Origin of the sequence: Streptomyces malaysiensis subsp. malaysiensis, assembly GCF_040653035.1 — a bacterium.
GTDB lineage: Bacteria > Actinomycetota > Actinomycetes > Streptomycetales > Streptomycetaceae > Streptomyces > Streptomyces malaysiensis.
In genome coordinates this window covers 1-57,671 of the sequence record NZ_JBEZNG010000002.1, presented here as the reverse complement: position 1 = coordinate 57,671, position 57,671 = coordinate 1, and the positions used below count along the sequence as shown (strand labels likewise).

Annotated in this window: 35 protein-coding genes and 3 pseudogenes (1 of these 38 running past the window's edge); 20 read left to right on the top strand and 18 right to left on the bottom strand. The window is 69.3% G+C overall.

Going from position 1 to position 57,671, the window contains the following annotated elements; all coding sequences use genetic code 11:
* The 3 genes and pseudogenes from AB0E24_RS04395 to AB0E24_RS04385 form a co-directional block, all read right to left on the bottom strand.
* Positions 1–327 (bottom strand): annotated as a pseudogene (locus tag AB0E24_RS04395) (non-reducing end alpha-L-arabinofuranosidase family hydrolase) (its annotated part extends 576 nt beyond the left edge of the window); the annotation flags it as partial.
* A gap of 588 nt (positions 328–915) precedes the next feature.
* The gene (locus AB0E24_RS04390; protein WP_359374846.1) at positions 916–1,881 is read right to left on the bottom strand and encodes a glycoside hydrolase family 6 protein; all 966 of its coding nucleotides are present in this window, start codon (positions 1,879–1,881) and stop codon (positions 916–918) included.
* Between the two features lie 396 nt (positions 1,882–2,277).
* Complete coding sequence (locus AB0E24_RS04385) at positions 2,278–3,306, bottom strand: LacI family DNA-binding transcriptional regulator (RefSeq protein WP_359374844.1); 1,029 nt, start codon at positions 3,304–3,306, stop codon at positions 2,278–2,280.
* Positions 3,307–3,792: 486 nt separating this feature from the next.
* Between AB0E24_RS04385 and AB0E24_RS04380 the strand changes: the two genes are divergently transcribed.
* The 4 genes from AB0E24_RS04380 to AB0E24_RS04365 all read left to right on the top strand — a co-directional run bounded on the left by AB0E24_RS04380 (position 3,793) and on the right by AB0E24_RS04365 (position 9,524).
* Entirely contained in the window at positions 3,793–5,103 is a 1,311-nt protein-coding gene (locus AB0E24_RS04380; RefSeq protein ID WP_359375249.1) for an extracellular solute-binding protein, read from the top strand.
* The gene (locus AB0E24_RS04375; RefSeq protein WP_069869591.1) at positions 5,100–6,002 is read left to right on the top strand and encodes a carbohydrate ABC transporter permease; all 903 of its coding nucleotides are present in this window, start codon (positions 5,100–5,102) and stop codon (positions 6,000–6,002) included. The genes AB0E24_RS04380 and AB0E24_RS04375 overlap by 4 nt, the downstream gene beginning before the upstream one ends.
* 1 nt (position 6,003) lies before the next feature.
* A complete protein-coding gene (locus AB0E24_RS04370; RefSeq protein WP_069869592.1) occupies positions 6,004–6,900 on the top strand; it encodes a carbohydrate ABC transporter permease in 897 nt (298 codons plus the stop codon).
* A 242-nt stretch (positions 6,901–7,142) separates the two neighbouring features.
* Positions 7,143–9,524: a beta-xylosidase/alpha-l-arabinosidase gene (locus tag AB0E24_RS04365; RefSeq protein WP_359374841.1), complete on the top strand. Its 2,382-nt coding sequence runs from the start codon at positions 7,143–7,145 to the stop codon at positions 9,522–9,524.
* Between the two features lie 197 nt (positions 9,525–9,721).
* Here AB0E24_RS04365 and AB0E24_RS04360 read toward each other — a convergent pair whose 3' ends face one another.
* The 5 genes from AB0E24_RS04360 to AB0E24_RS04340 all read right to left on the bottom strand — a co-directional run bounded on the left by AB0E24_RS04360 (position 9,722) and on the right by AB0E24_RS04340 (position 15,382).
* The gene (locus AB0E24_RS04360; protein ID WP_359374840.1) at positions 9,722–10,930 is read right to left on the bottom strand and encodes a metal-dependent hydrolase family protein; all 1,209 of its coding nucleotides are present in this window, start codon (positions 10,928–10,930) and stop codon (positions 9,722–9,724) included.
* A gap of 155 nt (positions 10,931–11,085) precedes the next feature.
* Positions 11,086–12,336, bottom strand: a complete 1,251-nt coding sequence (locus AB0E24_RS04355; protein WP_141765341.1) for a pyridoxal-phosphate dependent enzyme — start codon at positions 12,334–12,336, stop codon at positions 11,086–11,088.
* 116 nt (positions 12,337–12,452) lie between these two features.
* Positions 12,453–13,406, bottom strand: coding sequence for an ABC transporter substrate-binding protein (locus AB0E24_RS04350; protein ID WP_174885151.1), 954 nt, complete (start codon positions 13,404–13,406; stop codon positions 12,453–12,455).
* 156 nt (positions 13,407–13,562) lie between these two features.
* On the bottom strand, positions 13,563–14,369 hold the full coding sequence (locus tag AB0E24_RS04345; RefSeq protein WP_359375247.1) for an amino acid ABC transporter ATP-binding protein: 807 nt from the start codon (positions 14,367–14,369) through the stop codon (positions 13,563–13,565).
* A gap of 44 nt (positions 14,370–14,413) precedes the next feature.
* Positions 14,414–15,382 carry an amino acid ABC transporter permease gene (locus AB0E24_RS04340; protein ID WP_069869597.1) on the bottom strand — a complete coding sequence of 323 codons (969 nt, stop codon included), beginning with the start codon at positions 15,380–15,382 and terminating at the stop codon, positions 14,414–14,416.
* Between the two features lie 293 nt (positions 15,383–15,675).
* Between AB0E24_RS04340 and AB0E24_RS04335 the strand changes: the two are divergent.
* Positions 15,676–16,056: pseudogene (locus AB0E24_RS04335) on the top strand (IS30 family transposase); the annotation flags it as partial.
* A gap of 85 nt (positions 16,057–16,141) precedes the next feature.
* Here AB0E24_RS04335 and AB0E24_RS04330 read toward each other — a convergent pair.
* From AB0E24_RS04330 to AB0E24_RS04300, 7 genes are all read right to left on the bottom strand, one after another.
* Entirely contained in the window at positions 16,142–17,497 is a 1,356-nt protein-coding gene (locus tag AB0E24_RS04330) for a dipeptidase (RefSeq protein WP_251771222.1), read from the bottom strand.
* 304 nt (positions 17,498–17,801) lie between these two features.
* Positions 17,802–17,963, bottom strand: a complete 162-nt coding sequence (locus AB0E24_RS04325) for a class I SAM-dependent methyltransferase (RefSeq protein WP_148666227.1) — start codon at positions 17,961–17,963, stop codon at positions 17,802–17,804.
* 258 nt (positions 17,964–18,221) lie between these two features.
* Positions 18,222–19,307, bottom strand: a complete 1,086-nt coding sequence (locus tag AB0E24_RS04320; RefSeq protein ID WP_359374836.1) for an ArsR/SmtB family transcription factor — start codon at positions 19,305–19,307, stop codon at positions 18,222–18,224.
* 519 nt (positions 19,308–19,826) lie between these two features.
* A complete protein-coding gene (locus tag AB0E24_RS04315) occupies positions 19,827–21,002 on the bottom strand; it encodes a methyltransferase (RefSeq protein WP_359374835.1) in 1,176 nt (391 codons plus the stop codon).
* An 807-nt stretch (positions 21,003–21,809) separates the two neighbouring features.
* Complete coding sequence (locus tag AB0E24_RS04310) at positions 21,810–23,282, bottom strand: carbamoyltransferase family protein (RefSeq protein WP_359374834.1); 1,473 nt, start codon at positions 23,280–23,282, stop codon at positions 21,810–21,812.
* Positions 23,283–23,407: 125 nt separating this feature from the next.
* The gene (locus tag AB0E24_RS04305) at positions 23,408–24,595 is read right to left on the bottom strand and encodes an aminotransferase class I/II-fold pyridoxal phosphate-dependent enzyme (RefSeq protein ID WP_359374832.1); all 1,188 of its coding nucleotides are present in this window, start codon (positions 24,593–24,595) and stop codon (positions 23,408–23,410) included.
* Positions 24,592–25,956, bottom strand: a complete 1,365-nt coding sequence (locus tag AB0E24_RS04300; RefSeq protein WP_206331003.1) for a B12-binding domain-containing radical SAM protein — start codon at positions 25,954–25,956, stop codon at positions 24,592–24,594. Before AB0E24_RS04300 ends, AB0E24_RS04305 begins: the two co-directional genes overlap by 4 nt.
* A 476-nt stretch (positions 25,957–26,432) precedes the next feature.
* Here AB0E24_RS04300 and AB0E24_RS04295 point away from each other — a divergent pair, with 476 nt between their 5' ends.
* The 8 genes from AB0E24_RS04295 (at position 26,433) to truD (ending at position 34,833) form a co-directional block, all read left to right on the top strand.
* A complete protein-coding gene (locus tag AB0E24_RS04295) occupies positions 26,433–27,233 on the top strand; it encodes a DUF6071 family protein (protein ID WP_359374830.1) in 801 nt (266 codons plus the stop codon).
* A 136-nt stretch (positions 27,234–27,369) separates the two neighbouring features.
* On the top strand, positions 27,370–28,170 hold the full coding sequence (locus AB0E24_RS04290; protein ID WP_359374829.1) for a tyrosine-protein phosphatase: 801 nt from the start codon (positions 27,370–27,372) through the stop codon (positions 28,168–28,170).
* Between the two features lie 252 nt (positions 28,171–28,422).
* Positions 28,423–29,214 carry an SDR family NAD(P)-dependent oxidoreductase gene (locus AB0E24_RS04285; RefSeq protein ID WP_359374827.1) on the top strand — a complete coding sequence of 264 codons (792 nt, stop codon included), beginning with the start codon at positions 28,423–28,425 and terminating at the stop codon, positions 29,212–29,214.
* A gap of 29 nt (positions 29,215–29,243) precedes the next feature.
* The gene (locus AB0E24_RS04280; RefSeq protein WP_069869608.1) at positions 29,244–29,876 is read left to right on the top strand and encodes a 2OG-Fe(II) oxygenase; all 633 of its coding nucleotides are present in this window, start codon (positions 29,244–29,246) and stop codon (positions 29,874–29,876) included.
* Positions 29,861–31,324, top strand: a complete 1,464-nt coding sequence (locus AB0E24_RS04275) for a carboxyvinyltransferase (RefSeq protein ID WP_359374825.1) — start codon at positions 29,861–29,863, stop codon at positions 31,322–31,324. The genes AB0E24_RS04280 and AB0E24_RS04275 overlap by 16 nt, the downstream gene beginning before the upstream one ends.
* 14 nt (positions 31,325–31,338) lie before the next feature.
* A complete protein-coding gene (locus AB0E24_RS04270) occupies positions 31,339–32,076 on the top strand; it encodes a 2OG-Fe(II) oxygenase (RefSeq protein WP_359374823.1) in 738 nt (245 codons plus the stop codon).
* A 151-nt stretch (positions 32,077–32,227) separates the two neighbouring features.
* Positions 32,228–33,769, top strand: coding sequence for an MFS transporter (locus tag AB0E24_RS04265; protein ID WP_359374822.1), 1,542 nt, complete (start codon positions 32,228–32,230; stop codon positions 33,767–33,769).
* Between the two features lie 2 nt (positions 33,770–33,771).
* Positions 33,772–34,833, top strand: a complete 1,062-nt coding sequence (gene truD, locus AB0E24_RS04260) for a tRNA pseudouridine(13) synthase TruD (RefSeq protein ID WP_359374821.1) — start codon at positions 33,772–33,774, stop codon at positions 34,831–34,833.
* Positions 34,834–34,931: 98 nt separating this feature from the next.
* Here the strand turns inward: truD and AB0E24_RS04255 are convergent, their stop codons facing one another.
* Positions 34,932–35,552, bottom strand: a complete 621-nt coding sequence (locus tag AB0E24_RS04255) for a GrpB family protein (protein ID WP_359374820.1) — start codon at positions 35,550–35,552, stop codon at positions 34,932–34,934.
* Between the two features lie 201 nt (positions 35,553–35,753).
* Between AB0E24_RS04255 and rph the strand changes: the two are divergent.
* From rph to AB0E24_RS04225, 6 genes and pseudogenes are all read left to right on the top strand, one after another.
* A pseudogene (rph, locus tag AB0E24_RS04250) lies at positions 35,754–36,014 on the top strand (ribonuclease PH); the annotation flags it as partial.
* 585 nt (positions 36,015–36,599) lie between these two features.
* Entirely contained in the window at positions 36,600–37,463 is an 864-nt protein-coding gene (locus AB0E24_RS04245; RefSeq protein WP_079255714.1) for a 3-hydroxyacyl-CoA dehydrogenase family protein, read from the top strand.
* 2 nt (positions 37,464–37,465) lie between these two features.
* Positions 37,466–37,738 (top strand): acyl carrier protein, encoded by a 273-nt coding sequence (locus tag AB0E24_RS04240; RefSeq protein ID WP_167746866.1) that lies wholly within the window; start codon positions 37,466–37,468, stop codon positions 37,736–37,738.
* The gene (locus AB0E24_RS04235; protein ID WP_100808788.1) at positions 37,731–38,846 is read left to right on the top strand and encodes an acyl-CoA dehydrogenase family protein; all 1,116 of its coding nucleotides are present in this window, start codon (positions 37,731–37,733) and stop codon (positions 38,844–38,846) included. The genes AB0E24_RS04240 and AB0E24_RS04235 overlap by 8 nt, the downstream gene beginning before the upstream one ends.
* Positions 38,847–38,937: 91 nt before the next feature.
* Positions 38,938–40,014 carry an HAD-IIIC family phosphatase gene (locus tag AB0E24_RS04230; RefSeq protein WP_079255712.1) on the top strand — a complete coding sequence of 359 codons (1,077 nt, stop codon included), beginning with the start codon at positions 38,938–38,940 and terminating at the stop codon, positions 40,012–40,014.
* Between the two features lie 93 nt (positions 40,015–40,107).
* Positions 40,108–40,788 (top strand): O-methyltransferase, encoded by a 681-nt coding sequence (locus tag AB0E24_RS04225; RefSeq protein ID WP_359374818.1) that lies wholly within the window; start codon positions 40,108–40,110, stop codon positions 40,786–40,788.
* Between the two features lie 97 nt (positions 40,789–40,885).
* On the opposite strand, the gene AB0E24_RS04220 is transcribed toward AB0E24_RS04225, so the two are convergent.
* Positions 40,886–42,181: a carboxymuconolactone decarboxylase family protein gene (locus AB0E24_RS04220; protein WP_069869617.1), complete on the bottom strand. Its 1,296-nt coding sequence runs from the start codon at positions 42,179–42,181 to the stop codon at positions 40,886–40,888.
* Positions 42,182–42,622: 441 nt separating this feature from the next.
* On the opposite strand from AB0E24_RS04220, the gene AB0E24_RS04215 reads away from it, so the two are divergent.
* Complete coding sequence (locus tag AB0E24_RS04215) at positions 42,623–56,500, top strand: type I polyketide synthase (RefSeq protein WP_435865250.1); 13,878 nt, start codon at positions 42,623–42,625, stop codon at positions 56,498–56,500.
* Between the two features lie 100 nt (positions 56,501–56,600).
* On the opposite strand, the gene hemA is transcribed toward AB0E24_RS04215, so the two are convergent.
* The coding region (gene hemA, locus AB0E24_RS04210) for a 5-aminolevulinate synthase (RefSeq protein WP_359374814.1) at positions 56,601–57,671 on the bottom strand (1,071 nt) is incomplete at its 5' end.

Below are 57,671 nucleotides of genomic sequence, written 5' to 3'. Positions count from 1 at the left end.
GGTCGGGTCGCTCGACGTGCGGTAGATGAACGGCCACGCACCCCACTGGTACGCCAACACCCAGATGTTCTTGGGTGCGAAGTAGAACAGCGTGGGTGCCACCGCGGCCTGGCCCATCCCGGTCTGGCCGGTCGACGCCATGTCCGACCAGTTCGTGAAGGGACTGAACCTCATCGAGCCGTAGGACGATCCCGACACGTTCGACGCGTAGACCAGATGCTTGCCGTTGTACACCACGTTGGTGAAGTCCTTCAGCGAGACCCACCCGTTCGCCGGCTGCGCCAACACACCCGTCGATGTCCACCGGTACGTCGACGGAAGAGAACACGCGCTGGTGGCCGCCTGAGCCGGGTTGGCGACGAGCGTCGCCGCCAACGAGGCCAGGGTGGCGACCGAGGCGCCGAGCATCACAGACAGACGTTTGCGGTTGAAACTTCCTCCGCGCATGAGAACCTCTTGATTCTTGAGTAAGCGGTTCCGGTCGGCCCCGTCGGAGGCTGCCCGGACTGTCGATGTGGTGCGTGCGGTTCGTAGCGTTCCGTGGCCACCGGGTCGGCCCCTGTGGAGCAACGGCGATGTGTTCGCGATATCGAACAAGGGTCGAAGTATCGGGCAACCTGGATGGTAGGGGACCGGTGAACGGCGTCAATACCTCTCGCAGGATTCGCGGGCGACACTGGAATGTCCCGCGAGGCTGGGCCGGGCCGAGAAAGCCGGGTGGTCGCCGGGCAACGTTCAGCGAATGTCTGCCTTGTCCGAAGGCGACTCCCCGCCTGTGGGGCAGCCTTGCGCGTCTGAAGGCACCGGCGGCACCGGACAGTGTCCCGCGAGTTCCGGGGGCGGACGAGTTTGCCTTCCGCCGGTGCCCGTGGCCCGGTCACGGGGCGGGGTGAACCAGGCCACGGGAGTCCTGGATCAGTAGCCGTAGATCATCTTGTAGGCGGCCTCGGGGAGGAACTGTCCGGCCGAGGAGCCGGCTCCGACGCCGCAGTTGCCATCGGACTCGCCCGGGGTCTTGATCCACAAAAGCATCTCGGCGCCTCCGCCCAGCTGGGTGGGGGTGCCGATGCGGCGGCCCGAGGGGTTGCACCACTGGCTGTTGGAGCCGTTGCGGTTGCGGCTCGTGTCCACGACGAACGGCTTGGTGTAGCCGTAGCGGGCGCTGAGTTCGCTGTTGACGGCGTTGCCGTAGGCGGTGTTCTCGTTCGTGGTGAAGTAGTTGGAGACGTTGAGGGAGAAGCCGTGGGCCTGTCGGAGACCGGCTTCGTGGAGGCGCTGGGCCATGGTCGCCGGGTCCGCCCAGCCCGGGTTGCCGGCGTCGAGGTAGACCCAGGTGTTGGGGGCCTGGCGGCTGAACTGGGCGAGGGCATCGGTGAGCATGCCCTCGCGTTCGTCGATCTGGGCCTGGGTCATGCAACCGTAGTCCCCGAGGGAGTCCGGTTCGAGGATGACGACAGCCGGACGGTTGGTGATCCCGCCCGCGAACTGGGCGATCCAGGTCGCGTAGGCGGACGGCGAAGCGGCCCCGCCCGCGGAGTGCCCGCCGCAGTAGTCGCGGTTGTATATGTTGTAGGCCACGAGGATGGGCAGTTTGTCCCCCTGGTCCGCAGCGCCCGCGTACGCGCCGGTGGCGGTGCCGATGGTGCCGCTCCAGGAGCCGAACCAGCGGGCCATCGGGGTATTGGCGATGGAGGCGTTGATCGCGGACGCCCGGCCGTCGCCGGGGTTGGCGGCGACCCACCTCTTCGCGCTGGAGTCGGGGTCCACGTAGAACCCGTTGGTCATGGTGGTCGGGTCGGCCGCGTGGGCGGACGGCGCGATGGCGAGCGCCAGCGGCAGCGCGAAGAGCGCGGCCAGCAGGGCACGGAGTCTGTGGCGCATGACGGTACCTCGGTTTCCTGGCAGGGGTGTGTCGCACGCTCTCGGTCACGAGCGAGCGACGCGCTGAGGAAGTGCGGTGGTACGAGGCCCTCGTGTGCCGGCGACTCTCCGGCAGGGATGACGGGGCCGAAGGTCGGCAGTGAGTATTGGGAGCGCTCCCACTGGAAGCGCTCCCAATACGCTGAGAGCACATGAGGCGTGGCCCGTATCGTGTTGCGGGCTGGTCAAGCTGTCAAGGGTCGCTGTACAACTCGCCCTTCACACAGCGGGAACAAGGCTCTACAGTCTCAAAATTGGAAGCGCTCCCAACCTTCGCGCTCCTGCCTGGTCCTGAACCGGAACACGCAGTGGCGAATGCGGTGAGCGTCGCCAGCAGCACCGTTGCTACGCCTGCGATTACCTCCGCGCCGACGTCTCTTCGCGGGGCGGCGCCGTGGAGGCGCGCACCACGAGTTCGGTGGCGAGTTCGATGTGGTGGGACTCGACCTTTTCGCCGTTGGCCAGTCGGAGGGCGGTGCGCAGGGCGGCACCGCCCATCTCCCGTAGCGGCTGGCGCACGGTGGTCAGTGGCGGTGAGGTCATCTGGGCGAGGTTTGTGTCGTCGAAGCCGACCACGCTCAGGTCTTCGGGGATGCGCAGACCTCGGGCGCGGGCGGTCTCGATGACACCGAGGGCGATCTCGTCGTTGCCGGCGAAGATCGCCGTCGGTGGCTCAGGTAGGGCCAGGAGCGCCGCGGCGCCGAGCAACCCGGTCTCGTACGTGAATTCTCCGGGCTGGACGTAGGCGTCGGGTACCTGCGCTCCTTCCGCCTCCATGGCGGCGCGGTAGCCGTGCATGCGTGCCTGGTTGCATACGGCCATGGTCGGCCCGCCGAGATAGGCGACGCGGCGGTGGCCCAGGAAGAGCAGGTGCTGGGTCGCGGCCAGGCCGCCGGCGAAGTTGGTCGCCCCGACGCTGTTGACCCGGCTGTCCGGCAGGTGCAGTGGGTCCAGCACGACCAGTGGCAGCCCGGCCCGGGCCAGTTCGTTCAGATGCGCTGCGGTGTACACGCTGGTGACCGCGATGACGGCGTGGCGCCCGGCCGAGACCAGGTCCCGCGCCCAGTGCGGGGCGCGGGACGCCTTGCTGACCACCACCGAGGCCCCCGATTCGGCTGCGGAGTCGACGATGCCTTCCAGGGCCTCGGCCACGTACGACTTGAGGCCGCCCTGGAACTGCACCTCGATGGTGGGGCTTTCGATGGCCTCGGTGCGGCGGAACACGGGCGCGAGGTAGCGGTGCTGATGCAGCAGTTCCTGTACCCGGGCGCGGGTCCGCGGCGCCACGTCGCCGCGGCCGTTGACCACTTTGGACACGGTCGCGACGGAGACCCCAGCCGCTTGGGCGATGTCCGCCAAAGTGGTGCGCCTGGCGTTCGGTCGCATCGGTTCCTCCCAGCTGTACGTCCACCGGTGCGGTGAGCCGCCGGGCGGCCGGACCGTCCGGGCCCGACCGCCCGGACGGCGGGGAACCTGGTGCCGACCCGGCGGCTGCCGAACTGTGTGACCTCGCCCATCCCCATCATCCCGGCAGGGAGGGCATCGATCCGGTCCGGCGTCGGCGGCACCGGGCCCCGCCGCCGCGGCATGACCTGCGCCGACAGTGTGTCAGCCGCGGCCATCACATCGTCCCTCACCCTCAATCAGCCTGTTTCGAAAAACTTTCGGTCCCTGCCGAGGTTTCTCAAGGTCCGTTCCCGCCCGATACTACGCGGCTGTCTCCTGTCCGGCAGCGTGCCTGCACACGTCTTGACAGGGCATCAGCCCGAAACCTAATTTGCACGAACGGAACTCGAAGACGGATTTTCCGAAAAGTTTTCACTATGGCTCACGAGAAGCCGATGGCTCTCGAGTGCGGAGAAAAACATGGCGATCCCTCTCTCTCGGCGTACCCTCCTCGGCCTGGCCGCCGGCGTGCCGGTTTCCGCTGCGCTGTCGGCCTGCGGCTCGTCCGGTCCCGGCAAGAGCGGTGGCGGGGCCACGTACTGGTACCTGAGCGGTCAGCCGCAGGAAGGCGTCAGAGCCGGTGCGGTGGACGCGTTCAACAAGGCCCACCCCAAGGAGCAGATCAAAGACACCACCTTCCAGAACGACGCGTACAAGACGAAGATCAAGACCGCCATCGGTGCCGGGCAGGCGCCCACCCTCATCTGGGGCTGGGGAGGCGGGACGCTGCGCACCTATGTGGAGGCGGGCCAGGTCGAGGACCTCACCTCGTGGTTCGACGAGCACTCCGAGGTCAAGAAGCGGTTGTTCCCGTCCTCGTTCGGCGCGGCAACCGTCGACGGTGCGATCTACGCGATGCCGTGCGAGAGCGTGCAGCCGATCATCCTCTACTACAACAAGAAGGTCTTCGACCAGGTCGGCGTGGAACCACCGCAGTCCTGGGACGACATCATGGCGCTGGTGCCCAAGTTCAATGCGAAGGGCATAGCACCGTTCTCCCTCGGCGGCCAGTCCCGGTGGACGAACATGATGTGGCTGGAGTTCCTGTTCGACCGCATCGGCGGTCCGGAGGTGTTCCAGGCCATCATCGAGGGTGAGAAGAACGCCTGGTCCCATCCGGACGCCATCAGCGCGCTGACCAAGGTGCAGGATCTGGTCAAAGCGCATGGGTTCATCAAGGGCTTCTCCTCGATCACGGCGGACTCCAACGCCGACCAGGCGCTGCTGTACACCGGCAAGGCCGCGATGATGCTGCACGGCTCCTGGTCGTACGGCATCCAGCAGGCCGAGGGCGGGGACTTCGTCTCCAGCGGCGCGCTGGGCTATATGACCTTCCCGCCGGTTGAAGGCGGCAAGGGCGATCCGAGCGACACCGTCGGCAACCCCGCCCAGTACCTGTCCATCTCCTCGAAGGCCAGCGCCGAGCAGAAGAAGATCGCCAAGGACTTCTTCGCCACAGGCGTCCTCCAGGACGACGAGGTGAAGCAGTGGATCGACAACGGGTCGGTTCCGATCCGGCTGGGCACGGAGAAGCTGCTGGCCGCCTCCAAGAGCGCCGATTTCCTGCAATTCACCTATGACGTCGCGAGCAAGGCCAAGGTGTTCGGCCAGTCCTGGGACCAAGCGCTCAGTCCGACGGCCGCCGAGACCCTGCTGGACAACATCGTCAAGTTGTTCCAGCTGTCCATCTCGCCGCAGCGGTTCGCTCGCAACCTCAACGCGGTCACCGGCAAATGAGCTCGCACACCGGCCATCCGCCGCGTCGCGCACCGCGCAGCATCCTGCCATGGCTGGCCACGCCGGCGCTGGTGGTCTTCGTCGGCTTCGCCGTGCTTCCGCTCGTCGGTGTCTTCGCGCTGAGCTTCACCACATGGGACGGGATCGGCGCCATCCACCCGTCGGGGCTGACCAGCTGGCGTGCGGTGCTCACCGACCCCGGGCTGCCGCACGCCCTCTGGGTGACGTTCCTGGTGATGGCCGTGTCCTGGGCCGTTCAGACCCCGCTGAGCATTCTGCTCGGCACGTTCATGGCCGGCCGCCAGCGCTACCGTGCGGTGCTGGGCGTGGTGTACTTCATCCCGCTGATGCTCAGCTCCGCGGCGATCGCGATCGCGTACAAGGCCCTGCTGGACCCCAACTTCGGGCTCGGCGCCGGGCTGAAGATCCAGACGCTCAGCCAGGACTGGCTGGGGCGGCCCGGCCTCGCGTTCGGGGTCGTCATCTTCATCGTCTCCTGGCAGTTCGTCCCGTTCCACTCACTGATCTACCAGGGCGGTGTCCAGCAGATTCCGAAGTCCCTTTACGAAGCAGCGCAGTTGGACGGGGCAGGTCGGATCCGGCAGTTCTTCAGCATCACGCTGCCTCAGCTGAAATACACCATCATCACCTCGTCCACGCTGATGGTGGTCGGGTCGCTGACCTTCTTCGACCTCATCTTCGTCCTGACCGAGGGCGGCCCCGGAGACGCCACCCGGGTCCTCGCACTGGACATGTACAAGCGGGGATTCCAAGCCAGCCTGATGGGACCGGCCAGCGCCATCGCGGTCATCCTCGTCCTGGTGGGTCTGACCCTCGCCCTGCTTCTGCGCCGGCTCGGGGGCCGGGACGCCGGTGCGAGCCAACTCGAGGGGGTCTGACATGTCCACCACGCTGACCGAGTCGCGACGACCGCGGAAGGCCATCCACCGGGAGCGGCGACGCCCCTCCCGTCAGGCGGCCCGCCGACGCAACTGGGTCGGCGGCCTGGCCGGATGGCTCTGGCTCGTCGTCGTCGCCGTACCCCTGTACTGGACCCTCATCACCAGCCTCAAGGCCCAGAGCCACTACTACGCGAGCAACCCGCTGGTGCCTTCGGGTGACCCCACGCTGGAGAACTACCGGTTGGTCATCGAGTCCGACTTCCTGCGCTACTTCGTGAACAGCGTCGTGGTCACCGCGGGCGCCGTGGTGCCGGCGGTCGTGTTCTCCTTCATGGCCGCCTACGCGATCGTACGTGGTTGGCGCATGCGGGTCCTGCGCGCGATGAACGGGCTGTTCCTCACGGGTCTGGCCATCCCGCTTCAGGCGACGGTGATCCCGGTCTACCTGATCATCATCAGACTGCATCTGTACGACAATCTGCTGGCGCTGATCCTCCCGTCGATCGCCTTCGCCATCCCGCTGTCCGTGCTGGTGCTCGCCAACTTCATCCGCGACGTGCCCAACGAACTGTTCGACTCGATGCGGGTCGACGGCGCCACCGAATGGACGACACTATGGCGGCTGGCGGCGCCGCTCACCCGACCGGCCATCCTCACCGTGACCATCTTCAACGCACTGACCATCTGGAACGGATTCCTGCTGCCGCTGGTCCTCACGCAGAGCCCTGACCGCCGGACCCTGCCGCTCGCGCTGTGGACGTTCCAGGGCCAGTACGGGGTCAATGTCCCCGCCGTTCTCGCCGCCGTCGTCCTCACCACACTGCCCGTACTGATCCTTTACGCGTTCGGCCGCCGCCAGCTGCTGAGCGGTCTGACCGCCGGATTCAGCCGTTGATCGGTGTCGGCGCCGACGCTGCTCGTACGTCCCGACTTCGGCCGGCACCTCATCCACCAGCTCGGGCAGGACGATCTGCGTCAACCCTGGAAGCAGCGGCAGCCTCGCCCCCCTGATGGGCGGGCGAAGCGGATCCGGGCCGATGCCGGCGCCTGGACGCGATCTGCCCCGCCTCGAGCACTGCTCGTCTACCTGTTCGTCCGTCGCGCCCTGGTCAAGGGTCTGATGGGCGTGGGAGGAAAGTGAACGCGAACGTGGCCGTAGAGAACACCCCCGAAAAGTCCCTCTGGAACGACCCCACCGTTTCCGTCACCGCGAGAGTCGACGCCCTGATCGACGCGATGACCCTTCAGGAGAAGACCGCCCAGCTGTACGGAGTGTGGGTGGGCGCCTCCGAGCAGGGCGGTGAAGTGGCCCCTCATCAGCACGACATGGAGGAGGCCGTCGATCTCGACGCCCTGCTGCCCACCGGACTGGGCCAGCTGACCCGGCCCTTCGGCACGGTCCCCGTCGACCCCGCCCTGGGTGCGCTCTCCCTGGCCCGCACCCAGACCCGTATCGCCGCCACGAACCGGTTCGGCATCCCCGCTCTCGCGCATGACGAGTGTCTGGCCGGCTTCGCCGCCTGGGGGGCGACGGCCTACCCCGTTCCGCTGTCCTGGGGCGCCACCTTCGACCCGGACACGGTGCGGCGCATGGGCGCTGCCATCGGCCGCGACATGCGTGCCGTCGGCGTCCACCAGGGACTCGCGCCCGTCCTGGACGTTGTGCGCGACGCCCGCTGGGGCCGGGTCGAGGAGACCATCGGCGAGGACCCGTACCTCGTCGGCACCATCGGGACGGCATACGTGCGGGGCCTCGAGTCCGCCGGGATCGTCGCCACCCTCAAGCACTTCGTCGGCTACTCGGCCTCCCGCGCCGGTCGTAACCTCGCCCCCTCCTCCGTGGGCCCGCGTGAACGCGCCGACGTTCTGCTGCCTCCCTTCGAGATGGCGATCCGTGAAGGCGGTGCCCGGTCGGTGATGAACGCCTACACCGACACCGACGGCATGCCCTCCGCGGCCGACGAGGATCTGCTCACCGGGCTACTGCGGGACACATGGGGCTTCGACGGTACTGTCGTCGCCGACTACTTCGCCATCGCCTTCCTGACGACCCTGCACGGCATCGCAGCCGACTGGGTCGGCGCCGCCGGCACGGCGCTGCGCGCGGGCATCGACGTCGAACTGCCCAACGTCAAGACGTACGGCGAGCCCCTCACCGAGGCCGTCGCCGACGGCCGCATACCGGAGGCGTTGGTCGATCGCGCCCTGCGCCGGGTACTCACGCAGAAGGCGATGCTCGGCCTGCTCGACCCGGACTGGAACCCCCTACCGGCCGCGCTCGACGGGGCCGACCTGGACGACCCGGCCGCCCTGCGCGGCCGGATCGACCTGGACGGTCCGGAGAACCGCGCGCTGGCCCGCACGGTCGCCGAGGAAGCGGTCGTGCTGCTGAGCAATGACGGTGTCCTGCCGCTCGCGAGGCCGCGCCGCATCGCCCTGCTCGGTCCCAACGCCGACGAGCCCACCGCCGTACTGGGCTGCTACTCCTTCCCTCAGCACATCGGTGTCCGCCACCCCGGGACCCCACTCGGCATCGAGCTGCCCACGCTGCGCGACACTCTCGCCGCGGAGTTCCCCGACGCCGAGATCACGGTCGCCCGCGGCACCGGAATCGACGACGGAGATCTCTCCGGCATCCGTGAGGCCGCCCAGGTGGCACGCGAGGCCGATGTCGCCCTGGTGGTGCTCGGCGACCGCGCCGGGCTCTTCGGGCGGGGCACCAGCGGCGAGGGATGCGACGCCGAGGCGCTGGTGCTGCCCGGTGCGCAGCAGCACCTGCTCGACGCCCTGCTCGACCTGGAGACACCCGTGGTCACCGTGCTGCTCGCGGGACGGCCGTACGCCCTCGGCCGCGCCGTGGAGGAGTCCGCCGCGATCGTGCAGTCCTTCTTCCCGGGGGAGGAGGGCACGCGCGCGATCGCCGGGGTGCTCAGCGGCCGCGTCAATCCCTCCGGACGTCTCCCGGTCAGCGTGCCGCACGGGTCGGGCTCCCAGCCGGCCACGTACCTCGGGGCGCGGCTCGCACACGCCAGCGAGGTGTCCAACATCGACCCGACCCCCGCGTTCGCCTTCGGCCACGGCCTGTCCTATACGCGGTTCGACTGGGCGGACCTGACCGTGGATGTCCAGGAGGCGTCGACGGACGGCGAGTTCACCCTCGCCTTCACCGTCCGCAACTCGGGCGGGCGGTCCGGAACCGAGGTCGTCCAGTTGTATCTGCATGACCCGGTTGCCTCCGTCGTCCAGCCGGTGCAGCGCCTCGTCGGCTACACCCGCGTCGAACTGGCGCCGGACGAGGCCCGCCGGGTCCGTGTCACGCTCCCGGCCGACCTCGCTTCCTTCACCGGACGTGACGGCCGGCGCGTCGTCGAACCGGGCGAGCTGGAGGTGCGGTTGGCCGCCTCCAGCGCGGATCGGCGCCTGACGGTCAGGGTCACGTTGACCGGAGCCGAGCGCCACGTGGATCACACGCGGCGCTTGCACGCCACGTTCGGGCAGGAGCCGGTGGTCCGGGCATGAGCAGGGTGTGCGCAGCGCGCGTCGCGGCAGCGGCGGCGCTGCGCACACGGGACCGCGCGGTCAGGCATGTGGTCACCCGTGGGTGGCGGCCACCAGGTCGGCGGATCCGGTGATCCGACGGCGCCACTGTGGTCGTGACCGACTTGGCCGAGGCTGCCGCGGACGAGACCGCGGCCCGCAAGAGCGACGGCTCCCGCTCAGGTCCGCGAGCCTGCGACGGTTCGGCCCCCCACCATGACGAGCGCGGGAGCGGAGAGTGCGCGTAGATCTGCCAGCGGATCACCTTCGACGACGATGAGATCCGCTGCCAATCCCGGCGCCAGGGTGCCGGAATCTCGGCCGAGACCAAGGGCCTGGGATGCAAGGGCGGTGGCCGAATGCAGTACTTGAGCGGAGCTCATTCCAGCTGATTCGAGCGCACGGAGAGCACCTGGGTACAGGTCTGGAGGGAGCCCCGGAATTCCTGTGTCGTTGCCCACTATTACTTTGACTCCAACGCGATGGAGAACGCTGACCCAGCGTAGACGTTGCTCGAACGGGATCGGGTGCCGACCGGGGTAGTCGGCATTTATCGTAGGGCAGAGATAGGTTCCGCTCTGTGCGATCTCCTGAGCGAGACGCTCAACCGTTTCCTCGTCGCAACCAAGACCATTTGGGCTGATAAACGTGCCATGTTCGATGGAATCAACCTGGGCTGACAGAGCTGCGCGGATCCCGGCGACGGACAGGCAGTGTGCCGCGACATTCAGACCCACATCGTGCGCGGCGTCGACGACTGCCGCAATAAGGTGGGAAGGGAATTCGACGGTCAGCGGATCGGTTCCTACTGTCATCCGCCCACCGGTGACCATGATCTTCACTGCACCGGCGCCACGATCAAAGAGATCACGCACCGCCGCTCGGGCAGATGTCGCCGAGTCGCTCTGTATGCCTATGCGCCACGCGTGTCCTTGTGGTCGTGTGATCGGCTGATCGGCAGCCACTATCCGTGGCCCCGGCCATGTTCCCTTGCCAAGTCCCCTCCCTGCCTCAAGAACCACACCACGCATGGAGCCGAGATCGCGAACGGTTGTCACCCCGCGCTCCAGGAAGCGACGACCGTTGCTCTCTATCGTCTGGGTCACGCGAGCGCGATCCGAATCAAGCGCATCAGAAATCGGGTCCGCGACGTCGGGGTCGAACGACAGGTGCACATGCGCATCGACGAGCCCCGGGAGTGCGGTTCCAGGGAGTCGCACGGTCTGCTCGTACCGATCGGCGGGTGCTGCGTCGTTGGGCCCAACCCAGTCGATCAATCCGTCTCTGACGCCGATCGCGGCGCCGGCCATGATGCGCGGGGGATCGAAAGACGTAATAACCTTATCGGTTGTCACAAGAGTCGAAGGCGCCGTTGTCGATGCTGTCACAGTTCTCCTCGATCGAATCCCGATGCCAATGGCTGTTCCGCAATCCCCGGTGGGCGCGATGCGGAGCCGCCACACGGTGACCACCGGGAATCACGGGACAGCCCTAACGACTTGGGGAGCAACAGGGAGCCCGCTCCCTATTGCTCCCCAAGTCGTTAGTTTCCGCGCTTCATCGCTGCTATGGCGGCAGCGGTTGCAGCGGGGTCCTTCAGTCCGCTCGATGTAGATATGATGACGACCAAGTCGTCCTTCTCGACAATCGAATCCCGGTAGGCGGCCGCAGCTGCGGCGACTGCTACGGCCGAGCTCGCTTCCGCGTAAATGCCCTCGGATCGGGCGAGCTCGAGCTGTGTGGCCAGGATCGAGCTCTCCGGAACAACAACCGCATCGCCACCGTGTGATTTTATCGTGTCGACGGCTTGGTAAGTGGTGAAACCACCGCCGATCGAAAAGGCCGCGGATTCCGCGGTCGGCCACGGGCCCAGATGAATGGGATCTGTGTTTATCGAGCGTCCGACCTTGCCGAATATCTCGGCGGCGATCAGGCGGGGAATCTTTTCTATCGCGCCGGCGCGGTAGAGATCATCGAATCCTCGGGCGATACCACGGAGACAATCGCCGTAGCCGGTGGGAATAACCACCGCGTCGATCTGTTTGCCATCTGTTTGTGCCCACAGCTCGTAGGCGATGGTCTTGTAGGCGTCCACGCCGTAGGGAGAGCTGCCGACGGGTGGCGATGAGGAATTGGAGCAGGGGTACCATCCCTCATTGCGAACACCTGCGGCGATGGCTTCGAATCGCTCGTCGCTGTGCTCGACCGTCCGTACCTCCGCGCCGTATGACTCCATCAGCACGCGCATGGTTTGGGGAACGGAGTTCAAAGTTGAGATCACGCACGGCATTCCCGCACGTGCGGCGTAAGCGGCAAGAGAGGCGCCGTGGTTGCCGGTCGAAGCCGCGACCACGGCTCGCGCGCCCAGTGCCTTGGCGGCCGTTACCGCCGCGGCACACAGCCGGTCCTTGTGGGACCATGTGGGGTTTGCCGACTCGTTCTTGATGTGCAGCCTGGTCGCGCCGAACCGGCTGCCAAACGTCGGCAGGCTGATCAGCGGGGTGTTCCCCTCGTTGAGAGAGACCGCCTGTGCGGCGCCCACCGGCAGTTGCGGCGCCCACCGCCATATGCCAAGACCTGCGGGTCGCTCACGAGATGACCGCAGTTCAGCGATGCTGGGCTGCTTCGATTGCACAACGTAGTTGACCGGAATGCCCAGCTGGGCATGGCACTTTGGGCAGCCGAGATAGTTTGCCGGGTCGCGAATATCGGGCTGGTGGCCGCAGCGGGGGCAAGCCATAGAGTCCAGATGGAATGTGTCGGTCGTCACGTCATCTCGCTTCTCGATAATCAACCTGATGATGGGGTTTTGCGGCCTCAAAAATCAGCGGTCACCCGTCACCCGCATCCGAGCGATGCTTCGCGCCCACCATGGCGAGGTGGGCGACCGGGCGCCTGGGCCGGTTGGCGCTAGGATCGCGCCGCGGTAGGTGTCGACCCGCTGCCGGTGTCCAGGGTCGGGCTGATGAGGATATTGGCGGCGCTGAACCCGTACTTGGCGTAGATCTTCCCGAGAGTTCCGTTGGTGTAGAGCGTCTTCATGGCGGCGAGCAGGGCCGGTGCGAGGGGTGATCCCTTCGCGATGGCGAGCCCGCCGACGCTGAATTTGTCGCCGCTGTCCGGCAGGTAGGGCCCGTTGATCTTGTACTTGCCGTTGGATTGCCGGACGAGCTCTGGTCCATTTGAGCCGGTCAGGATTGCCTGAACGCGTTCGCTGACCATCGCGCTGATCGCGGCAGCCTGCGAGGGGTACACCTTCACGTTCGGCGCGGACTTGCCGATCGCACGGCACTGCGGTGCGATCTGCTTGTATTGGTTGATGGATTCGTCGCCGTTTTCGGCGCCTACGTTCAGCCCGCAGGCCGACAGCAGCGAGGTGATCTTCAGATTGCTGCCGGTCGGGGTGAGGAAGTAGTTGCCGAACTTTTCGAAGTTGATGAAGTCGACGGTCTTTCGCCGGTCGGTGGTGTCGGTGATCCCGTTGAAACCGGCGTCGTAGCGGCCCGCTTTGAGGCCAGGGATGAAGTTGTCGAAGCTGGCGTTCACCACCTTGACCGGCAACGCGATCAGCGGCGCGATGGCGTTGGCGGTGTCAACGTCGAGGCCCTCGATGGTTGTGCCGTCGGGTGCGAAGCGGCCATACGGCGGGTAGGTGGCGTTGGTGACGATCGTGATGCTTCCGCTCTTGCGCACGGAGGCTGGGACGAGTTTGGCGGGACCAGAGCTGGTGTTGGTGAATGAGGGTGAGGGAGTGCCGTTTCCGGGACCGCCACTGCCTGAGCTGCACCCCGCCAATGTCCCGGCACACAGCACGGTTGCCAGCCCCAGGACCTTGAGCGCGATGGTGGCCTTGGTTGGTCTCATCGTTCACCTCGTGGTATCGACGGATGGTTCGTTGAGGCGCCGGTCACCGGCTTAGAACGCGGTTGCGCGGCAAGATTAGATGTATGTCTAAACTTATGGCAAGGGCTTGTCGCCCTGCCTTTCATTGCGACGGCGCGACTGCGCGGCCCCGAAACGTCACGTCCTGTGCGGGGTCCTGGCCTGGACCGCGGATTCGGCCTCCGCCACCTCGCGACTGACGTTGTTGACAAACCGTCGCGCGCGCTCGTTGCGGGGGTTGATCAAGATCTCGTCGGGGGTTCCCACGTCGACGATCGATCCATGTTCCATGAACATGACCGAGTCGGCGACGTCGGCGGCGAATCCCATCTCATGCGTGGCAACCATCATGGTCATGCCGTCACGGGCAAGGTCGCGCATCACGTCGAGCACCTCGCCGACGAGCTCGGGATCCAGGGCGGAGGTCGGCTCGTCGAAGAGCATGAGGTCGGGCCGCATCGCGAGTGCGCGAGCGATGGCGACGCGCTGTTGCTCGCCGCCGGACAGCTGTTTGGGGTGACGCTTGGCCTTCTCGGCCAGGCCGACGCGGTCCAGCAGCTCCATGGCATGTCGTTCGGCGTCCTGCTTGCGGTCGCCTTTTACTCCGACGGGGGCTTCCATGATGTTGGCAAGGGCTGTCATGTGCGGAAACAGGTTGAATGCCTGAAACACCAGCCCGACCCTGGACCGCAGGCGACAGATGTCGGCCGTTCGTTGCTCGTGCAGATGCAGGCCCCGGCGCCGATATCCCATGTACTCACCGTTGATGGATATCCAGCCGCTGGTTGGCGCCTCCAGGTGGTTGATGCATCTGAGCAACGTGCTCTTGCCCGATCCCGATGGCCCGATCAAGCACAGGACTTCGCCTCGCCGTACCGTGAACGAAACGTCTTTGAGTACCTCGACGTGGCCGAATTGCTTGTGCACGCGGTGCGCGACGACCATGTCATCATCGGTGGCGTGGCTGGCTGACATGGGTACTTCCATGCTCATGAGGAGACCCTCTCGGTGGGGCGAATACGCGCGTGCGCTTGAGTCAACGCATTTCGCCATACCTCCAGGAAGCCCGGGGCCGGGTGCCCGGTACCGCGACCAAAATGGCGCTCAAGGTGGTACTGACCTACCGACATGACGGTCGTGGCTGCCAGGTACCAGATGGACGCCACGATCAGCAGCGGAATGGTCTCCAGGTTCTGCGAGTAGATGATCTGGGCCGAGAACAGCAGTTCGGAAACCGAGATGACGCTCACCAGTGACGTGCCCTTGAGTAGGCCGATGATCTCGTTTCCCATCGGTGGGATGATGATGCGCATGGCCTGGGGCAGCACGATCCGTCGCAGCACGCGTTGCGGCCGCATCCCCAACGCCTTGCCGGCTTCGGTCTGCCCCCTGTCGACTCCGATGATCCCGGCGCGGATGATTTCCGACATGTAGGCGCCTTCGTTGAGTCCCAAGGCGAGGAGGCCGGCTGTGAGCGGACTGATCAACTGGTTTGCGTTGGCATGGAAGAAGGGTGCGAGACCGGGGATCCCAATCGAGAGACTGGGATAAAGGGCGGCGAGGTTATACCAGAATATGATCTGGACCAGGAGCGGCGTACCCCGGAAGAACACCGCGAAGAGCCAGGCGGGCACCGACAGAACCGGGATCGGCGACAGGCGCATGATAGCGATGATCACGCCCAAAGCCACCCCGATCGCCGACGACTCGACCGTCAGCAACAGCGTCATCCCGAGGCCATGAAGGATGCGGTGATCGAACATGTACTGCCCGACCACGTCCCACTGGAACCTCGGATTAGTCGCGATGGCGTACACCGCCCAGACGGCGAGCAGGCACAGGAGCACCGACACAACGTTTCGTATGGGGTGTCGGCGACCGTGGATCGTGAGGTCGACTTTTGCCGACTCGTCAGCCTCGGCGGAAGCCGGGACCGATGCTTGAAAATAGGATGTCATCCTGGGTGTACCTCCACAGCGCGGGAGATCACTCCACTGAGTGCGTGAGGCACGAGATTAGACTTCCTTCTAATCACCCGCAACCCTCCGACCCTTGATCATCGGTATGAGGAGCGCTGGCGCCCGAGGTTCCACACACGCGTCAGCCGGCCCAGACATCAGGTCTTTACGGTGGGCCCGATCTTGTGCGGGTTGCCCGCAAAACCGGAGGTCACAAGGGTGGGCTCCCGGGGCCGGCGGCACTACCGGCCACATGCGGCCCAGTCCCGCGCCGATGCCCGCAGGCCCCGCGGCGCCAGCCGCGGTTCTCCACTCCCATGGTGAGGATCAGCGAACGGCCGGCCGAGGCGGAAGCTCGAGCCGTGCCCGGCCACTGGGAAGGCGACCTGATCGTTGGCAAGGATGGTGTCTCCGCCATCGGCGTCGTGGTCGAACGGGCCACCCGCTACGTCATCCTCCTGCACCCGCCCGACGACCGCAGCGCCGAGCACGTCCGCGACGCCCTGACAGCGACCGTCCAGACGCTGCCCTGCCACCTGGTGCGCTCGCTGACCTGGGACCAGGGCGCGGAGATGGCCACCCACGGCATGTTCACCATCGCCACCGACATCCCGGTCTACTTCTGGTACATCAGCACACCAACTCAGACCCAACGCCATCCGTCACGCCGGGGGCGGTCGCAGTACCAACACGTCGGTCGGCACGGCGTTGGAGCCACTCAAGGATGGCCTCGAGGGAGAGTGGCACAGCGGGACCCGATCAGCTCCTAAGGTCGGCGAGGTTGACCAAGAGCAGGGTCTCGGCCAGGCAGACCCGTTCGAACTCGGCGAGGTGGAGGCCCTCGTTCGCCCCATGGGCCCGGGTGTCAGGATCCTCGACGCCGGTCACGAGCACGCTCGCCTCGGGGAAGCTGTGCAGGAACTGTGCGATGAAGGGGATGGAGCCGCCCACCCCGATGTCGATGGGCTCGGTACCATCCCAAGCCTCGGCGAACGCTCGGCGCGCGGCGTCGAAGGCGGGTCCGGTGGCCTCGATCCGGGTGGGATCGATGGCGTCGAGGGTGGTTACGGTCAGCTCGGCGCTCCACGGAACATGGGCCTGGAGATGGGCACGCAGGCGATCCAGGGCGTTGGCTGCGGTGTCCCCAGGGGCGACCCGCAGAGACAGCTTGGCCGACGCGCTCGGTACCAGGGTGGCGCTGGCGCCTTCGACCTTGGGAGCGTCCAGACCGATGATGGACAGCGACGGTTTGGTCCACAGCCGCTCTACGACGGAGCCGTCGCCAATCAACTCCACCCCGGGCGCGATACCGGATTCGGCCCGAAGCCGGTCAATGGGGTACTCGACGTCAGCTGCTGGGCCGCCGTGCAGACCGTCGACGGCGACGTTACCGCGTTCGTCGTGCAAGCTGGCGAGCAGGCGGACCAGCGCCATCAGGGCGTCGGGCACAGGTCCGCCCCACATGCCGGAGTGCACGCCGTGGGTGAGAGTGCGCACCGTCACGTCCACGCGCACGAGGCCACGTAGACTCGTTGTGAGGGCCGGTGCGCCTACGTCCCAGTTGGCGCTGTCGGCGATCACGATGACGTCGGAGCGCAGGATGTCGGCGTGCTTGCGGAGCAGATCAGGCAGGCTCTCGCTGCCGGCCTCCTCCTCGCCCTCGATGAAGACAGTCACGCCGACACCGAGATCCTCGCCAAGCGCGCGGACGGCGGCCAGGTGAGCGGCGATGCCGGCCTTGTCGTCGGCGGCGCCGCGGCCGTAAAGACGCCCGTCGCGCTCCGTGGGTTCGAACGGCGGGGAGTCCCACTCCTCGTGATCGTTCTCGGGCTGTACGTCATGGTGGGCGTACAGCAGGACGGTGGGCCTGCCTTTGGGAGCGAGCTTGCGGGCGATGACCGCGGGTGCGCTGCCGTCCCCCCGGGCGCTGACGATACGGGTGTCGGCGAAGCCCTCCGCGCGGAACAACTCGGCCACCGCCTCCGCGCTACGGCGTACCTCGGCGGCCCGGGCGGGGTCGGTGCTGACCGACTCGATACGCACGAGATCCTCCAGGTCGCGCCGGATTTGCGGCAGCACGGCTGCCACCCTCTCCCTGAGCTCGGCGATCTGCATGGGCACCAATCCGTGAGATTGTGGTCAGGTCGTTGTGGGCACGTGCCGCAAAAGTTCGGTCCGCTCCCGACACGTCGGTCGTACGTGCGTCACGCGGCGCCATGGGCCCTGCCCACCATCATGATCACGCGATCGTTCGGCGCGCTGCCAGGTGGTGGCCACCTCGCCGAACTGAGCCTCGGACAGGCCCAAGACGTGTGCGGAGTTGGGCGCATGGCGGTCATCCCGTCGTGGCCGACGTGCATGGCGGCGGGAGTCGTTCGGCTGCTTCCGCGCGCACCTCGAGGCGGTCTTGCGCCTCTTGCTACCAGGTGTCCCAGGTCTTGACGCCTCGGAGCTCGAAGGCGTCGTGAAGGTCGATAGCCGGCTGTACGGGATCCGCGTCAAGAGCGATGACGCGCGCTCGCGAGCAGGTGTCAAGGATGCGCTGGGTGAGCGAGCCGGGTCCGCAAGCAGCGTCGAGCACGGTGGACTCCTCACCCGGCACGGCGCCGAGGCAGTCAAGGATCGCCGTGAATCGTTCCTCGCGACGAGGCAGGAACCCGGTCTGCTGCTCTTCCCAGCTCGCGGGAAGGCTGGCTGCCCAAGGGGTACTCAGTGGCTGGCCTGACGTGAGCGCGGGCAGGGGAGTGGGGGCAGGTCGAATGTTGCCATGGACTTAGAATAGACAACATTCTAATCTTTTCTCTAGGGGTCTCCGCCCTGCTGTTCGAGATCGGCCTGGTCAGGTACTGGTTGCCACCGTGACCGAGTCTTCGCCCAGCACAGCGTTCGCGATCGCGGCGGTAGCCGTGAGCAGGTGGTGCGAGTCGAGGGAGTGCACGATGCTGTGCGCGTCCCGGGCGCTGGTGATCAGTCCGAGCGACCGCAGCAGCGATGTGTGGTAGTGGACGGTTGCGCCGGTGAGGCCGAGGGCACGTGCCAGGGTCTGACCATTGGCTGGTTCCTCGCTGATGTGGCGGAGGATGGCGAGCCGCTGCTCGTTGCCGAGCGCTCGGGCGATCTCTGCGGCATCGGCGAGGGTGAGCGGCCGGTCGCGATCTCGCAAGGGGCCGAATGCCACCAACATTCGGCCGTCGTCCAGCAGCCGTGGCAGCACGAACGAGCCCAGGGCTTCGGTGGGCACGAGGACGACCGGGTCGGCGTCGTCCTTGACGGTCCAGCCGCCGGTGACCTTGAGCAGGGTGCGTTCCCGGCTCTCCACAGAGATCAGTTCACTGACGGCCTCAGCCAGGTTGGCGAGGCGCTCGGCTGCTGCCTGTTCGCCAGCCGCACCGAGGTGGCACTTACTCAGGAGATGGGTCAGTTCCGCGTGGACCCGCTCAGGTTCGGCAAGGGCGTTCTCGACGTCTGCGCGACTGAAGGAGTTTCGCCGGGCGATCTTCGACGCCGCCGACCGGCGTGCGTCCGGTTCGGTCAGGCCCTGCTCGACCAGCTTGGCGGTAGCGGTCTGGTCTTTCGGCTCCAGAGTGGTCGAGGCCAGGATCTCGGAGACGAGTTCTCGCGGTGTCATCGCTGTCACCCCGGTGATGAGCCGGTCTTCAGTGTCCCATCCCCGCGTGACCGCGATGCGAACCAGGCCGGTGCCCACCGCGTAATCGGCTTGGAAGTAGCGCAGAAGCAGGTCGTGCGTCTCGTCGTCGAGCGGCACTGTGCCGGCGGCACTGGCCGGTACCTGCTCAAAGTCACCTGTCACGGCGTGCGCGGCGACATACAGGCGGCATACCATCTCGACGGCTGTGCTGACGGCGATAACAGTGGGCTCCGACGACTGCGGACGATGCGATACCCTGCGTCGCTGCGTGGTCACAGTTGCCAAGCCTCTCCCGAAGAGTCCAGATGCGCCGCGCGGACGAGTCCGGAGATGCGGCATGGCGGCCCGCTTGTGGCATTCGGCGGGACGCGCGTCCACCATAGTCGGGCCGCGCTACTTCCGTCTCCTCCGGGCGGTGTCCGGCGGTTGGTCTGGCTGACAGCGGACTGGTGCCGGTAGATCCCAGCTGTCTTCGCCAGTTCTCGGTGCGTTCGGCGCGGGCCGGCGCATCCTCCGGCAGGCCGAGGTTGATCGGCAGCCTCCTCATCGCAGGGTCAGCATTCGATGACGTTGACGGCGAGGCCGCCGCGGGCGGTCTCCTTGTACTTCACTTTCATGCCGGCACCGGTCTCCGCAACTACCTGGCCTTTGGCGTACCTGGAGCGCGTGACGGAAGGCATGGTCCGTGGTCCGGCGACCCGGCCACGGGGCGTACTGCCGGACTGCCGGTCAGGCATCGTTCCCTGCCTGTCCCGAAGCCGTCACGCGTCCCGAGGCGTTCCGGGTACCGGCGTATCAGAAGGGCCGGACGGCACCGCCACCCGTCCACCGGCCGGCCTCGTCAGGGGGGGGCGGTGTGGCACCCTGTCCGCTGCTGCGACGCGGAGGTGCCTCCTTCTGTCCGGGGTTCCCCACTACGCGGAAATCCATCACGGTGGCGCCCCCGGGCAGTCGGCCGGACGCGCTGGGACTGAGCCCGGCCCGTCCGGCAAGGCGCGCGTAATCGGACTCTGAACGCTTCCTGCCGCCCAGGAGGACCAGCATGCGCAGGTCGTGCGAGGTCAGCCGACGGGTCTCGGAAAGATCCTCGGCCGAAACCGGCTCGTCCTGGAACACCCGCTCGGCGATCAGCACCCGGCCGCCGTCGGGGAGGGCGGCAGCGCAGGTACGCAGAATGCGGACCGCGCTCTCGTCGTCCCAGTCGGCCAGGACACGAGAGAGGAGACATGCGTCCGCACCGGTCGGGAGGCGGTCGAACATATCGCAGACCACCGTGTCGCCCCGCTCGTCGAGCCCCTGGGCGGCGAGTTGGTGGCGCGCCTCGGCCACCGATGCGGCTTGGTCGGCCACTGTCCCACGCAGGTGCGGGTGCGCTGTGAGGATTTCCCGGAGCAGGGTGCCGGTGCCCCCGCCGACATCGATCACGTGGCGGACGTCCGACCAGTCGTACGCGGTTCCGATTCCCTTGGTGGACTGGGAGACCTGGGACATCAGTCGGTCGAAGGACTCGGTCCGCGCGGGTGAAGCGGCCAGGTCCGCCCAGAACGGGGCTCCGTGGACCTTCTCGTAGACGGAGGTTCCGGAGCGGACCGCGTCCACCAGGTGGGGAAAGGTGCTGTCGAGCCGCCCGGCCACTTCGTCGGCGTCCAGCCACTGACGCAGATTGGCCGGGTGATCGGTCAGCAGTTCCGCGGCCAGTTCGGTGAGCGCGAAGGTGCCGGGTTCCGGCTCGGCGAAGATGTCCCGGCAGGTGAGGAAGCGCAGGAGCCGGGAGAGCGCTCGGGGGTCGGCTCCGGCTGCCTCGGCCAGGTCGTGCAACCGGGTGTGTCCCGCGGCGATGTGGTCGGCCAGACGCAGGGTGGCCGCCGCACGTACCGCGAAGGGGGTCACGATGTCGGCGATCTCAGCGAGGCCACGGGACTGCTCCGGGCGGTTGGGCCGATCCGGGGCCGACATGGACGCAAGTGTCATGTATTCCTCCATAGGGGCGTCACGGGGGCGGCGGCCGGGCATGTGCAGGGCCGGACGGGGACAAGTGGGGTCGGCCCGCCCGGCGGGAGGTGGTTCGGAAACCGGGCTTTCGGTAACGGAGTGGCCGTCGCGTGGGGGGTGGGCGGCCCGGCGAGGCGGTTGGCTCCGGGCGGCGATGGCGGCCGTTGGCCGGGGTCCGCCAGCGCGGTGAGCAGGGCAGCGGCCTGGCGTCGGGTGCGGCAGCGGTGGACCGGGGTGTTGGCACGGTGCAGGGCTGCGTGGATGACGGCCATGTCCCGGCGTCGGAAGAGCAGGGCCTTGCGGAGCAGCGCCGTCAAGCTGAGCACCGGGGGGTCGCCGGCCTCCCGGAGCAGGCGTGGCACGTACTCCGGCCGACCGGTCGCCGCCGACCGTCGGCGTCCGTGTCCGGCAGGGCGCGGTGCCCACCGAGGCGCCGCCCGGGTGCGGGCCGCACGCCGCAGGCGCAGGCACCGCCGTGCCAGCGCCGCCGCGCACAGCAGAGGGTGGCGGTCGAAGAGCACCACGAGATCCGCGGCGTGAACGCGTGGTTCCGCGGTGGCGGCGTAGTTGCCGTCGGCGATCCACCGCGGAAGGGCGCACAGAGCGTGGACGCGGCGGTTCCACTCTTCCTCCGTCGGCCGGGACCAGCCCGGGGACCAGTAGAAATCGTCAAGGTGGTAGAGGGGCAGACCGGTTGTGGCGGCGAGCAGGTGGCAGAAGGACGTCTTGCCGCTGCCGGGACTCCCGAGTACGACGACCCGCCGGGGCGGTCGATCCGGCCGCGGCTCACAGAACGGGGATGCCATGGAGCTTCCCGAACCGGGCGGCGTCCTCGGCGGTGTTCACCAGAGGTTCGCCCTTGATGTTGAGGCTCGTGTTGAGCAGCATCGGACAGCCCGTCTCCTCGTTGAAGCGCCGCAGGAGGGTGTAGAGGAATGGATTCTGCCGCCTGTTGACGGTCTGCACCCGGCTGGTGCCGTCAACGTGGCATACGGCCAGATGGGCCCCGGGGTCGCATGCCGTCCCGACGAACTGCATGTACGGACTGGTCGGTACCGGCAGGTCGAAATAGGCGTGGGCGTGCTCTTCCAGGACGATGGGAGCGAACGGTCTGAAGGGCTCACGCCGTTTGATCTCGTTCACCCGGCGCTTTGCGGTGGCCGGACGGGGATCGGCGAGCAAGCTGCGGTTGCCGAGGGCTCGGGGGCCGAATTCCGCTCGGCCGTGGGCCAGGGCCAGAACCTCGCCCCGGATGAGCCGTTTGAAGGCGTCCTCCGGATCGGGCTGTCGCTCGATGTCGTGGCCGAGATACGGGCCCGGCCACCGGATGTGTCGGCCGAGATGGGCGAGGGCCGATCCGACCGAACTGCCCGCGTCGCCGGGGCTCGGCATGATCCAGATGGTGTCGAAGAGGCCGGAGCGGGCCAGGCGGGTGTTGTAGGCGCAGTTGAGAGCGACTCCGCCGGAGAAGACCAGGTTGCGGGACCCCGTCTCCTTGGCCGCCCAGGCGAACAACCCGTCCAGCAGCCGTTCGGTCACCTCCTGGGCGCTGGCGGCAAGCGTGGCTGGGTCTGTCAGCTCCGGTCGCCAGTCGGCGATGCCGCGGTGCACCGAACGGGAGAGGCGGAAGTGCGGCCAGTCCGCCCGACGGACGAAGTCCTGCCAGATGACTTCGGCGAGGTCCGGTGTTCCATAGGCCGCCAGGCCCATCATGATGTACTCCTCCTCGTTGGGCTTGAAGCCCGCGCGCTGGGTGAAGGCGGAGTACAACAGGCCGATGCTGTGGGGGTAGTTCACCGTGGCCACCCGGTCGAGACGGTCGCCGCGTCCACGCCACAGCGAGATGGTGTTCCACTCACCGATGCCATCCACGACGACCACGGCGGCCTCGGGCAGGCCGGAGGTGTAGTAGCCGCCGGCCGCGTGCGAGTGATGGTGGTCGACGCTGTGCACCCGCGCTCCGCGCAGTTGTGGGAAGCGGCGCAGATAGGCGCGCAGTCCGACCCGGTCGGCCGCCAGACCCAGTTGACCGGAGCGGAGCTGCCGGGTGCGTTTCAGGAGGGGACGTTCGTAGTAGACGACTTCGTCGACGCGGTCCAGGTGGGTGAGGGCCGCTGACAACGCCTGAGGAGACAGCGCGGCGTCGTTCTTGCGTCTGCTGTAGCGCTCGCAGTGTGTCGCAAAGACCAGTTCGTCGTCGCGTATCGCGGCGACCGCCGCGTCGTGACTACGGCAGGACAGGCCGAGGATGTGCGTCATGGGGCGGCACCTCCAGTGGTGCGCGACACCGAGGTCGCTGGGGCCGTATGGGATGGCTGTGGGGCTCGTCGGGCGGATCCCGGGCGGGGGCCGAGGTGGTGCTGAGCCGGGCTTCCTGCGGTTCCTCACCGTGCGGGGCCCTCTTCCACGGTGAGTCCGTTACGGCGGGCGGACGGGCGGTCGGTCACCGAGTCGAGCAGCCGCGCGACGCGCCGCATCTGCGGCCGGCCCGCGAGGGACACCCGGAAACAACCACCCAACCCGGGGACGCCGGACAGCGAGCGGATACGGACGTGATGGACGGCCAGGTGGTCGCGTGCCGCGTCCGCGGTGGCGGGATCGGGCGACCAGAATGTGGCGAAGTTGGCGCCGGGCTGGAGCACGCGCCACTCCGGGTGGGCGGCCAGGATCCGGTCGACGAAGTCCCGCCGGATGGCGCGGACGTCCCGCCAGATCTCCCGCCAGCGCTCGCGCTGTGGCGCCAGGCGTTCCAGCAGGGCGACGCCGGGGGCGCCGACCGCGTTCTCGGAGCGGAAGCGGCCGATGTGTTCGCACAGATCCGGGTGGCCCAGCAGCGCGGAGATACGCAGTCCGGCCAGGGCGAACGCCTTGGAGTAGGAGTGCACCACCACAACGTTGGGAAACTCCGCGACCAGTGGCGCGTGGGAGACATGGACGAAGTCGCCGTACGCCTCGTCGATCACCAACAGATGCCCCAGAGCTCTGGCGGTCTCGGCGAACCGGCGCATGGTGGACGGCGAAAACAGCAGCCCGCTGGGACTGCCCGGATTGGTGACAGCCGCCACGGACGGGCCCGGAGCGTCGCGCAGCGCGTCGAGCAGGGGGTTCGGGTCTGCCACGGGGGGTGTGCCGATGACGCCGGGGACTCCTGTCACACGGACTCGGCGTAGCGCCGCGTAATGGCGCCATGCCTCGAAGGCGGGTTCCTGGAGGAGCAGCCGTCCAACCGGGCGGACGAGAGCGTCGACGACGAGGCCGATGCCGTTGTCGGAGCCGGCGGTGAGCAGAATGTTGGTGCTTTCGAGGCCGTGGTAGGCGCAGAGCGTGTCCAGGACACGGTCCTGGAAGGGGTAGGCGATGGTATCCCTCAGCGTGAGTGCGGCCAGTTCGTCTCCGACCAGCCGGTCACTCCAGGGGTGCTGGAGTTCGCAGCTCTTGAGGTTGAGAGTGCCGGGGCGGCGCTCGCGGGGCTGCCAGCTCACGCCGAGCGTTTCGGTGCCGAGCGGGAAGCGGAAGCCGTGGAGGTCCATGGCGCGGGTGAGGCCGGACGCCTCCTGTTCCGGGGCGGTCACCGAGCGGTTCGCTGGGGGATGCGTTCGTGGACGCTGGTGAGGCGGTCTTCCCGGCCGAAGAGGAAGGCGTAGCGGGCGTCGGCCTCCGGGCGTGGCGCGCTCCCGTCGGCGGTCGCGTTGCCTGCCGCCTCACCGCTGATCAACTGGCGGTTGAACCGGGCCACTTGCTGTGTCGTCATGTCGGCCGTCATCTGGTGGAACGGGGTGTACATGGTCGGGCGGACGCGGGCGCCGACCGAACGGGCCAGTTCGATGGTGCGTGCCGTGCCCTCGGCGGAGGTGCCCGGGAGTCCGACGATGATGAAGGCGTTCAGCTCGATTCCGGCCGCGTCGCACCACTCGGCCAGTGCACAGAACTTCCGCTCCTCGGTGCGTTTGCTCCGGGGCAGCCCGCCCTGGCCGTCCGCCTCCAGTGTTTCCAGGCCCACGGAGATACGGACACAGCCGGCCCGGCCCATCAGCGCCACCAGTTCCTCGCCGAGGTGGTGGATGGTGGTCGCGCATTTCCAGCGCGGTGAGACCGGACCCTCGATGAACCGCTCGCACAGTTCCCGGACCCAGCGCCGGTCAAGGGTGAAGGTGGGCGCGTAGAAGGCCACGTATTCGAATGGGTGACGGTCGTAACTGTCCCGGATGTAGCCGATGACGGCATCCACCGGAAGCCGGCGCTCGCGCAGCCCGAAGATCTCCGGGACTTCGCAGAAATCGCAGCCCACCGGACACCCTCGGGCCGCTGGAACAACCAGTTCACGCCGGAAGGGTATCCCGCAGAATTTGTGTTCGTCCCTGGCGTAGAAGCGATCGTAGTCTTGGTAGGGAATCTCGTCGATGTCAGGGAGAATCCACTGTTCGGGATCAAGCCGGCCACCGTGACCGACAGGTTCGAGCCAACCCTCGCCCTGCCGTACGGCGACGCCGGGTAATCCGGCCGGGGGGATGTACGGGGGACCGGATCGCGAGAGTGTGTTCACGTATTCGGCGACTCCGCACTCGTAGTCCCCGGACTGCACGACCGCGTCCAGGTCGAACTGTCGGAAAAACCCGTGGTTGAGGCTGGAGAGCCGACCGAAAGTAATCAGTCGGCTGTCCGGGGAAAGTTCCCGCGCGTACTCGATGAATCGCTCCAGGCCATCCACTGCGTCGAAATCGTTCATCACCGCGATGACGTCGTAGCGGCCTTGATGGAGCAGGTCTCCGACACCCTTCCAGTTCATACTCAAGGTGCCGGCCTCGCAGGTGTCCACCCGCCCTGTGGCGGGCTGGCGGCGCAGATATCCGGCCACCATGTACAGCGGGCTGTGGTGACCTGCGTTGAAGTAGCTCGGTACGTGGGGCGGCCAGATCAGCAGCACGTCAGTCATAGGGAATCCCTGGTGTCGATGGCTCGGACCTTCGGTCTCCTGCCCGGTCATCAGTGCTCGCCCCGGCCAGGGCGAGCACCGCAAGACCGGGAAGAAGACCGCATTGCCGGTGTGGTGGCGAGTGTCCGCAAGATCAGGTTTCCCGTCGCGGAGGTGCGACCCGCCGGAGCGGAAATGATCTGCCGTGGCGGCACCGGAACCACAGGATGCGTTCTACTCCTCCTGAACCAGGCCCACAACGGGCCGCCCTGACCGAAGGACTGATTTCTTACCGGTCGGCCAGAATGCCGTGAAAAAAGTCCAGGTCAGACGGTCGGCGCAAACGAACGACCCCGCCCGGCCATATCTGCATATGGCTCAAAGCATCGAGAGGCGGGCTTGGACGGAACTCGGCCGTGGTTGCCGTCCCGGATAGCGGAGTGCTTCAATCCGAGTCGGCCATATGTAACGTACATATGACGCACTGGAGGTGAGTCATGCTTTTGTACGCGAACGGCTGCTCCATGACCTACGGTGCCGAGCTGGTAGACGATGCCGACCCCGACCCCGTACGCCAGCGCTATAGAGAAGATCATTCCTGGCCGGCCCGGCTCGGTGAATTCCTGGACGCCGATCGTGTGGTCAATGACGCGGTGATCTCCGGTTCCAATGACCGGATCGTACGCACCACAATCGACTGGCTGGCCGAGCATCGTGAGGATGCGGAGAAGGGGCATCTGCTGATCGTCATCGGCTGGTCGGGGGCGATGCGCCGCGAATTCTACGTGGACGGCGAGTTCCGGCAGGTCATTCCGTACCAGCCACATCAGCATCCGGACCTCCAGAGGCTGATCGATGTCTACCGTGAGGTGGCCTGGAACGACCAGGAGTGCGGAGCCCGGCTGATCACGCAGGTGCTGTCCCTCCAGTCGTTCCTGTGTCTGTACCGGATTCCGTACCTGTTCTTCGACGCCATCGAGAGCTCCTTCGACACCCTCGGGCGGGCCGGCTTGGCCGACAGCGGCAGCACGAAGATGGTGGAGCGGTCACGCTTCTACCGGTTCGGCGACGCCGACGGCTCCATGGCCGATGTGCTGCGGGCATCCGGCACCGAGTGGAAAGGACGGCACCCTGCCGAGGACGGGCACGAGACGTGGGCGCACAAACTGGCGGCCCACGTGGCGTCCGAGCGGCTCCTGCGACGCCCCACCTCCGCGTCCGTCGCATTGCCCTCCGGACCCGCCTTCTCCCGCCGACGCGCCTTCCGGTCCGCGAACCGCGATTTTCTCTATCCCTGATGCACAGCCACGTCACTCCCGTGTACATCCATCGCGCCGACGTACCACCCGGCCGCATCCCGCCCCGGCACCGGCATCCCTCCTGGAGGGCTCAACTGATGGACATCCCACACGCCTTGGCCCCCCGCCCCCGGTTATGCGCGTCGCCCGCCCCATGAGTGCGTCCCCGCCGCCTTCCCCGTACGTACCACGGCTCGTGCCCACGGGGGTCAACCTCCGCGCCGTGACACCTCCGGGAGTGGTTCCCGGCCGCATCTGGCGCGCGGGGGCCGGGGGAGAGATGGACGCGCATACCGCCGCCGAACTGGCCACGCGTCATGGCCTCAGCAACGTGATCGATCTCCGGTCGCGGGGGGAGGCAAAGCGTTCAGGTGGTCCGGCCGCGCTCCTCGCGCACGGTGTGCGCTGGGCCCGTACTCCACTCGCCGGCTATCCGCGTGACATCGTGCATGCCCCCCGGCCGACCCCCGGCCAATACGTACGCTATTACCACGCCATTCTCATGAACAGCGCCCCTGGCAACATCCCCGGGCTGTTCAGCACCCTGGCCGAAACGGCCCACGAACCCTTCCTGGTCTGCTGCCATCTGGGCAAGGATCGCACCGCGGTGGTGGTCGCCGCCCTGCTCTCCCTGGCCGGAGTACCCGACGACATGATCGTCGCGGACTACGCGGCCAGTGGTACGGCTCTGCGTCCGCTGCTCGACCGCTTCGAGCACAAGTGGCGGGCGCACGGCTGGACGCGCCAGGACTACCTGACACACCTCGACACACCGGCTGTGATCATGCGGACCTGGCTCGCCGAGCTGCGTCAGCGGCACGGCAGTGTACGGACCGCGCTGATCAGCGCCGGGGCCGCCACGGGCGACCTGGTGGCCATCGCGTCCGCGCTCACGGATCCGCGGCCATCCCGGTCCGGGCCCAGGGCCCGGACCTGAGTACCAAGGACACACCGCACGTCCTCCCCGCCGCTCAGCGGCGTACCGCCAGGACGGTTCCTCCGCCCGGCGGTAGAGGCAAGGAGAAGGTCAGCCGTGGGACACCCAGAAAGCCGTGACGGTCCGCCCGATACGGCACCTGCCGCTGCGGCCAGGTCCTTGCCTCTTCCTCCGGGGCGCAGAAGCCCCTGGCCTCCGATCCCGCCGGCGTCCGCCCGCACATGCCTCGACACCCACCGACAGGAGACCTGTATGAGCCCGCCGTCCTCCGCCACTCCGCCTGCCGCCGGCCCCTTCCGGGGCGCCGCGGTGATCGGTGGCACCCACGGTCTGGGCCGCGCACTGGCACTCGCCGCGCGGGAGCGCGGACTGCGGACGGTCGTCTACGGACGCTCTGCCGCGCACCTCCCCGACGACGAGGGCCTGCTGCCCCGGTTCCTGGACCTCTGCGATCCGCAGAGCGTACGGACCGTCTCCGTCGACGTCCCGCAACCCTGCTACGTGCTCTGGGTGGCCGGAGCGTTCTTGAAGAAGCCACTGGTGGAAACCACCGAGTGCGAGGTGGAGCAGCTGACCCGGCTGCTGTTCACCGGCCCGGTGCTCTTCCTGCGGCGGCTGCTGGCCAGGACCGCGGGGCCCGTCCACCTGATCACGATCGCGTCCTCGTCCTCCTGGAAACGACGCGAGCGGGAGTCGCTGTACTGCGGGCTGAAGGCGGCACAAGCCACCCTGGTGCGCAACCTGGTACCCGAGATGCGCGCCGCGCACCCCGAGAACCGGATCACCCTGATCAACCCCGGCGGCCTGGCGGTACCGGACTTCCACACGGGACTCGACCTGGACTTCGGCGCCATGATGGACCCCGTCCGGGTGGCCGGGATCGTCTGGGACATCGCGACCGGACAGCGGCAGGCGTTCACCGAGGTTCAGATCCTCCGCAGCCGCGCACCCGGTTCCGAGGGCACCCCCGAAGTCTCCTACGGGGCACGCGCGCCACAGCCCCCCGAGGAGCCCGCCCCGGTATCCCCTCCTGCCCATCACTGACAGACCTGCCCACCGCTGACAGAGAGGACGTGCTCTTGCTGGACCTGAACGCGCCAGTGGAACGGCACGACGAACCGTACCGGTGGGCCGTGGCCCACTCCGTCATCCCGGAGCCGACCGCCCGGATCCTGCGCGAGCAGCTGCCCGCTCCTCAGGACCTCCACCCCGCCGAGCGCACCGGCGACGGCGACAAGACCTACCGGATGGCGGTCCTCCCTCTGATCCACCGCGGCGCACACGAACCCGGTATGGCGAAGGTGGGCGAGAAGTGGCACGAACTGGTCTCACGCCTCCAGTCGGACGCCTACCGCGACTGGGTGAATCGGACCATCGGCATCGATGTCACCGACACGATGATGGACATCGGTCTCTTCGTCTTCCGGGGCGGGGACCGCATCTCCGCGCACACCGACAAGCCCGGCAAGCGCGCCACCCATGTCATCTACCTCAACGATGACTGGAGGCGCGAGCACGGCGGCCAGTTCGAGGTACGGACCGGCCCCGACCTGTCCATCAGCCCTTACGCCACTGTCATACCCGGCGGCGGGCGCTCAGTGGTCTTCGCCCGGTCCGAGCGCTCCTGGCACGCGGTCGCCCCGGTGGCCGCCCATGCCCCGCAGTTCCGACTGACGTGTCAGGTGGAGATGTGGAACCTCGGCTGACCCCCTCCGTGTCCCCCGATGAGCACATGGCGCGCGACACCGCCATACCCGTCCCACCCACCCGCGCCCCGGCCGGCCACGTCCCCTACTGGGACATCGAGGCCGGACCACCGATCTCCGGCGAGCTGCGGATGTCCGGGTTCAAGCACCTCATGGTGGTCTGCATGGCGGCGGCCGGCCTGTCGGAGGAACCCTGGCATCTGCACAGCGCCCCGGACTTGGCCGACCGTCAGGCACTGGCGTGCATGCTGCGGTTTCTCGGCGCACGCGTGGACGTCGACGAGGACGCGGAGCGGATACGTATCGACGCGGCCCCTCTGACCGGCCATCGCGTCCCGCCCGACCTGTCGGCCCAAGTGCACGGCGGCGCGTATCTGCTGCCCGTCCTGCTGGCCCGGAACGGGCGGGTGGACTCGGGGGCTCACGGCGGCTGCCGCATCGGTGGAGGGCGCGGGGGCGGCCGGCCGGTGGAGCACATCGCCCAGGTGCTGGAGCGCTTCGGGGCCATCTGTCGCACGGACGGCGCCGGGCTGATCGCGACAGCCCCACGGGGCCTGCGCGGCGCCGTGATCGACCTCGCTGACTTCTCAGCTCCCGACCCCCACCACGGGCTGCCCACCGGCCCCCACTACTCGGGGGCCACCAAGACCGCGCTGCTGGCCGCGGCCACCGCTCGCGGCACCACCGTCCTGAGGCACCCCTATCCCAAGCCCGACGTCCAGGAACTCGTTCGGGTGCTGGCACAGGCCGGAGTAGCTGTGGACATGACACCGAACACCATCGAGATCCAGGGCGCGGACGGCCCCATCGGCACCGCCTCAGTCGTCCTGCCCTCCGATCTGCTGGAGGTCATCACCTTCGCCACGGCGAGCGTGCTACTCGGCCGGGAACTGACCCTGCGGCTGACGCGCCCCGAAGTGGTACGGGACGGGCTCGCCCCGGAACTGCGCCACCTGCGGCGGATCGGGGTCCCGCTCACCTGGGACGGCGATCTGCTGCGCATCCGGCCGGCCGCGGGGCCGCTCGCACCCGATCGGGTCGTCGCCGCCTCCCATCTCGTCTACAGCGACGCCCAACCGCTCTTCGCGCTGCTCCTGCTGGCAGCCTCCGGGCCCTCGACACTGGTCGAGACCGTCTGGTCGGGGCGGTTCGGCTATGTCCACGGGTTGCGCTCCATGGGCGCCAGGCTGGCTGTGCACGGGCAGGAACTGCACATCCATCCCGGCCCTTTGCACCAGGCGCCAGGACCTCTGCGGGGGACGGACCTGCGCGCCACCGCCACGCTACTGCTCGCGGCCCTGGCCGTCGGCACCTCACACCGGCTGTTCGGCGTGGAGCATCTGGCCCGCGGCTATGCCGGGCTCCCGGACAAACTCCGCTCCCTCGGCGCGCGCATCACCCCCGGAACCACCGCCGCACCCGCGGATCCACCGGGCTCCCAGGAGTAAGGAGGCGAACCACGATGACCGACGGCCCGCGGCCCACAGACACGCTCTGGTCCGACGGCTACGACCCGGTGCTCGACCTGCCCGCCCTACGCCGGGCGGAGCTCACCGAGCGGCCCTATCGCTGGGCGGAACTGCCCGACACCCTGCGCGGTGCCCAGGGGCGAACCGCACACAGGCTGGAGACGGAGTTCCCGACCCGAGGTTTCCGGCTGACCGAACGGACCGACCGCGAAACGGGAAAGACCTACCGCACGCGCAACCTGCCGCTGATCGCCCAGGGACGTCCGGTCGCCGGCAGCCGCTTCGCCCTCTCCCCCCTGTGGCGGCGTCTCGTCGACGAACTGGCCTCATCCGAATACCGCGCGGCGGTGGCCGAGGCGACCGGCTGCCGGCTGGAGGGCTGCTTCATCGAGGCTCGGGCCGTCCGTTATGGCCCCGGCTACTGGATCTCGCCGCACACCGACCGGCCCGACAAGGTGGTCACCCAGCTCTGGTACTTCAACTCCCAGTGGCCGGCGAACTGGCAGGGGACACTGCGTATCCTCGGGTCGCCCGCGCCCGACGACGTAAGGGCCGAGATCACGCCGCATCAGGGCTCCTCGGTCCTGCTGGTCCGCTCCGGCCAGTCCTGGCACTGCGTCACCCCGGTCTCCGCCGACGCCTCACAGGACCGGCGCACCCTCCTGCTGCACTTCGTCGACCCCGCGGCCGACACCACTGCGGGCCGTCCGGCGCCGGGCGCGCACAAGTGACCGCCGGGCAGCCAAGCGCGACAATACGGCGCGGATGGGGGAAAGCCCGGGGCGGCCTCCCGGGAAGAACCCCGCACAGGGCGCGGCCGGCACGCCGTCACCTCTCCGGACGGTGGAACACCCCCATGACCACGAAGCAGGGCCTCATTCCTTGAGCCGCACCCATGACACCGTATTCACGGCCCCGGCCGAGGATCCGGCGCACAGCCGCCGCTACGGCCGCCGTGTGATCTCGGTGACCTCGGTCACCGCCCTGCTCACCGGCCTCAACACCAGCGGCCTCGACGTGGCGCTGCCCGGCATCATCCGGCACTTCCAAGCCTCCGCCGCGCAGGCCGGCTGGATCGTTCTCGGCTACCTGCTGGCCGGCACCGTCCTGCTGCTGGTCTGGGGCCGTCTCGCGGACCTGTTCGGACGGCGGCGCCTCTATCTCACAGGTGTCGCCGTGTTCGCCGCAGCCAGCGTCTGCTGCGCCCTCGCCCCGGATACCCGGTTCCTGATTCTCGGCCGGATACTTCAGGGAGTGGGGTCGTCGGCCATCGTCGCCAACACCACGGCACTGCTCGCGGACTCGTTCCCGCCCGAGCGACTGCCCAGGGCCCTCGGTGTCAACGCGACGCTCATCTCAGCCACCCAAGCGGCCGGGCCCCTGCTGGGCGGGGCCGTGACGAACCTCTGGGGCTGGTCAGGAATCTTCTGGGTCAGCGGAGCGACAGGTCTGGTCGCCCTCGGCCGGGCGGCCCACATCCTCCGTCCGGACCGTAACTCCGGCCCCTCGGAGAGGTTCGACCTGGCGGGCGCCCTGCTGTCGGTCCTGTTCCTGGGAGGCGGAGCACTGGCCCTCACCGAGAGCGGCCCGCGAGGCTGGACCAGTGGCACCGTCGTCCTGAGCGCGACGGTGTCCCTGGCCGCCTTCCTCGTCTTCCCCCTCGTCCAGAGCCGTCGCCGCTACCCCCTGTTGGACTCCTGGCTCTTCCGCGACCGGCGCCGCACGATGGCGCTGCTGGCAGCCTTCCTGACGGCGACGTCGTACTTCTCGGTCGTGCTGGTGATGTCCCTGTACCTGCAAACGCTTGAGCATCTGGACGCCCTGTCCGCGGGTTTCCAGGTGATGCTCATGGCCGTCGGTTCCATGCTCACCTCTCCGCTGGCGGGGCACCTGTCCACCCGCTGTCCGGCGCGGACGCTGGCCAGCGCGGGCACAGCGACATCCGCACTGGGCATCGCTCTGCTGGCACTGGCGCTCGGCCCGCCCGCACCAGCCGGACTTACCGGGCTGGGCCTGTTCCTGACGGGCGCCGGTGCCGGTCTGTTCGGGGTGCCGAACACCGACGCGCTCTTGTCGCTGGTACCCGCGTACCGACGCGGCATCGCCAACGGCGTCCGCTCCCTGCTCCAGAACACCGGCTATCTGATCAGTACGGTCCTGACCCTGACGCTGGTGACGGGACACGGACAGTCCGGAGAAGGCCGGGGCACCACCCTCTCCGCCCTCGACCTAAACGGCTCGCCGGAAGCTCTCGCCGGCCGCTACCAGACGGCGCTGGTCGCCCTTTTCTGTCTGTGTCTGGCGGCCACGGCCGCGTCCCTCCTGCGTGGCTCCGCGCTCCCACCGGAACCCCCGCCGGCCCGCACCGCACCCCCGGACCGCCCCGGACCGGGGAAATCCGCCCGAACGGAAGGAACGGAGTGAACGTGGAGTACCCCGTCCTCAAGGCCCACGACACCGACTTCGTGGTCCAGGAAAGCATCGTCCTACCCGCTCAGGACGATCCAGACGCCCCTTACCAGTACCTGCGGCTGCGAAAGCGCGGATACACCACCTTCGAGGCGCTCGAGTGCATAGCCGCCCTCTGCGGCGTCTCCGCCTCCGACCTGTCGACGGCGGGACTGAAGGACGAGGACGCCGTCACCGAGCAGCACATAGCCTGCCGGGGGAGATTGCCCCGTGATGCCATCACCGAGTTCAACGCCCGGCACGCCTCCGGTGCGCGCACGATGACACTCACCACCCACGGATACGGCCATCTGAACCTGCGCGCCGGGCAGTTGGAGGGCAACGCCTTCAGAATCACCGTGCGCGGTCTGAGCAGCGGGTTCGCAACCACCCTCGGCGCACTTGGCGAGCGAGCCGAGAACCTGTTCTTCGTCAACTATTACGATGTCCAGCGGTTCGGCGTGGCCGGCGGCCCCCGGACCACCCATCAGATCGGCGGCGCCCTGCTCGAAGAGGACTACGGAACGGCCCTCGCCCTGGTTCGGGAGTCCCAGTCCCCGGAAGCAGACCACGCCCGGCGCTTCACCGGACCTGCCGCGCGGTTCTTCGACCGGATCGACCCCCGGGTCCGGGCCTTTTACCTGTGTGCGCGAGCCTCGTGGGTATGGAACGGCCAACTCGCCGCACTGGTGAAGAAGGTCAGCCACCACCCGCTGGACGAGACCCTCCGGGAGGGGCTTCCCTATGTCTTCACGACACACAGAGACGACGTACTGGCCCTGCTGCGGCACGCGACGTCATTACCCTACGAGCGCTACCGCTGGTCGAACGCGGCGATCCGGTGCACCCAGGGACTGCGCCGGACGGTCGTACAGACCCGTATCCGGGTGGACCGCACGAGCGAGGACAGCGACACACCAGGACGGTACGCCTGCGAGATCGCCCTCTTCCTGCCCCCCGGCTGCTACGCCACCAACGCGGTCTCGCAGTGGGTCGCCTGGATCGCCCGTACGGACACACCCCGGAACGCCAACGCCTAGGGGCTCCCGACCACGCTGCCGCAGCACAACCACGCGGCTCACGGCCCGGGGACGCACATACCCGGCCCGGAGCGCCGAGCCGGTCGGGGCATTCGGCCTCAGGTGTGCTGTGCAGAGGTCCGGGGCGTCAGTGCGTCAGCCACCCGCCAACCCGTGGCCCGGGCCCAGGGTTCGGCAACGGCGATGACCAAGTCGACGACAGGGTCCTTGACATCAGCGTAGGTCGCGAGGTCGGGCACGGCCCCGGCCAGCACCTGCTTGAAGCGTGCGTAGGCCGGAACCGCGGCCGGGTGAGCCCGAAGCCAGTCGCGGAAGAGAAGAGCAAGCCGTTCATTGGGTGAGCCGGCCACCCGCACGTGGAAATTGACATCCGGCTCCCGAGGGCTACGCCGGGTCCACAGCCGCTTCGTCCAGTGGGCGGGATCGTCGTCGCTGCCGGCCGGGACATGGTCCTGGCGGTACGGCGTGAGTTCGAAACCGCGGTCGGCCAGCAGCGGGGCGAACGCGTGTTGTGCCTCCTGGAGGTCGCGGACACCGGCCTGGAGGTCGAAGACGGGTTTCGCGGCCATGCCGGGCACTGCCGTACTGCCGATGTGTTCGACGTGCAGCGCGAGCGGCTTGAGCAGGTCGTACATATCGGTGGTGAGGGTCTTGCCCCGAACGGTCCATGCGGGGTCGAAGCCGACTACGACGAGGTTGGGGGAGGAGTCCTTGGGCACCGGGCAAGTCTAGGCCCAGACTGACGTCGGCGCGTGCAGAGCCGTACAACGCAGCGCGGGGTAACCGACCGCCGGTCCTACCCCACAGATCGGGCCAACTCCCGTACGCAGGAACCCCAGGACCCCGCCCGCGGATAGACTCACCGCCATGCCTCGCATCGACGGTCGAACTCTCGCACAGTTGCGTCCCGTCACCATCGAACGCGGGCCGCGATCAGCGTCGGCATCGTCGACCGCACCCCGCTCCTCGACCTCTGCTACGAGGAAGACGTCCGCGCCGAGACCGGCATGAACGTCGTCTGCACCGGCGACGGGCGCTTCGTCGAGGTCCAGGGCACCGCCGAGGGCGCCCCCTTCGACCGCAAGGAGCTCGACGTCCTCCTTGGCCTGGCCACCGCCGGCTGCGTCGATCTCGCCGCGCTCCAGACCGATGCACTCGCCCTCCAGCAGGAACCGGCCTGAAGCCGCCAACGAGCCGGACGGCACCGGGGCGCGTGCCGCTGCCGCTCGCCTTCGCCCGGATGGACGGAACTCCGTTCTCGCCCGCCGAGGTGGCGATCGGCAAGGCGTACACGGCCGCGGCATTCGTATGGCCCGAGCCTGGACCTGACGGCGCCCTATGAAGGTCACGGGCCACCGCCAGCCGGCTTCGGGGCGGCGGGGGTTCGCCGCGATGTGCCGTCGGCGGCGGCCCGTGTCCCACCGCCTGACGGCTGTCCTCAGTGGCGGCCGTGCTGCTGGCGCGCTGCCCGACGCGCCCGGGGCGGTCAGATGGCCCGGGGCGGGGCGCGGAGATCGTTGATCAAGCTCTGACCTGCAAGGGCGATGGAAAGACAGCCGTGTACGTTCCTCGCGACCTCCACCTTGCGAAGAACACTAAGAATCTCCCTAGGAAGCTCTCGTCAATTTCCGTATCGGCCCAGCTCTGGCCTACCGTTTCCCGCGAAACAAGCCATTGCGACGAGGGCCTGTCATCCATATATGGCATTCGCCTGTTGCGTGCCTCAGGAGGGCGCGCTCATCCTGAATGACGATTGGAGGCGGGTGATGGGGCATACCCCATCGGACACGATCGCGGTTGTCGGCGCGGGGGTCATGGGGCGGAGTATCACCGCACTGGCGCTGGGCCGTGGGGTGCACGTCGTGCTGGTCGACGTCTCGGAAGAGGTGCTCGGGAACGCCCGGGCGGAAATCACCCAGCAGCTGCGGCACGGGCAGTTCATGGGCGCCTTCCCCGGCTCCCCGGCCCCCGGAACGCTGACCACGACGCAGTCCACCAGCGATGTCGCGGATGCCGCCGTGGTGATCGAGGCGATCACCGAGGACGCCTCGCTCAAGGCGCGGGTCATGGCGGACATCTCGAGCACGGTCCCCGCCGGGGTCCCGCTCATCACCAACACTTCGGGTATTCCCATCGCCGAACTGGCGAAGTCGGTGCAGCGGCCCGCGGAACTGGCCGGGGTGCACTTCATGAATCCCGCCTATCTCATCGAGATGGTGGAGGTGATTCGCGGCCCGCAGACCGGCGACGATGCCATGGCCGCGATCCTGTCCGTCCTGGAGAGGCTGGGGAAGAAGACGGTCGTCGTGCGCGACGCGCCGGGATTCGTCACCAGCAGGCTGCTGCATCCCATGATCAATGAAGCGGCGAGGGTCGTGGCCGAGGGCACGGCGAGCGTCGAGGCCGTGGACCGGCTGATGCACGGCTGCCTCGGCCATCCGACCGGTCCGCTGCGTACCGCCGATCTGATCGGACTCGACAATCTCGCGGACGCTCTTCGGCTGCTGGCCGAGCGGACCGGGAATCCCACCTTCGAGCCCTGTGAACTGCTCATGGAGAAGGTACGCCGCGGTGATCTGGGGCGTAAGACGGGGCGCGGGTTCTACGACTATGGAAAGGTGCTTTCGTGAGTATGGACCAGGCGGTCACCGCCGAGGGGATCGAGCAGGCGATCACGCAGTTCGTATCGGGCCGGGTGAAGGCGGAAGTGCCCGCCGATGAGGATCTCTTCGCATCCGGACTGGTGTCGTCGATGTTCGCGATGGAACTCGTCGTCCATCTGGAACAGGCATTCTCCGTGCAGATCCTGGGAGACGACCTCAAGCGGGACAACTTCCGTACCGTCCAGGCCATGACCGCTTTGGTGGCACGGTTGCGCGGGGTCGAGCAGCCCGCCGATGCCTGAGACCGAGACGCTCACCGGGGCCCGGGAGCTCATCGACGACCTCGTCGGGGACCGGGCCGCGGAATGGGACCGTGCGGGGCTGATCCCCGATGATGTGCTGCGCACGCTGGCCACCCGTGGCCTGCTGTGCGCGGGGGTGCCGGAGACCTTCGGCGGGCTGGGGACGAGCAGCGCGGCGAACGGCGAGTTCACCGCGTACGTCGGCAGTCGGTGCAGCTCGCTGCGGAGCGTGATGACCTCGCAGGGCATGGCCGCCTGGACCATCCAGCGCCTGGGCAGCCCGCTACAGCACGCCGAATACCTGCCACAACTGGCCGGTGGCAAGCTCGCCGCCGTCGCGTTCAGCGAGGCGGAGGCGGGTAGCGATCTGTCGGCGATGACCACGACCATCGAACCGGACGGTGACACCGTTACCGTCCGGGGGCAGAAGGTGTGGACCACCGCCGCTCACTACGCCGACATGATCGTGGTCGTGGGACGGTATGGCTCCGGGGCGGCCGCCGTCGTGGTGCCCGCGTCGGCTCCGGGTGTCACCGTCAGCAGGGTCCCGCAGCCGTCCGGCTGCCGGGCGGCGGGCCACGCGGATGTACGACTCGACGATGTGCGGTTGCCCGCCAGTGCGGTACTCGGCGGCGGACAGCCCTTGATGCTCCTGGTGACCACCGCGCTGGCATACGGGCGGATCTCGGTCGCCTGGGGCTGTGTGGGCATCCTCCGGGCCTGTCTGGACGCCGCCCGCGAACACGCCCGCACCCGAAAGCAGTTCGGCAAGCCGCTCGCCGGCCACCAGCTCGTCGGCCGCCACCTGGCGAACCTGCTGACCGCCGAGCAGATCGCCACCCGGGTGTGTGAACACGCCAGCCGGTGCTGGGACGACGGCTCTCCCGAGATGGTGGTCGCCACCGTCCTCGCCAAGCAGGTGGGCGCTCTCCAAGCCGCGCAGGGTGCCGCGGCGGCGGTGCAGGTCCTGGGCTCGGCGGCCGCGCACGAGGGCCATGTGGTCGAGCGCGCCTACCGCGATGCGAAGCTCATGGAGCTAATCGAGGGCAGTACGGAGATCTGCCAGCTGATCCTCGCCGACCACGCGGTGTCGATGCCGGGGCTTTGAGACGGCGCCACAGACGACACTTTGAGACGGCGCCACGAGATGGCGATATGAAGCGGCGCCACGAGACGGCGACATGAGACAAGGAAGAGCCGTGGCTGAACAGACCTCGATCGTGAAGTGTCTGGTGTGGGACCTCGACAACACCCTGTGGCAGGGCACGTTGCTGGAGGACGGCGTGGTGACGCTCCCCGCCCCGATCCGCGACTTGATCGCCGAACTGGACAGCCGCGGCATCCTCCAGTCGGTCGCCAGCAAGAACGACCACGACCAGGCGTGGAAGCAGTTGGAGGAGCTGGGCGTCGCCGAGTACTTCGTTCTTCCGCGCATCGGCTGGGGACCGAAGTCCGATTCGGTGCGGGAGATCGCGGCCGAACTCAACTTCGCGCTCTCCACGATCGCCTTCGTCGATGACACGCCTGCGGAGCGGGCGGAAGTCCAGTTCCATCTCCCGGAGGTCCGCTGCTACGCCGCCGAGCGGTTGCCCGAGCTCGCCGCCCTGCCGGAGTTCAGTCCGGCGAGGGTGACAGTGGACGCGCGCCGCCGCCGGGAGATGTACCAGGCCGGATTCCAGCGGAAGGCGGCCGAGGCGGATTTCCAGGGGCCGAGTGATGACTTCCTGCGTTCCCTGGAACTCGTGATGCGCATCGAACGCGCCACCGAGGAGGACCTGTCCCGGGTGGAGGAGCTGACGCTGCGCACCAGCCAGATGAACGCCACGGGGGTGCACTACTCGCTCACCGATTTGCGTGGACTGCTGGCCGATCCACGCCATGAGGTACTGGTCACCAAGCTCAACGACCGGTTCGGGCCCCACGGTGCGATCGGCCTGGAGCTGCTGGAGAAGCACCCGCGCGCCTGGCATCTGAAGCTGCTGGCCACGTCGTGCCGGGTGGTGTCGTTCGGCGCAGGTTCGGCGATCCTCGGCTGGCTCACCGACCAGGCAGCCCACGCGGGCGTCCATCTGGTCGCCGACTTCCGCCGGACCGAGCGCAACCGGATGATGGACATCGCCTACCGTTTCGCCGGTTTCACCGACGAGCCGTGCGACTGCCGGGCCGGACTGCCCGCGCCCGAGCAGGAGGACATCCACCGGCTGCATCTGACCCCGGAGCCCTCCGCCCCGCCACCCACGATGAAGCTGCACGCCGTCAGCCTGCGGGGGGTTTGAGCGAGGACTGGAGAGAAAGACCGGCCAAGGCCCGCCAAGGTCGGAGAAGACCAGAAGCGACGACGAGAGAACACCAGAGAAAATGGATGACGCATGGCGAATCAGGTAGGTCTCCCGGCCGCGCTCTCGGAGTACATCCGGGAGTCCTCCCTGCGCGAGGACGGGATTCTGCGGCAGCTACGGGAGACGACGGCGGAGCTTCCCGCGGGCAGCGCGATGCAGGTCATGCCCGAGGAGGGCCAGCTGCTGACGCTGCTGGCCGGTCTCACCCCGGCTCGCAGGATCCTGGAGGTCGGCACGTTCACCGGGTACAGCACCCTGTGCCTGGCCCGTGCGCTCGTGCCCGGCGGACGGCTGGTCACTTGCGACATCACCCACCGGTGGCCGGGGATCGGCGCGGACTACTGGGCCAGGGCGGGCGTCGAAGGCAAGATCGACCTTCGGATCGGTGACGCGACCGAAACCCTCAAGACCCTCCTTGCGGAAGAGGGCCCGGGGACCTTCGACTTCGTGTTCATCGACGCCGACAAGCAGGGATACCCGGACTACTACGAGACAGCGCTGGCTCTCCTCGGTGAGCGCGGGCTGATCGTGGTCGACAACACCCTGTTCTTCGGCAAGGTCGTGGACCCCGACGCGCAGGACGCCGACACTGCCGCGATCCGCGCGTTCAACACGCTGGTCCGGGACGATCCGCGGGTGGAGATGTCCCTGGTCCCCATGGCGGACGGCATCACCCTGATCCGTAAGAAATCGCGGCCGCTGGGGGAGTGAGCGGTTCACCGGGACGGCGGCCCCGAATCACGGCGGCGCCGAGTCGTCATGGACCCCGTGGCCCCCGCCGCGCACGGGGGCCACGGGAGGACGACGCTCAGGTGACCACCCTCGGTATGAACGCCGCGTGGGCCCCGTCGGAGTAGCGGCGCAGTTCGACGCCGTACACCTCGGCGGAGCGGAGTTGTTGGCCGAGAAATCTGAGGGCCAAGTTGAATTCGGGCGGGAAATGGCTGGCCACAATGACCATCCGGAGCCTGCCCAGGGCCAGATTCGATTCGAGGGTACGCAGGAACGAGCCCTCGTCGACCGTATAGCCCATCTCCGCCAGCAAACTCTCCCCGGTGCTGTTCTGCAATTGCGCGGTGTACTCCAGTGATCGCTGGAGGATATGGAGCGGCCAGTGCCGTGCCCCGCTGCCCGCGTAGTCGAGTATTTTCGCCAGGGCGCTGTGCGCGTTCCAGGTGTCGTGTGGTTCCACCACTTCGACGAGAATCGGAATGCCCCGGGAATCGGCGAACAGATGGGTGGCGCTGAAGGAGTAGCCGTCCGTGTCCGGCATGATGTCCGTGGAGTTCCTGCGGATGAGCAGGAGCGGCGAGTTGACCTCGTGGCGGCCGTTCACCGCCGTGGACAGCAGGTCCGGATAGCGCACGAGGATCTCGTGAAGCGGCGGGTCCTGGTGGGCCGCCGTCGGTGTGAGCTGGGAGAGCCCGGTGTCGGTCTGCAACACGATGCGCCGGTTCCAGGTATCGGCGCCCGGCCCCGCGAGTGAATCGCGTCGGCGCGCATGCCGGCCCGAGGCCGTCCGCCCCGGGTCCGCCGGCAGCAGTGCGGGGCGCTCCATCCAGCTGTCGACCGAGACCAGGCACGAGTTCAGGATGAACGCCAGGGTTTTGTAGACTCCGGCGAGAGCCAGCAGTTCGAGGATCTGCTCCTCGCTGTAGCGCTCGGCGAGCTGCTTCCATGTGTCGTCCGAGAGGGCCGACTGGGTGTGGAGCTCGTCGACCGCCTGGAGGAGGACGGCTTCGAAGGGCGCCCAGTCGGTGGCGTCCTCCGAGGCGACCCGGGCGATCTCGGTCTCGCTCAGCCCGACGAAGAGTCCCGCGGCGTGGTGGTGCGCCCAGATGTATGGGGCCTGCGAGCGCCATGCCGTCCGCAGGATCACGATCTCGCGTTCGCGTGGCGGGAGGATGTCACCGGCCACATGCGTCAACAGCGGCTGCATCGCGGGCAGCAGTGTCGGATGGTTCGCGATGGTCCGGTGGACGTTTGGTGGCGGCCGGTCCGCGAGGATCCCGTTCAGTGACTCCTTGATCTCCTGGGCGTAGACCTGGCCGGCCGGTGTGACGGCGAAGTCGTCCGCGTCCTGCGGATCGATCCTGGGCCGCATTTCCTTCACCCTCAAGTTATGTGTTGTCACGACAGTGTCTCGTCGACGCGCCGTGGGATTCCCCCGGGCGGCTCTTTTCGGCCGACCTGGCCCTACCATAAGCGATCGTCGGAGTTCCCGAACACCGGAGGTCCAGGGGAGTTCCTAGTAGCCGTTTTTGTGGCCTTCCTTCGTGTTTGGTGACGGCACTGGCATGTCCTGCGCCGATGACGGTGGAAAAGGGCGGCGAACGGCCCCGAATGGAGAGTGGCGACACGCACCTTGATATATGAGGAATGTCAGCTGACCTCCCATGTATCATCGCGCATTGTTGATCGCGACTCGAACGACAGTCCGGTGTCAACGGATTATTGGAGACCGGGCGTGCGTCAGCACCCGCTCTCCTGCCAAGCCTGCGAAGACGATGAGTTGGGGAGCGGTGCCGTGAGCGGAGCCGAGTCCATGTCCGCCCAGGGACTCCACGAGACGGACACTGCCATCGCGGTGGTGGGAGTGTCCTGCCGGTTGCCGTCCGCGGCGGACCCCGGGCGGTTCTGGCGGCTGCTGACCGGCGCGGTGAGCGCCGTGTCGCCGGTACCACCGGGCCGGTGGAGTGACGAGGACGTGGCAGCGGGCTCCGATGGGGCCGGCTGGGGCGCCTTCGTGGACGAAGTCGACCGTTTCGACGCGGAGTTCTTCGGGATCTCGCCGCGCGAGGCGAGGGCGATGGACCCACAGCAGCGTCTCGCGCTGGAGCTTGGCTGGGAGGTCCTGGAGGACGCGGGCATACTCCCGGACGCGGTACGCGGCGGCGGCACCGGCGTGTTCATCGGTGTGACCGCGGACGACTACGGGGTATTGGACCGCCGCAGGGGACCGGCGGCGATCGGACATCACACCCTGACCGGTCTGAACCGGAGCGTGATCGCGAACCGGGTCTCCTACTTCCTCGGGCTCCGGGGGCCGAGCCTGGTGGTGGACACCGGGCAGTCGTCCGCGCTGGTGGCGGTGCACCTGGCGTGCGAGAGCCTGCGGCGCGGGGAGTCTGCCATGGCCCTGGCCGGCGGTGTGCAGCTCAACCTGGCACCGGACAGCGCGGCGGCGGCCTCCCTGTTCGGCGCCCTGTCACCGGACGGCCGCTGCTTCGTCTTCGACGAGCGCGCGGGCGGCTATGTGCGTGGCGAGGGCGCGGGAATGGTGCTGCTCAAGCCCCTGGCGAGGGCGTTGGCCGACGGGGATGAGATCTACTGTGTCATCGAGGGCAGCGCGGTGGGCAACGACGGCCCCGGCGAGGGCCTGACCACCCCCGATCCGGAGGGGCAGGAGACGGTTCTGCGAGCGGCGTGCCGGAGCGCCGGGGTCGATCCGACCGCGGTCCAGTACGTGGAACTGCATGGCACCGGTACCAGGGTGGGCGATCCGGTGGAGGCGGCGGCGCTCGGCGCGGTGTACGGGGCGGGTCGTGCCGCCGACAACCCGCTGCTGGTCGGTTCGGCGAAGACGAACGTGGGGCATCTGGAGGGCGCCGCGGGCATCGTCGGCCTTCTCAAGGTCGTGCTGTCGCTGCGGAACGGCGAGTTGCCGGCGAGCCTGAACCATGAACTCCCCAACCCCGCCATCCGCTTCGACGAGTGGCGCCTGGAAGTGGCCACCTCGACCCGCCCCTGGCCCTACCGCGACGGCCGGGCCCTGGCCGGAGTGTCGTCCTTCGGCATGGGCGGCACCAACTGCCATGTGATCGTGTCCGCCGCCGAACCGGCCCCCACAGGCGTACCCGCGGGCGCGGACACGGACGGGCGCGCCGGCATGGCGGACAGCGCCCTCATGGCGGGTGGCGCCGTGCCGTGGCCGCTGTCGGGCCGCACTCGGGACGCGCTGCGCACACAGGCCGTCCGCCTCGCCTCCCATCTTGCGGACAACCACCGGCTCGACCCGGTGGACTTGGGCTTCTCCCTGGCCACCACCCGGACCGCGTTCCGTCACCGCGCCGTCGTCCTCGCGCCGGACCGGCCGGGTGCCCCGGACGCGCTGACGGCGCTGGCCGACGGTGAGTCCGCGCCGGGCGTGGTGCGCGGAGTCGCCGATGTCGAGGGCAAGACGGTGTTCGTCTTCCCCGGGCAGGGTTCGCAGTGGGCGGGCATGGGTGTCCGGCTGATGGCGCAGTCCCCGGTGTTCGCCGAGCGGCTGGCCGAGTGCGCCGCCGCGCTCGCGCCCCATGTGGACTGGTCGCTGCCGGAGGTGCTGCGACAGGCCCCGGGCGCGCCGTCGCTGGAACGGGTGGATGTGGTCCAACCCGCCTCCTGGGCGGTGATGGTCTCCCTCGCGGCGGTGTGGCAGGCACACGGGGTGGTTCCGGACGCGGTGGTGGGACATTCCCAGGGGGAGATCGCGGCGGCGTGCGTGTCCGGTGCGCTGTCCCTGGAGGACGCGGCCCGGGTGGTGGCGCTGCGCGGCCAGACCATCGCACGCCGTCTGGCGGGGTCGGGCGGCATGCTGTCGGTGCCGCTGCCCCTGGCCGAGGTCGAGGCATGGCTGCGCCGCTGGGACGGCCGGGTGTCGGTCGCGGCGCTGAACGGGCCCGGCTCGGTGGTGGTCTCCGGTGAACTGGACGCGCTGGACGAGCTGTTCGAGGAGCTGACCGGCGCGGATGTGCGGGCGCGGCGGGTCGCCATCGACTACGCCTCGCACTCGGCGCAGGTGGAGCAGCTGCGCGAGGAGATGTCGGCCGAGCTGGAGGGCCTCAGCCCGCGCCGGGCCGAGGTGCCGTTCTTCTCCACGGTGACCGGCGAGTGGCTGGACACCACCGGTATGGACGCCGGGTATTGGTATCGCAATCTGCGGCAGACCGTCGGCTTCGAACCGGCCGTACGGGCGCTGCTCGGACAGGACCACCGGGTCTTCGTCGAGGTCAGCACCCATCCGGTGCTGACCGCCGGGGTGCAGGATGTCATCGACGAGGCCGATGTCCGGGCGGTCGCCGTCGGCACGCTGCGCCGGGATGTGGGCGGGGCGGACCGGTTCCTGACCTGTCTGGCGGAGGTGTACGTCCGCGGGGTGGCGGTCGACTGGTCGCGGGCGTTCGCCGGGACCGGTGCCCGGCGGGTGGCCCTGCCGACGTACGGATTCCAGCGGGAGCGCTACTGGCTCCCGGAGCTCGCCGGCGGTGCCACGGCGAGGGACACCGCCACGGCCGCTCCGGCGGCCGTGCCCGGACACACCGCCCGCCCGGAGCCGGAGCCGGAGTCCGAGCCGGGCCCGGAGCGCGTGGCGTCCGACGCGTCGTGGACCCGCGCCGGCCTGGGACGCCTGGTGCGCGCGGAGGCAGCGGTGGTGCTGGGCTTCACCTCCGCCGAGCAGGTGAATCCGGTGCTGTCCTTCCGGGAGTTGGGCTTCGACTCGGCGATGACCGTGGAACTGGTCGCCCGGCTGAAGGCCGCCACCGGACTGCGGATACCCAACACCGTGCTGTTCGACCACTCCACACCGGATCGGTGCGCGAACCATCTGGCCGCCGGCCTCACCGGCCCGGTCACCGCCGGTACGCCGACGGCACCCAGCGCCGTCCCGGTGGACGCCCCGGCGGATGATCCGGTGGTCATCGTGGGCATGGCCTGCCGCTACCCGGGCGGGGTGAACTCGCCCGAGGAGCTGTGGGACTTGGTGTCGGGCGAAGTCGATGCCGTCTCCGACATGCCAACCGGCCGGGGGTGGGCGCCCGAGATCACGGAGACCGGCAGACCGGGCGGGTTCCTGTACGACGCGGACCGGTTCGACGCGGCGCTGTTCGGGATCTCGCCGCGCGAGGCCGAGGCCATGGATCCGCAGCAGCGGCTGGCGCTGGAGGCCAGCTGGGAGGCGGTGGAACGGGCCGAGATCGCCCCGTCGTCCCTGCACGGCAGCCGGACCGGGGTGTTCATGGGCGCGATGGCCCAGGACTACGGCCCCAGGCTCCAGGACAGCGCCGGCTCCGCGGAGGGGTATCTGCTCACCGGCACCTCGCCGAGCGTCCTGTCCGGCCGGATCGCCTACGCCCTGGGGCTGCACGGGCCCACGCTGACCGTGGACACGGCGTGCTCCTCGTCGCTGGTGGCGCTCCACCTGGCCGCGCAGGCGCTGCGCGGTGGCGAGTGCTCCCTGGCGCTGGCCGGCGGGGTCACCGTCATGTCGGAACCGGGCATCTTCGCGGAGTTCGCCCGGCAGGGCGGCCTGTCGCCCGACGGCCGCTGCAAGGCGTACGCGGAGGGAGCGGACGGCACGGGCTGGTCCGAGGGCGTGGGCGTACTGGTCCTGGAACGGCTCTCGGACGCGCTCCGCGGCGGCCACCGGGTACTGGCGGTACTGCGCGGTTCCGCGGTCAACTCGGACGGGGCGTCGAACGGCCTGACCGCGCCCAGTGGAATCGCGCAACGGCAGGTGATCGGCCAGGCCCTGGCCGGCGCGGGCCTGGTCCCCTCGGACGTGGACGCCGTGGAGGGACACGGCACCGGTACCCGGCTGGGCGACCCGATCGAGGCCCAGGCGCTGCTGGCCACCTACGGGCAGGGCCGCGACGCGGACCGTCCGCTGCTGCTGGGGTCGCTCAAGTCCAACATCGGACACGCACAGGCCGCCGCCGGTGTCGCGGGCGTCATCAAGATGATCCTGGCCATGCACCACGGTGTGCTGCCGCGCACGTTGCACGTGGACGCGCCGTCGTCACAGGTGGACTGGTCGGCCGGGGCGGTGGAACTGCTCACCGGGTCCGTTCCGTGGCCACCGGCCGGGCGGCCCCGCCGCGCGGGTGTGTCGTCGTTCGGGATCAGTGGCACCAACGCGCATGTGATCGTCGAACAGCCCCCGCGGGACCGGCCCGATGACTCCGCCGGTCGTGCACCGGCCGCCCCGCGAGCGCGGACCGTGCCCGAAGTGGCGCCGTGGCCGGTGTCGGCCCGCACCGAGGCGGCGCTGGACGCCCAACTCGACCGGCTGGCCGCGTTCGTGGCCGACACCGGCGCGACGGCGCCGGACATCGGCTACTCGCTGGCGACCACACGCTCCGAGCTGGAGCACCGAGCGGTCCTCCTGGCCGCGGCGGACACCACGGGGAACGGCGACCGGCGCCCCGTGACGGTGGCGCGGGGCACGGCCGTGGGCGACCCAGGCCCGGTGGCGCTGCTGTTCGCCGGACAGGGCGCGCAGCGACTGGGCATGGGCCGTGAACTGCACGCCCGGTTCCCGGTGTTCGCGGCGGCGTGGAACGAGGTCTGCGCGCTGCTGGACGGGGAACTGGAGCGGCCGTTGCGCGAAGCGGTGTTCGGCGACGACGCGGAAACGCTGGACCGCACCGAGTATGCCCAACCCGCGCTGTTCGCCCTGGAAGTGGCCCTGTACCGGCTGGTGGAGTCGTGGGGCGCGGCACCGGATCTGCTGATCGGACACTCCGTCGGGGAGATCGCCGCGGCACATGTGGCCGGAGTGCTGTCGCTGTCCGACGCGTGCCGGCTCGTCGCCGCACGCGGACGGCTGATGCAGAGGCTGCCGGAGGGTGGCGCCATGGTCGCCCTGCGGGCCACCGAGGACGAGGTGGCGCCGCTGCTCGCCAACTCCGGGGACCGGTGGGGACTCGCCGCGGTCAACGGCCCCCAGTCGGTGGTGGTGTCCGGGGACGCCGACGCGGTCGAGGCGATAGCGGACCGGTTCGCGGCGGACGGCCGCAAGACCACCCGGCTGCGGGTCGGCCACGCGTTCCACTCCCCGTTGATGGCGCCCATGCTGGACGACTTCCGCGCGGTCGTCGAGGGCCTGTCCTTCGGCGAGCCGCGCATCCCGATCGTCTCGACCGTCACCGGTGAACGGATCGACGCGGAGCACATCCGCGGCCGCGACTACTGGGTGGAGCACGTCAGCCGGACCGTGCGGTTCGCCGACGCGGTCGGCGCCGCGGCCGCGGCCGGCGCCCGCACCTTCCTCGAACTGGGCCCGGACGCGACGCTGTCCGTACTGGCCGAGGACGTCCTCACCGACGTGGCGCACGTGGCGGTGGTGCCCCTGCTGGACAGGGAGCGCGGCGAGGAGTCCACGGCGGTGACGGCGGCCGCCCGGCTGTATGTGCGGGGCGTACCGGTCCGGTGGGCCGAACTGTTCGCCGGGACCGACGCCCGCCGCGTCGCGCTGCCCACCTACGCGTTCCAGCGGGACCGGTTCTGGACCGCGCCCGCCGCGCCCCCGGCGGCCGACGTGGTCTCGGCGGGGCTTGACCGTATGGCGCACCCGCTGCTCGGCGCGGTCGTGGAACTGCCCGAGAACGGTGGTCTGCTCTGCACCGGACAGCTGTCGGTGACGGCGCAACCGTGGCTGGCCGACCATGTGGTGGCCGGACACACCACCTTCCCCGGGGCCGGCTTCGTGGAGCTGGCGGTACGGGCGGGCGACGAGGTCGGCTGCGGTCTGGTCGAGGAACTCACCGTGGCCGCACCGCTGGTGCTGTCCGGGCAGGGCGAGCGCGGTGTGCGCGTCCAGGTATCGCTCGGCGCCCCCGGCGACGGCGGTCGGCGCACCCTGGGCATCCACTCACGGCCGGTCGGCACACCGGAGGCGCCATGGACGCGGCACGCCACCGGCGTCCTCGCGCCGGGTACGCCCACGGCCGACCCCGCCCCCGACGCCGACGCCGGACGGGTGTGGCCGCCCGCGGATGCCGTACCGGTCGACCCGGACGGCTTCCACGAGCGGTGGCTCGCTGCCGGACTCGCCCACGGACCGGCGTCCCGTGGTGTTCGGGCGGTCTGGACGGCCGGTGACGAGGTGCTGGCCGAGGTCGTCCTCCCCGAGCACGCCGACGCGGACGCGGACGCCTACCGTCTGCACCCCGCGCTGCTGGAGACGGCGCTGCACATCGTGGCGCTGACCGGTCCCGATGGCCCGGACGGCGGATGGTCCGCGCCCACCCGGTCCGAGGCGTCGTCGTGGTCGGGGGTGCTTCTGCACGCCGTGGGCGCGTCGGTGCTGCGGGTGCGGCTGCGCAGGACGCGCGATGACACGGTCACGTTGACCGCGGCGGACGCCGCGGGTGATCCGGTGCTCTCGGTACGCACGCTGACGCTGCGCCCGCAGGCCGTCCCCACCACGGGGGCCACGGCCGAGCCGCCGCTTCTGCGCCTGGGCTGGCTGCCCGCCCGGGTGCCGGACAGCGCCGGTCACGACCGTGTCGCGATCGGGGACGCGGTGCTGGTGCCGGTCACCGTGCCGACGGGCGTACCGGTGCCGGAGGCGGTCCGTACCGTCACCGCGTCCGTGCTCGACACGCTGCGGCAACACCTCGATGACGCAGCCGGGGCGGGAGACGCGGACGAGGCCGGCGGGGACGGCGGCGGCCGTCCCTCCCGGCTGGTGTTCATGACCCGTGGAGCGGTGGCCACCACCCCCGGCACGGCCCCCGATGTGGTGGCGGCGTCGGTGTGGGGACTGGTGCGTTCGGCTCAGCGGGAGACCCCGGGCCGGTTCGTGCTGCTCGACCTGGAAGCCACGGACGGCGAGGACGAGGCCGACGGCAGGGGCGGTGGGCATCCGGTGCCGACCGACCCGGCGACCCTGCGCGCGGTGCTGGACTGTGGTGAGCCCGAACTCGCCCTGCGCGCAGGTGAGTTGCTGATGCCCCGGCTGTTCCCGGCGGATGCCCCGGCCGACGTCCCGGACCCGGCGGCGCCGGGCCCGGTGTGGGGTGGCGAGGGCACTGTGCTGGTCACCGGTGGTCTCGGCAGTCTTGGCGCGATGTTCGCCCGGCACCTGGTCACCGCGCACGGGGTGCGTCATCTGGTGCTGGCCGGGCGTCGGGGCGCCGACACCGAGGGCGCCGATGAACTGGTGGCCGAGCTGACCGGACAGGGCGCGCGGGTGACCGTCGCCGCCTGCGACGTCTCCGACCGTGCGGCCGTGGCGGCCCTACTGGCGTCGTTCCCGGCCGAGCATCCGCTGACCGGTGTGGTGCACACCGCAGGTGTGCTCGACGACGGACTGGTGCAGGCGCTCACCCCGGACCGGCTGGACACGGTGTTCCGCCCAAAGCTGGACGCGGCGTGGCATCTGCACGAACTGACGCGGGACCGCGGCCTGACCGCGTTCGTGGTGTTCTCGTCGGTGTTCGGTGTGCTCGGCAACGCGGGGCAGGCCGGATACACCGCGGCGAACGCGTTCCTGGACGCGCTGGCGCAGCGGCGGACCGCCGAGGGGCTCGCGGGCCTGTCCATCGGCTGGGGGCCATGGCGGCAGGACATCGGGGGCATGACCGCTTCGCTGAGCGCCGTGGAGATGCGGAGGATCACCGGGGGCGGGATGGCGGAGTTCTCCGTCGACCAGGGGCTGTCCTGGTTCGACATCGCGGCCGCGGTGGGCGAGCCGTTCGTCGTCGCCGCACAGGTCGACCGGGCCGCCCTGCGGGCGCGTGACACCGTGCCCGCCGCCCTCCGCGGCCTGGTCCCCGCCCGACCCGCCCGTCGCACCGCCGCTGTCGCCATCGCCACCGGCGGCGGCCTCGACCCGCTGGCCGGGCTGACGGCCGACCAGGCCCGTGTCACCCTGCTGCGGTGGGTGCGTGAGCAGGTGATGGCGGTGCTCGGACACACGAGTTCGGCGGCGGTCGAGGCCGGGCGCACGTTCAAGGACATGGGTTTCGACTCACTGACCGCCGGTCAGCTGCGGAACGGCCTGCGGACACGAACGGGCCTGAGCCTGCCCTCGACGCTGATCTACGACCATCCGACCCCGGAAACCCTGGCCGCCCATCTGTGGACCGAGTTGGGCGGTGCGGCGGGTGAGCGGCGGGAGAGCGCCGGGCCGGCCCCGATCACGGCGGGTGGCCCGGCGGCCGGGGCGACCGCTGCCGAGCCGATCGCGATCATCGGCATGAGCTGCCGTTTCCCCGGCGGGGTTCGCTCGCCCGAGGAGTTGTGGGAGCTGCTGGCCGAGGGCACGGACGCCATCTGCCCACTGCCCGCCGACCGAGGCTGGGGCCCGAGTGTGTACCACCCCGACCCGGAGCGCACGGGCACGACCTACTCGGCGGCGGGGGGCTTTCTGGATGGCGTGGCCGAGTTCGACGCGGCGTTCTTCGGCATCTCCCCGCGCGAGGCGGTCTCGATGGACCCGCAGCAGCGGATGCTGCTGGAACTCGCCTGGGAGGCGTTCGAACGCGCCGGGGTCGACCCCACATCCCTGCGGGGCAGTACGACGGGCACCTTCGTCGCGGCGACGGCCCAGCAGTACGGCGCGGGGGCGTCGGCGGACTCCGACGGGTACCAGCTCACCGGCACGCTCCCCAGCGTGCTGTCCGGCCGTCTCTCCTATCTGTTCGACTTCAGCGGTCCGGCCGTGACGGTGGACACGGCCTGCTCGGCCTCCCTGGTCGCGTTGCACATGGCGTGCCAGTCGCTGCGCTCGGGGGAGAGCACCCTGGCCCTCGCAGGTGGCGCGACGGTGCTGTCCGGCCCGGACACCCTCGTCTCGCTGAGCAGGCACCGGGTCATGGCACCGGACGGGCGGTGCAAGGCGTTCGCCGAGTCGGCGGACGGCATGGGCATCGCCGAAGGCGCCGGCCTCCTGGTGCTGGAGCGGCTGTCGGACGCGGTCCGGCACGGCCACCGGGTGCTCGCGGTCGTCCGCGGGTCGGCGGTGAACTCCGACGGCGCCTCCAACGGGCTGACCGCGCCGAGCGGTCCGGCGCAGCGGCGGGTCATCCGGCAGGCGCTCGCCAACAGCGGGCTTTCGGCGTCCGACATCGACGCGGTCGAGGCCCATGGAACCGGCACCGCGCTGGGCGATCCGATCGAAGCGCACGCGCTGATGGCCACCTACGGCCAGGACCGGGGCGGCAATCCGCCGCTGCTGCTCGGCTCGGTCAAGTCCAACATCGGGCACACCCAGGTGGCCGCCGGTGTCGCGGGTGTCATCAAGATGGTGATGGCGCTGCGGCACGGCCGGCTGCCGAAGACGCTGCACGCCGCCGAACCGTCCTCCCGGATCGACTGGGACTCGGGCGCGGTCAGGCTGCTGACCGAGGCTGCCCCCTGGCCCGAACTGGGCCGTCCGCGACGGGCCGCGGTGTCGGCGTTCGGCATGAGCGGGACCAACGCCCACGCCGTGCTGGAACAGGCCCCGCCGGCCGCCGACCGGCCCCCGCTCGCGGATGCCGCGCCGGACGGGCCGGTGGCGTGGCCGCTGGCGGCCAAGTCGGCCGGTGCGCTGCGCGCCCAGGCCGCGAAACTGCTCGCACACCTGGACGGCCATCCCGGGCAGCGGCCCGAGGACATCGGGTATTCGCTGGCCATGACCCGTGCCGCGTTCGAGCACCGGGCTGTGCTGGTCGGCGGCGACCGGGCGGCGCTGCGCGGGAGCCTGGCGGCCCTGGCCGAGGGCACCTCGACCGCCGGTGCGGTACGGGGGACGGCGGCCGAACGCGGCACGGTGGTCTTCGTCTTCCCCGGACAGGACGGGGCCTGGCCGGGAATGGCGGCCGAACTGCTCGATGTCTCGTCCGTCTTCGCCGCCCGCGTCGCCGACTGCGAGGCGGCCCTGGCCCCGTATCTCGACTGGTTGCCGTCCGCTGTGCTGCGCGGTGCGCCCGGCGCTCCGCCGATCGAGCGGCGGCCTGATGTGCTCCAGCCCGTGCTGTGGACGGTCATGGTCTCCCTCGCCGCTCTCTGGCGCTCATGGGGTGTCGAGCCGGCCGCCGTGGTCGGCCACTCGCAGGGCGAGGTGGCCGCCGCCTGTGTCAGTGGCGGTCTGTCGCTGAACGACGGCGCCCGCGTGGTGGCGCTGCGCAGCCGGCTCATCCACGAGCGCCTGTCCGGGCGCGGCGCGATGATGTCGGTGATGGCACCGCCGGAGCGGGTGCGGGAACTGCTGGACGGGACGTCCGACGCGGTGTCCATCGCGGCGGTCAACGGGCCGAAGACGGTGACCCTTTCCGGTGATCCGGCCGCTCTTGCCGAGGTCGAGCGCGCCCTGTCCGCCGCCGGGATCATGCGCTGGCGGTTGCCCGGGGTGGACTTCGCCGCCCACTCGGCGCACATCGACGAGATCGAGGCCGAACTGATGGAGTTGCTGGCGCCGGTGCGGCCCCGCCCGTCGACGGTGCCGTTCCACTCCACGGTCACCGGGGGCCGTCTGGACACCGAGGAGCTGGATGCCCGCTACTGGTGCCGGAACCTGCGGGAGACCGTGTCCTTCGCCGAGACGATGACGGGTCTCGTACGCGAGGGACACGGCTTCATGATCGAGGTCGGCCCGCATCCGGTGCTCGCGGTCGGCACCGGCGAGATCATCGAGAACGCGAACAGCCCGGCGGTCACCCTGGGCACTCTGCGCAGGGACGACGGCGGATGGGACCGTGTTCTGCGCTCGCTGGGGGAGGCGTACGCCCATGGCGTGCCCGTCGACTGGAGCACGGTCCTCCCCGGCGGCCACACGGTGGACCTGCCCACCTACGCGTTCCAGCACGAGTCGTACTGGATCGCCCCGCCCGCCTCGGGGCCCGGCACGACCGCGGTGGCCGACGAGCCGCTGTGGGATGCCGTGGACCAGGGGGACGCCGCCGCCGTCGCCACGCTGATCGGCCTCGAAGCGGAGAGCAAGGGCGCGCTCGACTCGGTGCTCCCGGCGCTGTCGGCGTGGCACAGGCGACAGGACGAGCACGCGCTGACCAGCGCGCGGCGCTACCGGACGGTGTGGACACCGCTGCGTGTCCCCGTCGACCCCGCGCTCACCGGAACCTGGCTGGTCCTCACCACGGACGGGGACGGCGACGCGGAGGTGCCGACCGCGCTGACCGCATACGGCGCCCGAGCGCGCCGTGTGGTCCTCGACGAGAGCTGCACCGACCCCGAGGTGGTGGCGGCACGGCTCAGCGAGGCCGGTCTGGACCGCGCGGCCGGAGTGCTGTCGCTGCTCGCGACGGCCGAGGAGGCGGCCGGTGGCGAACCCGCGCTGCCCACCGGCGTGGCGCTGACCGCCTCGCTCCTCCAGGCGCTGATGGCGGCCGGGGCCGAGGTGCCGCTGTGGACGGTGACCCGCGGCGCGGTCTCGACCGGCCCCGCCGACCCGGTCCGTAACCCCCGGCAGGCGATGGTCCTCGGGCTCGGACGGACCGTGGCGCTGGAGGCACCTTCGCTACGAGGCGGGCTGATCGACCTCCCGGAGCGGCTCGACCCCGAGGCGGTCAGGCGGCTCGCCGCACTGCTCTCGGCGGGCCCGGGGGAGGAGCAGGCGGCGGTGCGCTCCTCCGGTGTCCTCGTCAGGCGTCTGGTGAGGGCACCGGCACGAGCCGACTCGCCCGGCGCCTGGAGCCCAGGCGGCACGACCCTGGTGACGGGCGGCACCGGGACGCTGGGCAGCCGAGCCGCCCGATGGCTGGCCCAACAGGGCGCCGAGCACCTGGTGTTGACGAGCCGACATGGCCCCGCGGCACCGGGTGCGGCCGAACTGGTGGCGGAGCTGACCGCCCACGGGACGACCGCCGAGGTGATGCCCTGCGATCTGACCGACCGGGACGCCGTGGCCGCGGTGCTCGACCGGCTCTCGGCGGACGGCCGTCCCGTGCGCGCCGTGGTACACACCGTGGGGACGAGGGACCTGGAGCCGCTCGAGACGGCGAGCCTCACCTCCCTCGCCCAGGCGGTGCACGCGAAGGTGGCAGGCGCCGCGCACCTCGACGAACTGCTCGACGACACCGGCCTGGACGCCTTCGTGCTGTTCACCTCGGTGGCCGGAGTCTGGGGCATCGGCCACCACGCGGCACAGGCGGCGGCCGACGCGTATCTGGAAGCGCTGGCGTCACGGCGCCGCGGACGGGGCGCCCGCGCGACGGCGATCTCCTTCACCCCGTGGGAGGAGGCGCGCGACCGGATGAGCGAGCAGGAGCGCGAGTACCTCGTGCGAACCGGGGTGTCCTTCCTCGACAGCGACCTGGCCCTGACCGGGCTCGCCCAGGCGCTGTACGAGGACGAGACCGCGCTGACGGTCGCCGACATCGACTGGGAACGCCACCTCCCCTTCGTCACCCCGGCCGCTCCCATCCCGTTCTTCAGTGAGCTGCCGGAGGCACGGAGCCTCGACGAGCCCGTAACCACGGGCGACGACGGCGAGTTCACCGCACGGCTGCGGGGCCTTCCGGCCGAGGAGCGGCGGCACGTCCTCGTCGAGCTGGTGCGCAGCGAGGCCGCGGCGGCCCTCGGCCACGCGTCCGGGCAGGCGGTCGACGAGCACTCGGCCTTCCGCGACCACGGCATGGACTCGCTCGCCGCCATCGACCTGCGCAACCGGCTTGCCACGGCGATGGGCACGGCACTGCCCAGCACCGTCGTCCTGACCCACCCCACCCCGGCCCAACTTGCCGACCACCTCGTCGACCACCTCGCCTCGCCGTCGGCGAAGGAGGACAGCGGCACCGGCGGCGCTGACGGCGTCGCCACGACCGACCTGGTCGTCCGCCTGCACCGCCACGCCGTGCGGACGGGCCGGATGAACGAGGCCGGAACCCTGCTCCTCGACCTCGCCGCGCTCCGGCCCAAGAACACCGAGCCCCTCCCGCCCACGGTGGACCGGCTCACCGCCGACACCCCGGGCACCCGCCTGATCTGCGTGGCCCCCATCGTGCCGCTGACCGGACCCCACACCTACTTCACACTCGCCGGGGCGCTTCCCGGCGACTGGGCCATCACCTGTCTGACGCCCCCCGGTTTCGGCACCGAGGCGACCCTGCCCGCCACCCGGGAAACACTCGTCGAAGGGCTCGTCCACGCCGTAGAGACGAGCACCGACGGCGACCCCGCCGACCCGGTGGTCCTCCTGGGCACCTCGTCCGGCGGCATCCTCGCCCACGAGACCGCCCGGCGCCTCGCCGAGCGCGGCACGCCCGTGCGGGCCGTCGTCCTCGTGGACACCTACATCCTGGAATCCCCGGCCGCCCAGGGGCTCCAACCCCAGCTGTGGCACGCCCTGTACGAACGCGAACACCTCGCCGACGGCTACACCGCCACGGACTTGTCCGCCTACGCCTGGATGGAACAGCTCCTGCACACCTGGACCCCCGCGCCCACCCCGTTTCCGACCCTGCTCCTCCGCGCCTCGGACCCCCTTCCCGCACCGGACGGGACGGACCCGGTGCCGCACGGCTGGCAGACGGACCTCCCCCACATGGCCACCACCGTGACCGTCGTGGGCAACCACTTCACCCTCGTCAACCAGCACGCCCCCACCACGGCCGGCCACATCACCGAATGGCTCGCCGAGCGGGGGACAGGCAGGAATACCAGCGGAGACGCCGACGTCCTGGAACGGGCGGCTGGAACAGGGGAACGTACCGCGTGACGAAGTCGTACCGCGGCCATCAAGAACTGTCACGGGCTGATGGACTTCACGAGTTCGGCCCGGGTAATCGCACCAAGAATGAGGAGTTCGGTGACCGAGATCAGTGGGCTGGAGCGGCCTGGGTCGCCGGCATGCGGGGGTGGCCTGTTTCCTTCCAGACCTGGTCCAGGGCGTCGACGAATCCGTGTACGTCGTCGGCGGTGTGTACGGCTCCGGGGGCGACCCGCAGGATCTCCTCCCCGACCCGCACGCTCGGTGCGTTGATCGCTTGTACGTAGATTCCGTGCTGGTCGAGCAGCAGCGTGGACATCCGCTTGCACACGGCCTCGTCCCGTACCAGGACGGAGACGATGTGTGTCTGGTCCGAGATGAAGGGAATGCCACGCTCGTTCAGCAGCCGGTGCATCAGCTGCGCGTTGGACCACAGCTGTTCCCGCTCGGCCTCGGAGGTGCGCAGATGGCGTACGGCGGCGGTGGCGCCGGCGGCCAGGGCGGGCGGCAGGGCGGTGGTGAAGATGAAGGAGCGGGAGAACATGCGCACCGCCTCGATGATTTCGGCGGGGCCGGCGATGTAGCCGCCGGTGGTGCCGAAGCCCTTGGCCAGGGTGCCCATGATGACGGTGAAGTCGTCGGCGATGCCCTCCTGGGCGGCGATGCCGGCGCCCTGCGGGCCGTACATGCCCACCGCGTGCACCTCGTCGAGGTAGGTCATCGCTCCGTGGCGCTTGGCGATGTCGGAGAGTTCGGCCAGCGGGGCGATGTCGCCGTTCATCGAGTACACGGACTCGGCGACGATGAGCTTGGGGGCGTCCGGGTCGGCCGCCGCTATCAGCTCTTCCAGGTGAGCGGGGTCGTTGTGGCGGAAGATCTGCTTCTGGGCGCGGCTGTGGCGCAGGCCGTCGATGATGGAGGCGTGGTTGAGGGCGTCGGAGAAGACGATGCACCCCTCCATGCGGCCGGCGATGACGGACAGCGCGCCGTCGTTGGCGGTGTAGCCGGAGGTGAACAGCAGGGCGTCGTCCTTGCCGTGGAGCGCGGCGAGCTCGTTCTCCAGCAGCACGTGGTGGTGGTTGGTGCCGCCGATGTTGCGTGAGCCGCCGGCGCCGGCACCGTACTTGTCGACCGCGTCCTTCACGGCTTCGAGGACCGCGGGATGCTGGCCCATGCCGAG

Excerpts from the sequence above, each read along its gene's own strand:
- AB0E24_RS04240 (WP_167746866.1), top strand. The coding sequence starts at position 37,466 with ATGGACCAGGCGGTCACCGCCGAGGGGATCGAGCAGGCGATCACGCAG.
- AB0E24_RS04345 (WP_359375247.1), bottom strand. The coding sequence starts at position 14,369 with ATGGTCGTCGCGCACCGCGTGCACAAGCAATTCGGCCACGTCGAGGTA.
- AB0E24_RS04375 (WP_069869591.1), top strand. The coding sequence starts at position 5,100 with ATGAGCTCGCACACCGGCCATCCGCCGCGTCGCGCACCGCGCAGCATC.
- AB0E24_RS04285 (WP_359374827.1), top strand. The coding sequence starts at position 28,423 with ATGAGCCCGCCGTCCTCCGCCACTCCGCCTGCCGCCGGCCCCTTCCGG.
- AB0E24_RS04295 (WP_359374830.1), top strand. The coding sequence starts at position 26,433 with ATGCTTTTGTACGCGAACGGCTGCTCCATGACCTACGGTGCCGAGCTG.
- AB0E24_RS04385 (WP_359374844.1), bottom strand. The coding sequence starts at position 3,306 with ATGCGACCGAACGCCAGGCGCACCACTTTGGCGGACATCGCCCAAGCG.
- AB0E24_RS04390 (WP_359374846.1), bottom strand. The coding sequence starts at position 1,881 with ATGCGCCACAGACTCCGTGCCCTGCTGGCCGCGCTCTTCGCGCTGCCG.
- AB0E24_RS04350 (WP_174885151.1), bottom strand. The coding sequence starts at position 13,406 with ATGAGACCAACCAAGGCCACCATCGCGCTCAAGGTCCTGGGGCTGGCA.
- AB0E24_RS04245 (WP_079255714.1), top strand. The coding sequence starts at position 36,600 with ATGGGGCATACCCCATCGGACACGATCGCGGTTGTCGGCGCGGGGGTC.
- AB0E24_RS04270 (WP_359374823.1), top strand. The coding sequence starts at position 31,339 with ATGACCGACGGCCCGCGGCCCACAGACACGCTCTGGTCCGACGGCTAC.
- AB0E24_RS04215 (WP_435865250.1), top strand. The coding sequence starts at position 42,623 with ATGTCCGCCCAGGGACTCCACGAGACGGACACTGCCATCGCGGTGGTG.
- AB0E24_RS04315 (WP_359374835.1), bottom strand. The coding sequence starts at position 21,002 with ATGACACTTGCGTCCATGTCGGCCCCGGATCGGCCCAACCGCCCGGAG.
- AB0E24_RS04290 (WP_359374829.1), top strand. The coding sequence starts at position 27,370 with ATGCGCGTCGCCCGCCCCATGAGTGCGTCCCCGCCGCCTTCCCCGTAC.
- AB0E24_RS04300 (WP_206331003.1), bottom strand. The coding sequence starts at position 25,956 with ATGACTGACGTGCTGCTGATCTGGCCGCCCCACGTACCGAGCTACTTC.
- AB0E24_RS04340 (WP_069869597.1), bottom strand. The coding sequence starts at position 15,382 with ATGACATCCTATTTTCAAGCATCGGTCCCGGCTTCCGCCGAGGCTGAC.
- AB0E24_RS04225 (WP_359374818.1), top strand. The coding sequence starts at position 40,108 with ATGGCGAATCAGGTAGGTCTCCCGGCCGCGCTCTCGGAGTACATCCGG.
- AB0E24_RS04330 (WP_251771222.1), bottom strand. The coding sequence starts at position 17,497 with ATGCAGATCGCCGAGCTCAGGGAGAGGGTGGCAGCCGTGCTGCCGCAA.
- AB0E24_RS04220 (WP_069869617.1), bottom strand. The coding sequence starts at position 42,181 with ATGCGGCCCAGGATCGATCCGCAGGACGCGGACGACTTCGCCGTCACA.
- AB0E24_RS04235 (WP_100808788.1), top strand. The coding sequence starts at position 37,731 with ATGCCTGAGACCGAGACGCTCACCGGGGCCCGGGAGCTCATCGACGAC.
- AB0E24_RS04310 (WP_359374834.1), bottom strand. The coding sequence starts at position 23,282 with ATGACGCACATCCTCGGCCTGTCCTGCCGTAGTCACGACGCGGCGGTC.
- AB0E24_RS04370 (WP_069869592.1), top strand. The coding sequence starts at position 6,004 with ATGTCCACCACGCTGACCGAGTCGCGACGACCGCGGAAGGCCATCCAC.